We start from the raw sequence: 52,295 nt of genomic DNA on the forward strand, positions 1-52,295 counted from the left end.
CGACCTGGATCACCATGCCGGCGGCGATCGATACCAGCAGCGGAATTGCGTTGCCCGACAAGCGATTCAGCAGCGTGCCGGCTCCCAGCACCGTCAACAGAATCAGGCTGAAGATGCAGGCGTCGCGCCAGCTCAGGAGCGCGCGTTTGTACAGGAAGGCCGCGAGCTTGACGAGGCTGGTGTACAGCGCGATCGACAGCAGCAGCGGAATGAACGACAGTATTGAAGACATCTTGAAAGCCTATAAAAAAACCGGGAACAAGTCCCGGTTTCGTGTTGCTACGTTGCTTAGCGCTTGCGTGGCGGAGGCAGGTCGGTGCAGACGCCTTCGTACACTTCGGCGGCCATGCCGATCGACTCGCCCAAGGTCGGGTGCGGGTGGATCGTCTTGCCGATGTCGGTGCCGTCGCAACCCATCTCGATCGCCAGCGCGATCTCGCCGATCATGTCGCCGGCGTGCGTGCCGACGATGGTGCCGCCGATGATGCGGTGCGTTTCAGCGTCGAACAGCAGCTTGGTGAAGCCCTCGGCGCGGCCATTGGCCACGGCGCGGCCGCTTGCTGCCCAAGGGAAGTGGCCCTTCTCGACCTTGATGCCCTTGGCTTTCGCTTCGTCTTCGGTGATGCCGGCCCATGCCACTTCCGGATCGGTATAAGCCACCGATGGAATCACCTTCACATCGAAGTGCGACTTCTGGCCCGCTGCAGCTTCCGCCGCCACGTGGCCTTCGTGCACCGCCTTGTGCGCCAGCATAGGCTGGCCCACCAGGTCGCCGATGGCGAAGATGTTCGGCACGTTGGTGCGCATCTGGCTGTCGACCGGGATGAAGCCGCGATCGGACACGATCACGCCAGCCTTGTCGGCGGCGATCTTCTTGCCGTTCGGGCTGCGGCCCACTGCGACCAGCACCAGATCGTAGACCTGCGGGGCTGGCGCGGTGGCGCCGGCTTCCGCCGCTTCGAAGGTGACTTTGATCCCTTCCGGCAGCGCTTCAACGCCGACCGTTTTGGTCTTGGTCATGATGTTGTCGAAGCGCTTCTCGTTGAACTTCTGCCAGACCTTGACCGCATCGCGGTCGGCGCCTTGCATCAAGCCGTCCATCATTTCGACCACGTCGATGCGCGCGCCGAAGGTCGAGTACACGGTGGCCATTTCCAGGCCGATGATGCCGCCGCCGATGACCAGCATGCGTTTCGGGATCTGGCGCAGTTCCAGCGCGCCGGTCGAATCGACGATGCGTGGATCTTCCGGCACGAACGGCAGCTTCACCACGGCCGAACCGGCAGCGATGATGGCCTGCTTGAACTGCACCACTTTCTTGGTGCCGTCGCCGGCCGTGACTTCGATGTGGTTCGCGCTCAGGAACTGGCCGACACCGGTGACGACTTGCGTCTTACGGGCTTTGGCCATGCCGGCCAGGCCGCCGGTCATGTTCTTGATGACGCCTTCCTTGTACTTGCGTACCTGGTCGATGTCGATGGTCGGCTTGGCGAAGGTGACGCCGGTGTTGGACATGTGCGAGGTTTCGTCGATCACCGATGCCACGTGCAGCAGCGCTTTCGATGGAATGCAACCGACGTTCAGGCACACGCCGCCCAGCGTTTCGTAACGCTCGACGATCACTGTGTTCAAGCCCAGGTCCGCGGCGCGGAACGCGGCGGAGTAACCGCCAGGACCGCCGCCCAGTACCATCATGTCGCAGTCGATGTCGACCTGGCCGGCATAGCTGCCACCGGCTGGTGCGGCGATCGGCGCGGCTGGCGCGGCAGGTGCTGCGGCCGGAGCCGGAGCCGGAGCTGCAGCAGCGGGCGCCGGCGCGGCGGCAGGAGCCGCAGCGGTCGAACCAGCGGCAGCTTCAACCACCAGCATCAGCGAGCCTTCCTTGACCTTGTCGCCAACCTTGACCTTGATTTCCTTGACCACGCCAGCGTGCGAGGATGGAACCTCCATGCTGGCCTTGTCCGATTCAACGGTGATCAGCGACTGGTCGGCCTTGATCGTATCGCCAACCTTGACCATCACCTCGATCACTTCAACTTCTGCGAAGTCGCCGATGTTCGGCACTTTCACTTCTGTGCTCATAGTCGCTCCTTACAGCAGAATTTTGCGCATGTCGCCGAGCACTTCGCTCAGGTACACGGAGAAGCGAGCACCCATCGCGCCGTCGACCACGCGGTGGTCGTAGGACAGCGAGGTACCCATCATCAGGCGAGGCTGGAATGCCTTGCCGTCCCACACCGGCTTGATCGATGCCTTGGACAGGCCAAGGATCGCCACTTCCGGCGCGTTGACGATAGGCGTGAAGTGCGTGCCACCAATGCCGCCCAGCGACGAGATGGTGAAACTGGCGCCCTGCATGTCGGTCGGTTTCAGCTTGCCTTCGCGTGCTTGCAGCGACAGCTCGGTCATTTCGCGAGCGATCTGCGAGACCGATTTCTGGTCCGCGCCCTTGATCACAGGTACCACCAGGCCGTTCGGCGTATCGGCTGCGAAGCCGATGTTGTAGTACTGCTTGAGGATCAGGTTTTCACCCTTCTCATCCAGCGACGCGTTAAACGCCGGGAACTTCTTCAGCGCGGCGACCGCTGCCTTGATGACGAAGGCCAGCATGGTCAGCTTGGCCGCGTCCTTGTTCTTGGCGTTGGCGTTGTTGGTCTCGACGCGGAACGCTTCCAGGTCGGTGATGTCGGCATCGTCGAACTGCGTGACGTGCGGGATCATGACCCAGTTGCGGTGCAGATTAGGACCGCTGATTTTCTTGATGCGCGACAGCGGCAGCAGTTCGGTCGGACCGAATTTGCTGAAGTCGATCACCGGCCATGGCAGCACGCTCATGCCGCCGTTGCCGCCGGCTGGAGCCGAAGCGCCGGCAGGTGCAGCGGTGGTACCAGCCATCACGCCCTTGACGTAGTTCTGCACGTCCAGCTGGTTGATGCGGCCTTTAGGACCGGAGCCAGGCACTTTGCCCAGATCCACGCCCAGTTCGCGGGCGAACTTGCGGATCGACGGCGATGCGTGCGCCAGTTTTCCGGTTTGGACCGAGCCTTGCGATACAGGTGCGGCAGCAGCGGCAGCAGCAGGCGCCGGCGAAGGTGCAGCGGCGGCTGGAGCGGCGGCAGCAGGTGCGGCAGCGGCAGCGGCAGGAGCCGGAGCAGCAGCACCGCCCGTAGCCTCAACCACCAGCACCACCGAACCCATGGCAACCTTATCGCCAACCTTGATCTTCACTTCCTTCACCACACCAGCGTGCGACGAAGGGATTTCCATGCTGGCCTTGTCCGATTCAACGGTCAGCAGCGATTGATCGACCTTGATCGTGTCGCCAACCTTGACCATCACTTCGATGACTTCAACTTCCTTGAAGTCGCCGATGTCCGGCACCTTGACGTCGACCGGGCCGGCCGAAGCTGCCGGAGCCGGTGCAGGTGCGGCAGCAGCGGCGGGCGCCGGTGCTGGAACCGCGGCGGCTGGTGCAGGTGCGGCAGCGGCAGCAGGAGCCGCGGCGCCAGCGCCTTCAGCTTCCAGCAACAGCAGCAGCGAACCCATGGCCACCTTGTCGCCGACCTTGACCTTGATTTCCTTGACCACGCCAGCGGCGGACGAAGGAATCTCCATGCTGGCCTTATCCGATTCAACGGTAATCAGCGACTGGTCTACTTTAATCGTATCGCCTACTTTGATCATCAACTCGATGATTTCAACTTCCTTGAAATCACCGATATCCGGGACTTTAACTTCCACAATGCTCATAGCGTCTGCTCCGTTCTAATTATTGGGTCACCGGATTTGGCTTGTTGGCGTTCAGGCCGTACTTGACGACTGCCTGCTCCACCACCTTCGCGTCGATCTTGCCTTCTTCCGCCAGCGATTTCAGCGCAGCGACCGTGATGTAGTAACGGTTCACTTCGAAGAATTCACGCAGCGCGGCGCGGGTGTCCGAACGGCCGAAACCATCGGTGCCCAGCACGCGGTAGGTGCGGTCTTTAGGAATGAAGGCGCGGATCTGTTCAGCAAACGCACGCATGTAATCGGTCGTCGCAACGATAGGGCCGCTCGTATCCTTCAGCAGCTGCGCCACGTACGGCACGCGTTGTTCCTTGGTCGGGTTGACCAGGTTCCAGCGCTCTGCGTCCTGGCCGTCGCGGGCCACCAGCGTCAGCGATGGAGCGGACCACACGTCGGCGGCGATGTTCCAGTCGTTCTTCAGCAGTTCGGCCGCGAAGATCGATTCACGCAGGATGGTGCCGGAGCCGATCAGCTGCACGCGCTGCTTGGCTTTCTCGTCGCCTTTCTGCAGCAGGTACATGCCCTTCAGGATGCCCTCTTCCTGGCCAGGCTTGATGCCTGGGTGTGGATAGTTCTCGTTCATGATGGTGATGTAGTAGAACACATCTTCCTGATTTTCCACCATGCGGCGCAGACCATCCTGAACGATCACGGCGATTTCGTGACCGAAGGTCGGATCGTAAGGCATGCAGTTCGGTACAGCCGCTGCGAACAGATGGCTATGGCCGTCTTCGTGCTGCAGACCTTCGCCGTTCAGCGTCGTGCGGCCGGCGGTGCCGCCCATCAGGAAGCCACGGGCGCGCATGTCGGCGGCGGCCCATACCAGGTCGCCGATACGCTGCATGCCGAACATCGAGTAGTACGTGTAGAACGGGATCATCACGCGGTTGTTGGTCGAGTACGAGGTCGCCGCGGCGATCCACGAGCTCATACCACCGGCTTCGTTGATACCCTCTTGCAGGATCTGGCCGGCCTTGTCTTCGCGGTAGTACATGACCTGGTCTTTATCGACCGGCTCATACAACTGGCCTTGCTGGTTGAAGATACCAACCTGGCGGAACAGGCCTTCCATACCGAAGGTACGCGACTCATCGACCAGCACCGGCACGATACGCTGGCCCAGGCTAGGATCTTTCAGCAGCGTGGTCAGGATACGCACGAAGGTCTGGGTGCTCGATACTTCGCGGCCTTCTGCGGTCGCATCCAGCACGTTCTGGAAGGCGCTCAGTGGCGGCACAACCAGCTTCTCGTCGGCTTGCATGCGGCGGGCCGGCAGGTAGCCGCCCAGCGCTGCACGGCGCTCGTGCAGGTACTTGATCTCCGGCGCGTCGTCGGCAGGCTTGTAGAACGGGATGTCGGCCAGTTGGTCGTCCGGAATAGGGATCGAGTAGCGGTCGCGCATTTCGCGCACGGCTTCGTCGGTCAGCTTTTTGGTGTTGTGCGCGGTGTTGCGCGCTTCGCCGTGCTTGCCCATGCCGAAGCCCTTGATGGTTTTCACCAGCAGGACGGTCGGTTGACCTTTGTGTTCCTGTGCAACCTTGAAGGCGGCATAGATCTTGTGCGGATCATGGCCGCCGCGGGTCAGGCGCCAGATGTCGTCGTCGGTCATGTTGGCGACCATCTCCAGCAGCTTAGGGTGCTTGCCGAAGAAGTTCTTGCGCACGTAGGCGCCGTCTTTGGCCTTGTAGTTCTGGTATTCGCCGTCGATGGTTTCCATCATCACTTTGCGCAGGATGCCGTCTTTGTCCTGCTTCAGCAGCGCGTCCCAACCCGGGCCCCAGATGACTTTGACGACGTTCCAGCCGGCGCCGCGGAAGTCCGCTTCCAGCTCTTGAATGATCTTGCCGTTGCCGCGCACCGGGCCGTCCAGGCGTTGCAGGTTGCAGTTGACGACGATGACCAGGTTGTCCAGGTTCTCGCGCGCGGCCATGCCGATTGCGCCCAGCGATTCCGGTTCGTCCATCTCGCCGTCGCCGCAGAATGCCCAGACTTTACGGTCGGTGGTGTCGGCGATCGAGCGCGCGTGCAGGTACTTCAGGAAGCGCGCCTGGTAGATCGCCATCAACGGGCCCAGGCCCATCGACACGGTCGGGAACTGCCAGAAGTTCGGCATCAGTTTCGGGTGCGGATACGAGGACAGGCCCTTGCCGTCGACTTCGCGACGGTAATGGGTCAGCTGCTCTTCGGACAGGCGGCCTTCGAGGAAGGCGCGGGCGTACACGCCTGGCGAGGAGTGGCCCTGGATGTACAGCAGGTCGCCGCCGTGGTTTTCGCTCGGCGCTTTCCAGAAGTGGTTGAAGCCGATGCCCAGCATGTTGGCCAGCGAGGCGAACGAGGACAGGTGGCCACCGAGGTCGCCGTCGACGCGGTTGGCCTTGACGACCATCGCCATGGCGTTCCAGCGCATCCACGAGCGCAGCTTCTCTTCGTATTCCAGGTTGCCTGGGCAATGGGTTTCGAGGTGGGCGGGGATGGTGTTGACGTAAGCGGTATTGGCGGAGAACGGGATGTCCGAGCCGCTTTGGCGGGCCAGGTCGATCAGGCGTTCCATCAGGTAGTGAGCACGTTCAGGGCCCTCTTGTTCCAGCACTGCGGCCAGTGCGTCCAACCATTCTTTGGTTTCTTGCGAATCAGGGTCGGTGTTTGCCGTTACCTGGTCAAGTTGAGCTGACATGTATTAAGTCTCCTGAGTTTGAGTGCTGAACTAACGCTGATTATTTACCAATACTTCAATGCCGTGTGCGATTCTAACAGCACTTTTCCGCTTTTTCAAATTACGATACGTCATTTCGTATCGTGAAATCTCACCATGGGAATTTTGTGCGTCGCAGCATGACTAAGCCGTCGGAAACGAGGCGCGGGGCGCGCTGCGGCTTTATAATCCTGCTTTCCTCTCCAACCTGGTTAAATCATGCCTGCTCAACTGATCGACGGAATCGCCCTCTCCCAAAAACTGCGCGCGGAAATTGCTGCACGTGCTGCCGCCCTCACCGCCAAAGGCAAACAGCCCGGCCTGGCCGTGATCATCGTCGGCGACGACCCGGCCAGCCACGTGTACGTGCGCAACAAGGTCAAGGCTTGCGAGGACGCCGGTTTCTATTCGTTGAAGGACCAGTACCCTGCCGACCTGAGCGAAGCCGCGCTGCTGGAGCGCATCGCCGCGCTGAACGCCGATCCGGCCATCCACGGCATCCTGGTGCAAATGCCGCTGCCCAAGCACATCGACCCGCACAAGGTCATCGAAGCGATCTCCACCAAGAAAGACGTGGACGGCTACTCGGTGCTGAGCGCCGGCGAGCTGATGGCCGGCCTGGACGGTTTCCGCCCGTGCACGCCGTATGGCTGCATGAAGCTGATCGAAAGCACCGGCGTCAACCTGCGCGGCAAGCACGCGGTGGTCATCGGCCGCAGCAACACCGTCGGCAAGCCGATGGCGCTGCTGCTCTTGCAAGCCAACGCCACCGTCACCATCTGTCATAGTGCGACGCTGGACCTGGGCCTGTACACCCGCCAGGCCGACGTTGTTGTGGCCGCAACCGGCCGCCGCAATACGCTGACCGCTGATATGGTGAAGCCGGGCGCGATCGTCATCGACGTCGGCATCAACCGTGACGACGCGGGCAAGCTGTGCGGCGACGTCGATTTCGCCGGCATCAAGGAAGTGGCATCGCACATCACGCCGGTACCAGGCGGCGTGGGCCCGATGACCATCACCATGCTGCTGATGAACACCGTCGAAGCGGCCGAGCGCACTTAACCCGACAAGTCGGGGTCTGACCCCGCACGGGGTCAGCCCCCTGTCGCCGCCGTGCGGGGTAAGCGATTCCCGCGAGCGTACGTAACCATTATTGGAACTGATATGACTACAGATAACCCGCTTCTCGACTTTTCCGGCCTGCCGCGTTTCGATGCGATCAAGCCCGAGCACGTCACCCCGGCCATAGCCTCCCTGCTGGCCAAGAGCCGCGCCGTGGTCGAGCAACTGGAAGCGCCGTCCGAGCAGGTGACGTGGGATAACTTCGTCACCCCGCTGGAAAACGCCACCGAGCTGCTGGGCCGCGCCTGGGGCATCGTCAGCCATCTGAACAATGTGGTCGATACGCCCGAACTGCGCGCCACCTACAACGACAATCAACCGAAAGTGACCGAGTTCTGGACCGCGCTGGCCCAGAACGAAGCGCTGTTCGGCAAGTACAAAGCGCTGCGCGCGTCGGCCGGCTTCGACAACCTGTCGCCGGCCCGCAAGCGCATCATCGACAACGCCGTGCGCGATTTCCGCATGGGCGGCGCCGAACTGCCTGCCGATAAAAAAGAACGCTTTGCCGACATACAGGAAGAACACGCGTCGGTCTCGACCCGCTTCTCCGAAAACGTGCTCGACGCCACCAACGACTACAAGCTGCTGGTGGCCGACGAGGCCGATCTGGCCGGCCTGCCCGCCGACGTGAAGGCCGCCGCGCGCGCCGCCGCCGAAAAGGAAAGCAAGGCAGGCTACGAATTCTCGCTGCACTTCCCGTCCTACTTCCCTATCCTGCAATTCGCCGACAAGCGCGAACTGCGCGAGACCATCTACCGCGCCAACGCCACCAAGGCCTCCGAGCAGGGCGAAGTGTTCAGCAAGAAGGAAGACTGGGACAACACGCAAAACATCGTCACGCTGCTGAAGCTGCGCGACGAGGAAGCCAAGCTGCTGGGCTACAAGAACTTCGCCGAAGTCTCGCTGGTGCCGAAGATGGCGCAATCGCCGGACCAGGTGATCGCCTTCCTGGAAGACCTGGCCAAGCGCGCCCGCCCGTTCGCCGAGCAGGACCTGGCCGAACTGAAAAAATTCGCACAGGAGGAACTGGGCATAGCCGAACTGAAAGCCTGGGACATCCCCTACGCTTCCGAGAAACTGCAAGAGCGCCGCTACGCCTTCTCGGCGCAGGAAGTGAAGCAGTACTTCCCTGAACACAAAGTGGTCGACGGCCTGTTCCGCCTGATCCAGAACCTGTTCACGGTCGAGATCAAGCCGGACGACGCGCCGGTATGGCACAAGGACGTGCGCTTCTTCCGCATCGAACGCAACGGCAAGCTGATCGGCCAGTTCTACCTCGACCTGTACGCGCGCGCCGGCAAGAGCGGCGGCGCCTGGATGGACGACGCCCGCGGCCGCCGTGCCGAGGAAGAAAAAGTACAAACCCCGGTCGCCTACCTGACCTGCAACTTCACCGAGCCTGCGGTGGTGGATGGCGTCGCACAACCGTCGCTGTTCACGCACGATGAAGTGATCACGCTGTTCCACGAATTCGGCCACGGCCTGCACCACATGCTGACGCAGGTGGACGAGCTGGGCGTATCCGGCATCTCCGGCGTCGAATGGGACGCGGTGGAACTGCCGTCGCAATTCATGGAAAACTTCTGCTGGGAATGGGAAGTGCTGGAACACATGACCTCGCACGTCAGCACTGGCGAAGCGCTGCCGCGCGCGCTGTACGACAAGATGCTGGCCGCGAAGAATTTCCAGTCCGGCCTGCAGACCTTGCGCCAGGTGGAATTCTCGCTGCTGGACATGCACCTGCACTACGACTACGACGCCAGCACCGGCCAGACCGTGCAGCAACTGATCGACGAAGTGCGCGCCAAGTTCGCGCTGATCGTGCCGCCGGCGTTCAACCGTTTCCAGAACTCCTTCGGCCACATCTTCTCCGGCGGCTACGCGGCGGGCTACTACAGCTACAAGTGGGCCGAGGTGCTGTCGGCCGACGCCTACGCCGCGTTCGAAGAAGCCAAGGCGCTGGGCCCGGAGGCCACCACCGCAACCGGCAAGCGCTATCTGCAGGAGATCCTGTCGGTAGGCGGCTCACGCCCTGCGCTGGAATCGTTCACGGCCTTCCGTGGCCGCGAGCCCAGCATCGACGCGCTGCTGCGTCACAGCGGCATGGCGGCCTGATCATGAAGCGGCTGGCCGCCCTCACTATCGCGCTGCTGTGCCTCGGCACGGCCAGCGCCCAAGTGTACAAATGGGTCGACGACAAGGGCGTGACCCACTACAGCGACCAGCCGCCGCCGCCATCGGCGCCGACCAAAACAAAAGTTGAAGTGAAATCGTTTTCCACCGGCGGAGCTTCGGTGGAGCTGCCGCAGGAACTGGCCGACGCCGTACGCAACCGCCCGGTCACGCTGTACACCACGGCCCAGTGCGACGGCTGCAGCAACGCCCGCGCCATGCTGATGGCGCGCGGCATACCTTTCAATGAAAAAACCATCACCACCGTCGACGACCAGCTAGCGTTGAAGAAGGCCGGCGGCAACGGCCATCTGCCGCTGCTGTTGGTCGGCCGCAGCAAGCTGACGGGCTTCGAACAGAACAGCTGGGATGTGTTGTTAAGCGACGCCGGTTATCCGCTGGAAAAACGCTTGCCACCGAATTATCAATATCCGGCGCCGGTTTCCGCCGCGCCGCCACCAGCACCGCCACCCGAAGCGGTGCGCCCCGTGCCGGAGCTTGCCAAGCCCCTGCCACCGGTCAATGCGCCACCCGGCTTCCAGTTCTAGAATTGGCGTTCGGTAGCAACATCGGTGCCAGCGCCAAAAATAATTTTCGAATAAACTGGGATCAGGCGGCACCTTGCCGCATGCACTTCCCCTCTACAGAACAGATCAAAACAGCTATGACACGCATCGATTTCCACACCAACGTGCCGGACAAAATCGCCTATGCCTGCCGCCTCGTGCGCAAGGCCTGGGGGGCGAACAAACGCGTGGTGCTAATGGCAGACGATGAGGCGCAACTGGCAGAACTTAACGCGGCGATGTGGACATTTTCCCCTGCCGACTTCCTGCCCCATGTGCTCGCCGGCGATGCACTCGCCGCGCACACGCCAATCATTCTCACGGACAACGATGAGGCAGAATTACCACACAAAGATTTATTGGTAAATTTGTCGCGCCGCGCGCCTTCCGGGGTCGCGCAATTCGAGCGCATGATCGAAGTAATTTCCTCCGATGAGGATGACGCGGCCGCAGGCCGCAAGCGCTATGTCGCATACAAGCAGCAAGACTATCCACTTACCCACTTTGTCACAGGAAAATCATGAGCCAAGCCCAATCGTTTGACGCCAGTATCCCTGTATTGACGGAAGTCCTGAAGGCCGAGCCGCTGGGCGATGAACTGCTGCCCGGCGAGGCCGCTTCCGGTACCCGCTCCACCTTGTCCAAGCGCGCTGAAATGGCGGCCGAGCTGGAAGCCGACGCCATCGACAACTGGAGCGATGCCGAATGGGCGATGATGGAGCATCGCCTGTCCGAACGCATCATGCACCAGCTGCAATCGCGCGTCGATTTCGTGCTGGAGCAGCGCATCAAGGATTGCATGGCCGAAGTCCTGACCCACGCCCTGCACGGCCTGACCAACGAAATCCGCATCGGCCTGCACGACACCATCGAGAAAATCGTCGCCCGCGCCGTCTCGCAAGAGCTGACGCACCTGCAGGCCAAAAAGTAAGAATTCCCCTCCCGGTCCGTTCCCATTTCTGGTGCACGGACCGCACTCTCCCAGCGCGGCGCGCATCAAAACCGGGAAATGCCACTTAAAAGTGCGAATCCCTGCGAATCTCCCTTTGCGATAAGAATAATTTGTTGTACCTTTTGGCCTTGCAGAAAAAATTCTGCGGCGTTCATGAGACACCGTCGCTTATTCAACCACTGGAGAATGCATATGCAGTTCAAGACCAAATTCATTCCACTCGCCATCGCACTGGCTTTTGCTGGCAGCGCCGGCGCGCAAGAAGTGATCAAGATCGGCCACGTCGCGCCGGTCTCCGGTCCGTCCGCGCACCTGGGCAAGGACAATGAAAACGGCGCCAAGATGGCCGTCGAAGAATTGAACGCCAAAGGCATCAAGATCGCCGGCAAGCCGGTCAAATTCGTCCTCGTGCTGGAAGACGACGGCGGCGATCCGAAACAGGGCACGGCGGTCGCGCAGAAGCTGGTCGATGCCAAAGTCAACGGCGTGATCGGCCACCTGAACTCCGGCACCACCATCCCTGCCTCGAAGATCTACTTCGACGCCGGCATCCCGGAAATTTCGCCAGCGACCACCCAGACCAAATATACGCAACAAGGCTTCAACTCGGTATTCCGCGTGGTCGCCAATGACGCCAAGCTGGGCGGCACGCTGGGCGGCTATGCAGTCGGCAAGATGGGCGTGAAGAAAATCGCCGTCATCGACGACCGTACCGCCTACGGCCAGGGCGTGGCGGAAGAGTTCATCAAGGGCGCCAAGAAGGCGCTGCCAGGCGTGCAAATCGTCGGCAAGGAATTCACCACCGACAAGGCCACCGACTTCAACGCCATCCTGACCACCATCAAGGGCAAGAATCCCGACCTGATCTTCTTCGGCGGCATGGACTCGGTAGGCGGCCCGCTGCTGCGCCAGATGAAGGCGCTGGGCATCCAGGCCAAGTACATGGGCGGCGACGGCCTGTGCACCGAATCGCTGCCTAAGCTGGCCGGCGCCGACGCGGTCAAGGTCGTTACCTGCGCCGAAGCCGGCGGTGTGCCGCCTGAGCTGCAAAAGAACATGGACGACTTCCATGCGCGCTACAAGAAGAAGTACAACATGGACGTGCAACTGTACGCGCCATACGTGTACGACTCGGTGATGACGATGGCTGCCGCGATGCAGGCCGCTAACTCGGCAGAGCCTGCCAAGTACCTGCCGTTCCTGCAAAAGATCAAGTATCAGGGCGTGACCGGCCTGATCGAGTTCGATGCCAAGGGCGACATCAAGGATGGTTCGCTGACGATGTACAACTACAACAACGGCACCAAGACCATTACCTCGGTCATCAAGTAAAGCATGCACCACCAATAAAAAAACGCGCCGATGGCGCGTTTTTTACTTTCTACTGCGGCGCTGATTATTTCTGCGCCAGCACCCATTTCACCAGGGTCTTCGCTTCAGCATCGGTCACTTGCGGATTGGCTGGCATCGGGATCGCGCCCCAGGCGCCGGAACCGCCCTTGATCACTTTGGTGACCAGCTTGGCTTCCGCGTCTTTCTGGCCGGCGTACTTGGCGGCGACATCCTTGTAGGCAGGGCCGACCAGCTTGGTGCTCACGGCGTGGCAGGCCAGGCAGTTCTTGGCTTTTGCCAGGTCCATGCCCGCGTCCGCCATCGCGGCTTGCGACGCGAATGCCGATGCGACCACCATGCCAACCATCATCAAATTACGTTTCATTGTCTTCTCCAGGTAAGTGCTACTCAATTCTGCCAACAATTCTACCGTGTTTTCCCAGTGCACATTAAACGCCATACCGCATATGCCCGTTGACCAATAATAGAATATTGCTGCCCGTAAAGCCATTTTCTTTGTAAGATGACGTAACTGGAGGAACACATCATGCCTATCATCTTGGTGATCTTGGCCCTGTGCGGGCTGCGGTATTTTGAAGTGTGGAAGTTCGCCCTGCTGTCCTGGTGGTGGATTATCGGGCTGATGGTGTTCGCCTTCGTGTGGTTCGAGTTCCTGGAACCGATGCTGGGCCTGGACAAACGCAAGGCACACGACGAAGACGAAAAGCGCCGCAAGGCGCGCGTGAAGCAGAATTTCGACAAGAAATAATAACGTGTCATTCCCGCGTAGGCGGGAATCCATACTGAGCCACCAATTCGGCGCTCTATGGATTCCCGCTTTCGCGGGAACGACGCGAGACCTTAGCGCTTGATCTGCGACAGATCGCGCACGGCGCCGCGGTCGGCCGACGTGGTCAGCGCCGCGTAGGCTTGCAGCGCCTGCGACACATAGCGCTGACGATTGACCGGCTTCCACGCCGCATCACCCTTGGCCTCCATCGCCGCGCGACGCGCCGCCAGGTCGGCATCGCTGATGCGCAGGTTGATGGTGCGGTTCGGGATATCGATATCGATCATATCGCCCTCTTCCACCAGGCCGATCGCGCCGCCCTCCGCCGCTTCCGGCGAAGCATGGCCGATCACCAGTCCCGACGAACCACCCGAGAAACGGCCATCGGTCAACAGCGCGCAAGCCTTGCCCAGGCCCTTGGACTTGATGTACGACGTCGGATACAGCATCTCCTGCATGCCAGGGCCTCCCTTCGGACCTTCGTAGCGGATGATGACCACATCGCCTTCATGCACGGTATCGCCAAGGATGCCTTCAACCGCGGCGTCCTGGCTCTCGAACACGCGCGCCTTGCCGCTGAATTTCAGAATGCTCTCATCAACGCCAGCCGTCTTCACGATGCAGCCGTTCTGCGCCAGGTTGCCGTACAAGACAGCCAGGCCGCCGTCCTGCGAATAGGCGTGCGCCTTGTCGCGGATGCAGCCGGTGCTGCGGTCGGTGTCGAGCGCATCGTAGCGTTCCGATTGCGAGAACGCCGTCTGCGTCGGCACGCCGCCAGGCGCGGCGCGGAACAGCTGGTGCACGGCAGGGTCGTCGCTGCGCTTGATGTCGTTGCGTTCGATCGCATCGCCCAAGGTCGGCGCATGGATGGTCGGCAGCGAGGTGTCCAGCAAGCCGGCGCGCGCCAGTTCGCCCAGGATCGCCACGATGCCGCCGGCGCGGTGCACGTCTTCGATGTGGTATTTATCGGTCATCGGCGCGACCTTGCACAGGCATGGCACTTTGCGCGAGATGCGGTCGATGTCCTTCATGTCGAAGTCCACTTCCGCTTCGTGCGCGGCGGCCAGCAAGTGCAGCACGGTGTTGGTGGAACCACCCATCGACACATCCAGCGCCATGGCGTTTTCAAACGCGGCCTTGCTGGCGATGGAGCGCGGCAGCACCGAGTAGTCGTCCTGCTCGTAGTGGCGCTTGGCCAGTTCGACGATCAGGCGGCCGGCGCGCAGGAACAGCTGTTCCCGGTCCGAGTGGGTGGCGACGATGGTACCGTTGCCCGGCAACGCCAGGCCCAGCGCCTCGGTCAGGCAGTTCATCGAGTTGGCGGTGAACATGCCCGAGCAAGAACCGCAGGTAGGACATGCCGAACGTTCGATCTCGGCGACGTCCGCATCGCTGACCGACTGGTCGCCGGCCTTGATCATGGCGTCGACCAGATCGAGCTTGATGATCTTCTGTTTGCCGTCGACCACCTTGATCACCTTGCCCGCTTCCATCGGGCCGCCGGAAATGAACACCACCGGAATGTTGAGGCGCATCGCGGCCATCAGCATGCCCGGCGTGATCTTGTCGCAGTTGGAGATGCAGACCATCGCATCGGCGCAGTGGGCGTTGACCATGTACTCGACCGAATCGGCGATCAGGTCGCGCGACGGCAGCGAGTACAGCATGCCGCCGTGGCCCATGGCGATACCGTCATCGACGGCGATGGTGTTGAATTCCTTGGCCACGCCGCCGGCCTTCTCGATCTCGCGCGCCACCAGCTGGCCCAGGTCCTTCAGGTGCACGTGGCCGGGTACGAACTGCGTGAACGAGTTCACGACAGCGACGATAGGCTTGTCGAAGTCGCCGTCCTTCATGCCGGTCGCGCGCCACAGGGCGCGGGCGCCGGCCATGTTGCGGCCGTGGGTGGTGGTGCGTGAACGGTATTGCGGCATGATGTTTCTCCAATGATAAAGGCGGGCTTAAGACCGCTGTCGTAGCATGACAGATTGCCTTTCCCCTGCCCCGGTGTCAAATATAGTATTTTCGACTCTGTGAGTCGTATAAAATATCACTGGATAGAATTTCAACAGTAAACCATATGAATATCGAACTGCGGCAACTACGCTATTTCGTCACCGTCGCCGAGGAACTCCACTTCGGCAAGGCGGCGCTGCGCCTGCACATGACGCAGCCGCCGCTGTCGCAGACGATACAGGCGCTGGAAGAGTTGCTGGGCGCCCCGCTGTTCGAGCGCAACCGCCGTGGCGTGGCGCTGACGCCGGCCGGCCTGGCGCTGCTGCCGGAAGCGCGCCGCATGCTGGCGCAGTCGCAGGAGCTGCCGCAACTGGTGCAGCGCGCCGCCGCCGGCGAGGTAGGCAGGCTGACGCTGGCCTTCATCTCGTCGGCCGACTACAGCGTGCTGCCGCCCTTCCTGCGCGCCTACCGCGCCGCCTATCCGCAAGTGCAGATCACGCTGCAGGAGGCCACCTCGGACCTGCAACTGGACGACCTGCTCAACAACCGCATCGACGCCGGCCTGCTGATCCCACCGCTGCCAGACAAAGCCAAACTGGTGCTGGACTACCTGCCGGTGCTGAGCGAGCCGCTGGTGCTGGCCCTGCCGGCCGGCCTGCTGAAGAAGCAAGGCAAGCTGGCATTGGCCTCCCTGCCGCCACTGCCGTTGATCGTCTTCCCGCGCGCGATCTCGCCGGCCTTGTACGACGCCATCCTGTCGGTGTTCCGCGACGCCGGCATCACGCCGGAGATAGGCCAGCAGGCGATCCAGATGCAGACCATCGTCAGCCTGGTATCGGCGGGCATGGGGATGGCGCTGGTGCCGCAGTCCGTGTCCAACCTGATGCGGACCGGGGTAGAATACCGGGCGCTGCGCGACGCCACGCCGCTGGTCGAAACCGGCCTGGCCTGGCGGCGCGACAATGCCTCCCCGGTACTGCGCGGCTTTTTGGAATTATTAAGAAAGAACACCCTATGCTGATACACCCGATGCCCGATCCGATCGCCCTGCAACTGGGGCCGGTGGCGATCCACTGGTACGGATTGATGTACGTCCTCGCCTTCGCCATGTTCATCACGCTGGGCCGCGTGCGCATCAAGCAGCCGCACATCGCCGCGCAGGGGTGGAAGAAGGAAGACCTGGACGACATGCTGTTCTACGGCATGCTGGGCGTGGTGATCGGCGGCCGCATGGGCGAGGTGCTGTTCTACCGCCCCGGCTATTTCTTCGCCAATCCGATCGAGATCCTCAAGGTCTGGCACGGCGGCATGTCCTTCCACGGCGGCTTCCTCGGTGTGCTGATCGCGATGGCCGTGTGGGCGCGCAAGAGCGGCCGCAATCTGCTGGACGTTTACGACTTCATCGCGCCGCTGGTGCCGCTGGGTTACGCCGCCGGCCGCCTGGGTAACTTCATCAACGCCGAACTGCCGGGCCGCGTGGTCAGCGACCAATCGCTGCCGTGGGCGATGCTGTGGCCGGACACGACCTATCCGCTGTCGCCGAATCCCGTGTTCCTGCAAGGCCTGCGCCATCCGTCGCCGCTCTATCAGTTGTTGATCGACGGCCTGGTGGTGTTCGTCATCCTGTGGCTGTACTCGCGCAAGGAGCGTCCGCGTCTGGCGGTCGGCGCGACGTACACACTGTTGTACGGCTGCGCGCGATTCTTCACCGAATACTTCCGCACGCCGGACTGGGAAACCACCTTCCTCGGCATGCCGATCACCTCGGGCCAGGTGCTGTCGCTGCCGATGATCATCGGCGCGCTGGCGATGCTGGTGTGGGCCTACACGGTCAAACAGAAAGGCCGCGCGCCAATCTAAAACCCGGGGTCAGGTCCCCCATTAGAGCATGAGCTCGACTAGTACAGCCGAGCTCATGCTCTAATGGGGGACCTGACCCCGGATTTAAGCTAAGGCCTTGCGCAGCATGTAGGCGGCCAGGCCGTAGAGTACGACCGCGAAGATTTTCTTGAGGGTCTGCACCGACAGCTTGTGTGCGGTGCGCGCGCCCAGCGGCGCCAGGGTTACGCTGGCCGCCGCGATCACCAGCAACGCCGGCAGGTAGATGAAGCCCAGCGAGTATTCGGGCAAGTCCGGCGTGCCCCAGCCATAGTAGATATTCGACAGCGTGCCCGCCAGCGCGATCGGGAAGCCCAGCGCCGCGCTGGTCGCCACCGCGTTCTGCATCCTGACGTTACACCAGGTCATGAACGGAATCGACAGGAAGCCGCCGCCCGCACCCAGCAAGCCCGCCACCAGGCCGATCACGCCGCCGGCGCCGAACATGCCAAGGTTACCCGGCAGGCCGCGCTGCGCAACGCCTTCCACGACGACCGCCTTTTTAGCGAACAGTATCTGCGTGGCGGAGAAGCCCAGGAACACGCAGAACAAAATCGCCTGGCCCGCAGGACTCATTTGCTTGGCGATCCAGGGCCCGCACCAGGCCCCGAGCAATATGCCGGGCGACAGCAGCAGCGCCACTCGCCACAGCACAGCACCGTGCAGATGATGTGCGCGCACCGACGACATCGACGTAAACAGGATCACGCCCAGCGACGTCGCCACCGCCATATGGATGTTCACGCTGTCGGGAAAACCCTTGGCGCTGAAGATCATCGTGATGAACGGCACCAGTATCATGCCGCCGCCTATGCCCAGCAGGCCTGCCAGGAAGCCGCCCACGGCACCCATCAGCAGCAGGACCAGTACCAGGCCAATATCCATCAGGCGCCTTTCTTCAGCAATTTGACGATGGTGTTCCACTGCGCCGCCGTCACTGGCGTGATCGACAAGCGGCTGCCTTTTTGCAGCACCACCATATCCTCCAGCGCCGGTATGGTGCGCATCTCGGCCAGCGACAGCAGCCGGGTTTTCTGCGTGCCCTGCACGTCGACCGAGATCCAGCGCGGCTGCTCCGGCGTGGCCTTGGGGTCGTAGTACTTGCTGTCCTTGTCGAATTGCGTGGCGTCGGGATAGGAGCCGCCCACCACTTTCGCCAGGCCGGCAATGCCGGGCTCCGGACAACTGGAGTGGTAGAACAACACACCGTCGCCATCCTGCATGCCATCGCGCATGAAGTTGCGCGCCTGGTAGTTGCGCACGCCGAACCACGGCGTGGTCTGCGCGGGCGACGCCATCACGTCGTCGATGCTCACTTCATCAGGCTCGGATTTCATCAACCAATATTGCATGGGTGGCTCCCAGTAAAAACGTCCAGACGAAAAAAAGCGGCTGCGCACTCACATGCTTGCAACCGCTTCTTAGTATAAGGCCCCGCCTGTGCCGTCTTTGCCGGCATCCCGAACCAAACGGTTCAAGGTGGTCACAGTTAGTTCAATTTCGGGTTCATCGGACTAGCGACGCTCACGCCCATCGAACAAAATTCCGCAACCGGTGCACATAAATGGTTCAAGGAATATATGGCAATCGCGAACACCGCAGGGTGAAACGAAGTTTACTCTCTTGTCCGCCGCAAAGGAAGGAGTTTAGCGAATTAAAACAGGGTTTCTTGCGGCGTCAGCGCGCTATCGAGCACTTTGTGCATGGCGCTGATCTTCGTTTGCACTTCCAGTATAGACATGTCGGACAACGGTCCCACCGGCGATTTCACCGACAGGAACTCCGCCGCCATGCCCAGCGCCGCCATCACGGCGATGCGATCATTGCCCTTGACTTTACCGCCGTCGCGTATCGCCGTCATCTTCTTGTCCAGGAAGGCCGCGGCCTCGCGCAACGCGCGTTCTTCGTCTTCCTTGACGACCAGCCGATACGGCGAACCCATGATGGTCACATCCAGCTGTATCATCGTGCGTCCTCGTTTTCAGGCTGTTCTTCCTCTTCGGCGTCGCCGTCGAGCGCGGGGATTTTTTCCAGCAAAGCCTCGACGCGGCCGGTCGCCTCGCTCAACTTGCGCTGATAGCCCATGTTCTCCACCACGAGGGCGGCATTAGCCTGACGCAATTGTGCATTTTCCCGGCGCAGCGCGTGGGTCATCTCGGCCAGCTGGTCGATTTTGTCGGATAGTTCTTGGAAATCTGAAATCATCCCGCCACTATAGGCAGCGCGCGGAACGCCGTCAACCGAATCGCACGCCCGGCCCGCATATTTGGCGGGCAAGCGTGCGATTTATTTCCTCACTGTCAACGTCGCGGAAAAAATTGCTACTTTGCCAGCAAGCGTGGCGTAATGCTCACATAGCCCTCGATGCCGCTGGCCTGGCCCGGCTCCGCCTCGACGATCACGTTGATTTCGCGCTTGCCGGCGCCGGCCGGCAGCGGCAGCTCGAACGCCGCCAGCGCGTAGCTGTCCTTCTTGCCGATCAACTGGCCGTCCAGCCAGACCTCCGCCTTGCCGCGCACACCGGCGAAGCGGATCGTGCCACTGCCGTCGGACAGGTTCTTGCGCGGCGTGAAGCTGGCGCGGTACAGGTGATACTTCGCGGCGGCCGGCGCGATCATCGGCGGCGATCCCCAGCCCCAGGTGTTCATGTCGAAGCTGGCCAGCTGCTGGTTCGGGTCGGGACGCTCGGCGCTGTCCGGCGCGATGCGCCAGCTGCGCACGAAGGTCAGCGGCGCTTCGGCCGCCGCCACGTAGGGCTGGGCCGGAACCGTCTTGACCGGAATGCTGATGTGCGCCGGCGCCAGGCCGGGCGCGGTGGCGGTCACGCTGATCGCCTCCGTGCCGTCGTAGTCGGTCTGCACGATCAGCTGTGCCAGACCGTTGAACAGGCGGCGCGTCGCGCCCTTCTCGTCCTCGTGCGAGTTAGGATCGCCGTTGCCATGACCGATGGAGCGGCCACCGCCCGTCACCGCAAACGTCACCTGCGCATCGGCCAGCGGCACAGCGCGGCCCTGCGCGTCCAGCGCGCGCACGGTGACCGGCATCGCATCGCGGCCGTCCCCGGCCAATTGTGCGCGGTCCGGCAGCAGCTCCAGCGCCACGGCGGCGCCGGTGGTCTCGACCGCCGTGCGCGTGACTTCCTTGCCGCCGTTGTAGCCGATCGCTTCCAGCTTGCCGGGCGCGTAGGCGACGTTGAAGCTGTTCATGCGGTACGGGTCCACTTTCTGTTCGCCCAGCAGGCGGCCATTCAGCAACAACTGCACGCGCTCCACGTTGGCCATCACCATGACGCGGATATCCTTGCCTTCGCTGCCGCTCCAGTTCCAGTGCGGCGCGATGTGGATCAGCGGACGATCCTTGATCCACTGCACCTGGTGGATGTAGTAGGCGTTCTTCGGGAAGCCATTCAGGTCCATGATGCCGAACACCGAGCTGACCGAAGGCCATTCGTTCGGCGTCGGTTCGCCGCGATAATCGAAACCGGTCCAGACGAAGCCACCCGCCACATATGGGCGCGTGGCGATCGCCTGCCAGGCGTCGCGATGGGTGTTGCCCCACTCCGCCGCATCGTCATCGTAGCTGGCGATCAGGTTCTTTTCGCGGACAGTCTTGAACTCGCCGCGCGTCATATAGGCCGACGTGTCCTCGGAGCTGGTGAAGGGCTTGTTCGGATAGGCCTTGTGATAGCGGTCGTAGTCCGGCACCTGATAGTTGGCGCCCACCACGTCCACCGCGTGCGACACATTCAGGTCCGTCAGGAAGCCGCCATTCATCGCGGCCGTCACCGGGCGGGTATCGTCCAGCGCCTTCACGGCGGCCGACATGCGGCGCACCATTTCGTAGCCCACTTCGGTGGCCTGCTCCGGTTCCTCGTTAAACACCGACCACAGGATCACGCCCGGATGATGGCGGTCGCGCTTGATCATCCACTCCAGCTGCCGCATGTAGTCCGGCGATGGATTGAAGTTGCGGTTCTCGTCCATGACGACGAAGCCCATGCGGTCCACCAGGTCCAGCACTTCGGCCGCCGGCGCGTTGTGCGAGAAGCGGATCGCGTTCACACCGAGTTCCTTCAGCCGGCGCAGGCGATACTCCCATACGGAATCCGGCACCGCCACGCCAACGCCTGCATGATCCTGGTGGATGCACACACCCTGCAATTTCACATGCACGCCATTGAGGAAGAAGCCCTGCGCCGCATCGAAGCGGATGGTGCGGAAGCCGGTATTCAACGACACCTCGTCGAGCGGCCTGCCATCCTGCAGAACGCGCGTCGTCACGCGATACAGATTGGTCTTCTCCAGCGACCACAAAGCCGGATTGGCGATGGCCAGCGGCACCTGCACGGTATTCGTGCCGAGCGCCATCACGCGCGCGGCCGCGCTCTGGCGGGCCACCTGTTTGCCGGCAGGGTCGAACACCGACACTTCCACCGTCACGCCACTGGCCTGCTTGCCGCTATTGTTCAGCGTGACCTCCACTGGAATAGTCCACTGGTTGCCCTTACCCAGGCGAGGCGTCGCATGTACGCCGTCGGTCACGATATGCACCGGATCGCGCTTGACCAGCCACGCATGGCGATACATGCCCGCGCCCTCATACCACCAGCCTTCCATGGCCTCCGCATCGGCGCGGATGGCGATGGTGTTCATCGCGTCGCCGTAGCGCAGATAGGGCGTGATGTCGATATAGCTGGAGTTGTAGCCGGACCAGTTGCGGTTCACCACATTGCCGTTCACCCAAACAGTGGCGTGGGTGGCGATGGCGTCGAACTGCAATTCAAAATGGCGGCCGCGATCGGCCGCGTCCACCCGCAGGTAGCGCCGGTACCAGCCGATGCCGCGCGGACGATAGCCCTGCGAGACATTGGCGTTGGGATCGAACGGACCTTCAACCGCCCAGTCATGCGGCAGGTCCAGGTGGCGCCAGTCGGAATCGTCGTATTCAGTACCGGCCGCGCCGGCGGCGTTGCCGGCCTTGGCGTTGCCGTAGGATTCGCCATGCCCCTTGATCGGCGGCTGGACGATATCGCCCAGGTGGAACAGCCAGCCGCGATCCAGCGACAGCCGTTCACGCCCCGGCGTTGCAGCCTGCGCGGCCACGCAGGCCGTCAGCAGAAGAACGGCGGAACACAGCCGCCGCCAGTTGAATGTGGTCGATTTCAATCCGCGCCCCCTTAATAAAAAAACGGAGCAGCGCCATCACGCACCGCTCCGCTAAAACCACGATAAAAACAGATTACAGCTTGAACGACAGACCCAGGTTGAAGCGGCGGCCAAACTCGGTCACTTCCTGCTGTACAGGGATGTTCGCGCTGGTATAGACCGCCTTCTGGTTGGTCAGGTTGTCGATACCGAAGCGCAGCTGGACATTCGGCGTCAGTTGCTTGGCCAGGTTCAGCGTCAAGTAGGTTTCGGCTTCATTCTCGATCAACTGGCCGGCGCCCCAGGTTGGATTACGCACGAAAGCACTGTGGTAGTTGGCGGAGATGCGCGCCTCGTAGCCTGCCTTTTCGTACCACAGCGTCACGCCGCCATTGCTCTTCATCAGACCTTCGATCGGATAAGGATTCACGCTCGGCGTTTTCTCGCGGATGTTACTGGTGGTGTAGGCGTAGTTGCTGGCGATGCCCAGGCCGTCGAACGGTGCAGGCAGCGAAGTAAAGGCCTGCTGGTACACCAGTTCCACGCCGCGGATGTCGCCGCCGTCGCCGTTGACCGAACGGGTGACGGTGGCTGGACGGCCGTTGACGGTGGTGGTGTCGCTGGTGATGGCGATGTAGCGCGACACCTTCTTGTAGAACGCGCCAGCCGACAGCAACGAGTCTTTGCCAAAGTACCACTGGTAGACCAGGTCGACCTGGTTGGCCATCATCGGCTTCAGCTCCGGATTGCCGGCGCTGCCAGTAATCGGCTGGGTGGTATCCGTGACCACGTTCAGGTTGCGCGAAGAGCGCATCTCGTCCAGCGGCGCCCGCGACATGGCGCGCGCCACGCTGAAGCGCACCTGGTGCTGCTGTGCTTCGTCCATGTTGAAGATCAGGTTCAGGCTAGGCAGGATCTCGTTGTAGGAGGTGCCGCCTTCCACCGCCGTCGGCGCGGCGCCGTTCAGCGACTGCATGCCGTAGCCGGTCTGCGTGGTGTGCACCAGGCGCACGCCAACATTGCCGCGATAGGTCTTGCCGAAGGCTACACCGTCCAGGTCACCCTGTACAAAGGCCGAAGTGCTGCGCTCCTTGACCTTCCAGCCGGACAGCAGGTCGTTCTGCGTCTGCGGGCGGCCGTCAGGATTGAAGGCATCCGCGCCGAAAGCCGCCGCCGTCGAAGCACCGAAATCCTTCAGTGCGATATACGATGGGAAGCCGCTGACGTTGACCGTCTCATAGGCCGATGCAGGAATCGCCGCCGTTGGATTGAGCTGCCAGGTAGTCTGGCGATAGCTTTTCTCGCGGTCGGTGGCGCGCACGCCCACTTTCAGGCGGCTGATGATGCTGCCCTCGATCGGACGCGATGCGTTCAGGCTCACCGCGTTCAGCAGATCCTTGATATGGCCGTCGGTATCGACGTACAAACTCGGCGCGCCGAAATTGGCCGGGTTGCCGGTGTCCATGCCGAAGTTGTAGCTCTGGTGCTCGTTGCCGGTGAAGTCCCAGGTGATCGTGGTCGGGTTGTTCGAATACTGGCGCACGTCGCGCCACTGGCTGCTGCGCATCGCGTGGGACGTGGACAGGTCGCTCTCCACCTTCCAGTCGCCGACGTTGAACTTGCCGTTGATGCCGCTGGCGGCAACGCTGGTGTCCTGTATCCACAGGTAGTCGTTGGTGACCACGCCGACGTTCTTCAGCGTGCCGCCGGCGACGTAGCCGTTGCGGATATCGAGGTTGCTGAAGTTGCCCGACTCGTAGCCGTCCCAGTTACCCAGGTCGCCGGTCCAGTGCTGCAGGCCCGGCTCGCGGATCGCGGCCTTGGCGTAATAGCTGTCGGCGGTGATCAGCGCATCGTTGGACGGTTTCCATTCGACCTTGCCCAGCAGGCTGGTACGCTTGTCCTTGCCGCGCTTGACTTCGTCCTGGAAGCCCCACGGCGTCTTGTCTACCTTGCCGTCGCCGTTCAGGTCAGCCGAGTGGTCTTCATTGAAGCCCCAGTGGCGCACGTTCTTCTGCAGCGAAGGCTGGTCCTGGTAGCTGAAGGCCAACGCCACGCCCAGCGTCTTGTTGTTGAACTGGTCGATGTAAACACCACCCAGGCGCGGCGCGGTCTTGTCGGCGCCGCCGATGTCCTTGGCCAGCGCGTAGTACAGCGCATCCGCCTTCAACGAAACCTGGCGGCCCGAATACTTCAGCGGCGAGACGGTCTGCAGGTCGATGGTGGTGGCGATGCCGCCTTCTGCCAGCTCGGCGTTCTGCGTCTTGTAGATGGTGGCGCCGCTCAGCGACTCCGATGGGAACTGCTCGAAACGCACGGCGCGGTTAGGCTCCGACGAGGCCAGTTCACGGCCGTTCAGCGTGGCGCCGATGAAGCGCGGGCCCATGCCGCGCGCGACGATCTGGCTGGCGTTGCCGCGATCCAGGCCGGACGACATGCCCGGCAGGCGCGCCAGCGATTCGGCGATGGTGGTATCCGGCAGCTTGCCGATGTCTTCCGACGAGATCACTTCCACGATGCTGTTCGAAGCTTCCTTCGCGGCCAACGCATTACGCACCGAGGCGCGGATGCCGGTGACGCTCACTTGCTGAATGTCGGTTGCGGCTTCCTGGGCAAGCGCTTGTTGGACCAGCATAGGGGACGTGAAAAGCGTGGCGATGAGCCAGCTCATTTTTTTGTGCTTCATGTGCATCTCCAGTGTTGTTTTGGTTCCGTCTCTGATTAACGACTCGGACGAATAACTGGATGCTAGCGAAACGGAAGAAACACTTCCAATAGCTTATTGAGTGCGGGCCATACCAAGATCGTATATCAAGCCCGCAGCGGCTTACGCAGGCCGGCGATAGTGAGGATAGATGGCGGCTGCGGCATCGCGCAGCGCGAGCAGCATCGCATCGGCGCCAGGCGAGAGCTGGTGTCGTTTGCGCGTCACAATGCCGAACGAATCCATGCTGACACCCAGGTCGAACGGCAGCACCGTCATCAGGCCCGCCTCCAGATACGGCTGCACCGCGTCCGCAGGCAGCGCGACGATCATGTCATTGCTCATGAGGAGACTGGCAACGACGGGCAAATCGAGGGTCTCGACGGTTTCCGCGGGCTGCTCCAGGCCATGCGAAAGGAACAGCGCCGTCAGGCGGTCGCGCAGGATGCTGCCGGCGGGCGGCAGTATCCAGCACTGCTCCATCAGGTCTTCCAATTTCAGGTCGGTGCGTCCGGCCAGCGGATGGCCGGCGCCCGCGATCAGCAAATGCGGCTCGTCGGTCAGCGGTTCGAAATTGAGTTCGTCGGCGGCCGCCGTGTCGAGAATGCGGCCTACCACCAGATCCAGCTCGCCGCTGCGCAGGCGCTCCACCAGTGCTTTGCTGGTCGACATGCTGACCGAGACATGCACCCGCGAGTGGCGCGATTTCAGCAGATTGATCGCCTTCGGCACCAGGCCGGTGGCCGGCGCCAGCACGGTGCCTATGCCCACGCGCCCGCGCAAGCCGGACAACAGCTCCATCACTTCCTGGTGTGCCGCGTCCATCTCCGCCAGCGCCGCGCCGGCGCGCCGTATCAGTACTTTCCCGTACCAGGTCGGCGCGACGCCGCGCGACAGGCGCTCGAACAACTGAACGCCCAGCGCGTGTTCAAGCTCGCCCAATAATTTGGACGCGCCGGGTTGGGTCAGGTTGGCGGCTTGCGCTGCATGCGCAATCGATCCATGCCGGCCCAATTCGACCAACAACACCAAATGGCGGGTTTTCAGGTGGGAGCGGACGAAGCGATCGGAGCTTGAATCAGTCATAAGGGTGATTTTCTGGATCGCCCATCATAAGGGCGCGCCGATGCAGCGTCAATCACCGTGGCGCGGACGTTGGGAATCGGCGACTGCCGCAGGGCCGTCATCGAACGGGGTGTCGGCCATGCCCGGCGCCAGGCCCTCGGCCACGCCGGGCGGCAATCCATACAGGCCGCCGCGCGCGCCCAGCAACAGCAGCTGCTTCAAGTCGGCGCCGCCGAAGGCCATGCTGGCCACCGGCTCGCGCGCCAGTTCGATGCGCTGGCGTGGATGGCCGTCGGCGTCGTACTGCGCCAGCGCCCCGCCCTGCACGCTCCACAGCATGCCGGCGCTGTCGACGATGGCCGCGCCCCGCTCCGGCGCCGGTGCAAACATCCGCACATCGCTTACCTTGGCGCGCTCCGCGTCATAGGCGCACTGCATGATGCCGCCCCTGGTGGCGTCGGCAAAGTACATGCGCGCGCCGTCCACGCTGAAGGCGATGCTGCGCGCCGTGACCACCACCGGCAAAGCCAGGCGGCGCAGCCCGTGGCGGGTCGAATACTGGTAGAAGCTGCCGATAGGCCGCTGGTCGGCGCCGGTGTTAGCGGTACCAAAGACAAAATTCCCGTGCCGGTCGGTGCGTCCGTCGCTGATGACGGTGCGCGCTTCGGCGGCGTCGATGGTCGCCAGCACCTGCGCCTGGAGCGGACGGCCGACCTGGCCGGCGGCCGGCAGCTCCACCATGCCGAGGCGCTTGCCCAGGCCGAGCAGAACCCTCCCGGAACGGCAGCAGGCGATCACGCCGGCGCTTTCCAGCAGGCGCACGCCGCTCGGCATGCTGTCCTGCGCGGGCCAGGCGTACAACTGGCCGCCTTGCGGGTCCGGCCAGCGCCAGCAGGCCGCCTGGGCGTCCCAGCGCAGCGCGCATCCGGCCTGGCCGACGCGTACCAACATGATGCCGGGCGTGGTAGCGAAGGGCGTACTGAGTTGGCTCATGCTGCGGGGGCTCCAGATAGATGACGTGACCGCACCAGTCTAAGCGGACCTTTCCCCTCGCAGATATGAATAAATCGCCCGCTGCCATGCCGATATCGAATACCTGCGAGCCCCCGTCCCAGCTATGCGATATTGATATGCCTACTTACGAATTAATCATATTTCCAGTCTAGCTGGCAGGCTTAGACTGGACGCTGTTCCTGAACTCACTCTCCACACCTATGAAAATCATCAAACTGACGACCTACCGTGTACCACCGCGCTGGATGCTGCTCAAGATCGAAACCGATGAAGGCGTCGTCGGCTGGGGCGAACCGGTCATCGAAGGCCGCGCACGCACCGTGGAGACGGCGGTACAGGAAATGGAACCGTACCTGATCGGCCAGGACCCTTCCCGCATCAACGACCTGTGGCAAACCATGTACCGCGCCGGCTTCTATCGCGGCGGCGCCATCACGATGAGCGCCATCGCCGGCATCGACCAGGCGCTGTGGGACATCAAGGGCAAGGTCTTGGGCAAGCCGGTCTACGAGCTGCTGGGCGGCCTGGTACGCGACCGCATGAAGATGTACAGCTGGGTGGGCGGCGACCGTCCTTCCGACATCATTGACCACATCAGCAAGCTGCGCGAAGGCGGCTTCGACACCTTCAAGATGAACGCCACCGAGGAGCTGGGCATGCTGGACACCGCAGCCGCCGTCGACAAGGCGGTCGAGCGCGTGGCGGAGATCCGCGCCGCCTTCGGTAACAGCATCGAATTCGGCCTGGACTTCCACGGCCGCGTGGCCGCGCCGATGGCCAAGGTGCTGCTGCGTGAGCTGGAGCCGTATCGTCCTTTGTTCGTCGAAGAGCCGGTGCTGGCCGAGCAGGCCGAATACTATCCGCGCCTGGCAGCAACCACCTCGATTCCGCTGGCGGCCGGTGAGCGCATGTACTCGCGCTTCGAATTCAAGAACGTGTTCCATGCCGGCGGCCTGTCCATCGTGCAGCCGGACCTGTCGCACGCAGGCGGCATCACCGAATGCCTGAAGATCGCCTCGATGGCGGAAGCCTACGACATCACGCTGGCGCCGCACTGCCCGCTGGGCCCTGTCGCGCTGGCGGCCTGCCTGAGCGTGGACTTCGTGTCCTACAACGCGGTGCTGCAGGAGCAGAGCATGGGCATCCACTACAACAAGGGCGGCGAGCTGCTCGACTATGTCCTCAACAAGGAAGACTTCCGCATCACCGACGGCTACATGAAGCCGCTGACCAAGCCTGGCCTGGGCGTGGTGATCGATGAGGAACGCGTGATCGCCGCCAGCAAAAATGCGCCCGACTGGCGCAACCCGGTATGGCGTCACGCCGACGGCAGCGTCGCCGAGTGGTAATCATGGCAGGCCACACGCCCTACATGCCCTTTGGGTTACGCCGCCATTCGATCGCCGCGCTGATCGCGGGCGTCCTGGCGGGTACCGCCAGCGCCGATACGATGTTATCCATCGACGCCAGCGCGGCCACGCCAGCACCGAAAGCGGCAGCGCTGCGCATGGGCAGTTCCGTTGCACCCAATGGCGACAGGCTGGGCGCCAATGCGCGCTACCTGACCCGCAACGGCGCGCCGTGGCTGCCGGTGATGGGCGAGTTCCATTACAGCCGCACGCCCGCTTCGCAATGGGAAGCGGAGCTGCGCAAAATGAAGGCCGCCGGCATCGACATCGTCACCAGCTATGTGATGTGGAACCACCACGAAGAAATGGCGGGTAAATTCGACTGGCAGGGTAACCGCGACCTGCGCCGCTACGTGCAGCTGGCCGCCAAGGCCGGGCTGGATGTGGTGGTGCGCGTGGGGCCGTGGGCGCATGCGGAGGTGCGCTACGGTGGCGTGCCGGATTGGGTGGTCAACACCATGCCGACCCGCTCCAACGATCCGCAGTACATGGCGCTGGTGGAGAAGCTGTATGCGCAGATCGGCGCGCAGCTCAAGGGCCAGTTCTGGAAGGATGGCGGCCGCGTGATCGGCATCCAGCTGGAAAACGAATACAACATCGATGGCCCCGGCCAGGGCGCCGCGCACATCGCCGCGCTGAAGAAGCTGGCGCTGAAGGCGGGCATGGATGTGCCCTACTACACCGTCACTGGCTGGGACGGCACCATCTATCCAACGGGCGAAGTGACGCCGGTGTTCGGCGGCTATCCCGACGAACCCTGGGGCACCAGCACCAAAGAGCTACCGCCAAAAGAGACTTACGCATTCCGCTTCGATACGCGCGTCAGCGGCGATCTGGGTGCGCAGACCGCCGCCCACGCGCCCGGCACGGCGGAGACGGACAAGGACGTGACGCCTTTCCTCGGCGCGGAATACGGCGCGGGCTTGCCGTTCATGTACCGCCGCCGCACGGTGGTGTCGGCGGACGATATCGCGTCGATGCTGCCGGTGCAGCTGGGTTCCGGCGTGAACCTGATGGGCTACTACATGTTCCACGGCGGCCGCAATCCGACTGGCCTGGGCGGCACATCGATGGAAGAGAGCACCCTCAGCGGCGGCTACAACGACACCACCATGATCAGCTACGACTTCCAGGCCCCGCTTGGGCCGGATGGCCAGCAGCGCAAGGTGCTGGAGAAGCTGCGTCCCTTCCATCTGTTCCTGCACGATTTCGGTTCACGCCTGGCGCCGATGACGGTGCGCAAGCCGGATGCGTCACCCGCCACGCCGGACGACCTGAAGACGGCGCGTTTCGCCGTGCGCAGCGAAGGCGATCGAGGTTTCCTGTTCGTGAACAACCACGTGCGCCAGTATCCGATGGCGCAGCAGCAGGCCACGCAGTTCTCGGTCAAGCTGCCGGGCCAGACGATCACGCTGCCCGCCACGCCGGTCGATATCGCCGACGGCGCCTACTTCATCTGGCCGCTGAACCTCGATCTCGACGGCGTCAACCTCGCCTATGCAACGGCGCAGCCATTGGCCTTGCTCGACCAGGGCAAGGCCGGCGTGGTGGCGGTGTTCGGCGCCAGCGCCGGCGTGCCGGTGGAACTGGCGTTCGACGCCGCGCTCGCACCGCAGATCCACGCCGGCAGCGGACAGCTTGCCGTCACTGGTGGCCGCGCACTGCTCAGCGGCGTGCAGCCAGGCGCCGGCGCGGCGCTGACCGTGCAGCGCGCCGGCAAGCGGCCGCTGACCATCGTCGTGCTGACGGCCGAACAATCACAGCAACTGAGCGTGGCGGAACTGGGCGGCCAGCGCCGCCTGATCCTGAGCGGCCAGCAGGCCTACGTCGCCGAAGGCGCGCTGCAAATGCGCTCCGCAGGCAGCAACAAGTTCCGCTTTGCCGTCTACCCTGCGCTGAGCGGCAAGCCGACAGCAAGCACCGGCAGCCCTGCGTGGTCGACCGCGGCGCCCGGCGGCAAGAACGCCACGGACAGCCACAGCAAGCCTGCGGCCGAGGAGCGCGTCACCCTGCGCGCAGCCGGCAACAACGGCATCTTCCAAACCTTCGAAGCCGAACTGCCGGCACGCGATCTGAAAGCCAGCGTCACGCCGACGCGCGCGGCGCAAGAAGCGGCGCCCATCGTCATCGGCGGCGGCGCGAAAGCCGCCATGCAACCGCTGCCGGAAAACTTCAAGGCCGCAGGCGCCTGGCAGATCAACATCCCGCGCGAACAGCTGCGCGGGCTGGACGACGCCCTGCTGCAAATCGACTTCGTCGGCGACATCGGCCGCCTGTACTCGGGCACCCGCATGCTGGACGACTGGTACTACAGCGGCTACCAATGGCAGTTCGGCCTGCGCCAGGCCAGCGCCCTGCTCGACCAGCCGCTGACCGTCTCCGTGCTGCCGTTGCGCGCCGACGCCCCCATCTACTTGCCCAAAGAGGCGAGACCCGACTTTGCCGGCAAGGCCCAAGTAGCCGCCGTCCGCAGCGTCAGCGTGATACCCGTGTATCAGCTGCGCGTTACGCCATAAACAAAAAAATACAAACACTGGAGACCCACCATGAAACGTACCCTGCTCGCAGCCGCCACCCTGTGCCTGATGGCCGCAGCCCACGCCGCCGAACCGGTCAAGATCGGCTTCCTCGTTAAACAGGCCGAGGAGCCTTGGTTCCAGGACGAATGGCGCTACGCCGAACAGGCGGCGAAGGAAAAAGGGTTCGCTTTGGTGAAGATCGGCGTGCCTAACGGCGAGAAGATGATCGCCGCGATCGACAACCTGGCCGCGCAAAAAGCGCAGGGCTTCGTCATCTGCGCGCCCGACGTCAAGCTGGGCACCGCCGTCGAACGCGCCGCCAAGCGCAATAACATGAAAGTGATCTCGGTCGACGACCGCCTGGTCGACGGCAGCGGCAAGCCTATCGCCTCGATCCCGCACATGGGCATCTCCGGCTACGCCATCGGCAAGCAGGTAGGCGAAGGCATCGCCGCCGAAATCAAGGCGCGCAAATGGAATATGGCCGACGTGGGCGCGATCCGCGTCGCCTACGACCAGCTGCCGACCGCCAAGGAACGCACGATGGGCGCGGTCGATGCGTTGAAAGCGGCCGGCTTCCCGGTGGCGAACATCGTCGATGCGCCGCAATCCAAGACCGATACCGAAAGCGCCTTCAACGCCGCCAACATCGCGCTGACCAAGAACGCCCGCTTCAAGCACTGGGTGGCGGTCGGCCTGAATGACGAAGCGGTGCTGGGCGCGGTGCGCGCCGCCGAAGGCCGCGGCATCAAGGCCGACAACATGGTCGGCGTCGGCATCGGCGGCGCCAAGGCCGCCGAAAACGAATTGAACAAACCGGCGCCAACCGGCTTCTATGGCTCGGTGATGATCAGCGCCAAGGAGCATGGCTACCAGACCTCAGTCAATATGTACAACTGGATCACCGGCAAAGGCGTGCCGCCAGCGGAAGTGCTGACCAAGGGCATGCTGATGACCCGCGCCAACCAGGCCGACGTGCGCAAGCAAATGGGTCAGTGACATGACCGCGTACCTGCAGTTTGACCAGGTCAGCAAGGTCTTCCCCGGCGTGAAGGCGCTCGACGGCGTCAGCTTCGCCGCGCACGCCGGCCAGGTCCACGGCCTGCTGGGCGAGAACGGCGCCGGCAAGTCCACGCTGCTGAAGATCCTCGGCGGCCAGTACAAGCCTGACGGCGGCCGCCTGCTGGTCGACGGCAAGGAATGCCGCTTCACCAGCGCCAAGGATGCCATCGGAGCCGGCATCGCCGTGATCCACCAGGAGCTGCAATACGTGCCCGAGCTGACCGTGGCGGAGAACGTGCTGCTGGGCCGCATGCCCACCCGTTTCGGCCTGCTGGACAAACCGAAAGCCCACAAACTGGTGGCCGAGAAGCTGGCCGCCATCGGCGTCGACCTGGCGCCGGACGCAAAGCTGGCCGACCTGTCGATCGCGCAGCGCCAGATGGTCGAGATCTGCAAGGCCATCATGCAGGACGCCCAGGTCATCGCCTTCGATGAACCGACGTCCAGCCTGTCGCACCGCGAAACCGAAATCCTGTTCCGCCTCGTGAAGGAACTGCGCGCCGACGGCCGCACGCTGATCTACATTTCGCATCGCCTGGAAGAGCTGTACGCGCTGTGCGACGCCTGCACCATCTTCCGCGACGGCCGCAAGATCGTCACCCACAACGTGATGGCCGACGTGCCGCGCGAGCGCCTGATCAGCGACATGGTGGGCCGTGAACTGAGCGACATCTACGACTACCGTCCCCGCGCACTCGGCGAAGAACGCCTGAAGATACAAGGCCTGAAGGGCAAGCATCTCAGTGGCCCACTGCGCGGCCCGCAAAGCTTCTCCGTGCGTAGCGGCGAGGTGCTGGGCTTCTTCGGCCTGGTCGGCGCCGGCCGCAGCGAATTGATGCGCCTTTTGTACAACGCCGATGCGCGCAGCGCCGGCAACGTGGTGCTCGACGGCGCGACCGTGTCGACCGCCGGCCCGTCCGCCGCGATCGCCGCCGGCATCGTGCTGTGTCCTGAGGACCGCAAGGAGCAAGGCATCCTGGCCACCGCCTCGGTGGCGGAGAACATCAACATCAGCGTGCGCCGCCACGACCTGCTGGGCGGCCTGTTCCTGCGCCACAAACGCGAAGCGGCGCTGGCCGAGGACTTCATCGCCCGCCTGCGCATCAAGACGCCCAACCGCCAGCAGGAGATCCGCCTGCTCTCCGGCGGCAACCAGCAAAAGGTGATCCTGGCGCGCTGGCTGGCCGAACCCGACCTCAAGGTGCTGATCCTCGACGAGCCGACGCGCGGCATCGACGTCGGCGCCAAGAACGATATCTACCGCATCATTCACGAAGTCGCGGAGCGCGGCTGCTGCGTGATCGTGGTGTCGAGCGAGCTGCCGGAAGTGCTGGGCATCTCGGACCGCGTGATCGTCATGCGCGAAGGCGAAATCTGCGGCGAGCTGTCGCGCGCCGACGCCAGCGAAACCGAGGTGCTGCGCCTGGCGCTGCCCGATTCGATCTCGCCCGCCCTCGCCGCCAACCACATTGAAACGCCCGCACTTCCTACCCGGAGCATCGCATGAACGTCTCACAATTGAATCCCGCCGCCAAGCCTGCGGTGTCCCAGGCCCAGCGTCAGTGGCTGGTTGAATACAGCATGCCGCTGGCCTACGTGCTGCTGTTCGCGGTGCTGGCCGTCACCGTCGAGAACTTCTTCTCGCTGACGAATGTGGTCGGCCTGATGCTGTCGGTGGCGCAGATCGGCATGGTGGCCTGCACCATGATGCTGTGCCTGGCCTCGCGCGATTTCGACCTGTCGGTCGGCTCCACCATCGCCTTCGCCGGCGTGCTGGGAGCCATCGTGCTGGAACAAAGCGGCAGCGTGCTGCTGGCGGTGGGCGCAGGCCTGGTTGCCGGCGCGCTGATCGGCGCCTTGAACGGCGTGCTGATCGCCTACCTGCGCGTCAACGCGCTGATCGCCACGCTGGCGACCATGCTGATGGTGCGCGGCCTCGCCTTCATCGTATCGAAGGGCCAGGCGGTCGGCATCAGCAACGACGCCTTCATCAACTTCGGCGACACCCGCATCTTCGGCCTGCCGCTGCCGGTGCTGGTGTGCGCCTGTTGCTTCCTGGTGTTCGGCGTGCTGCTGAACCAGACCGTCTTCGGCCGCAATACGCTGGCCATCGGCGGCAATCCGGAAGCGGCGCGGCTGGCCGGCGTGCGCGTCGAGCGGCTGCGCGTGTGGATCTTCCTGCTGCAAGGCCTGGTCACCGCTATGGCGGGCCTGATCCTGGCCTCGCGCATCACCAGCGGCCAGCCGAATGCGGCGCAGGGGTTTGAGCTGGATGTGATTTCGGCCTGCGTGCTGGGGGGCGTGTCGCTCCAAGGCGGCAAGGCGCGCATGTTCGGCGTGCTGATCGGGGTGCTGATCATGGGAACGGTGGAAAACGTCATGAACCTGCTGGACGTCGACGCCTTCTACCAGTATTTGATGCGCGGCGTGATCCTGCTCGCCGCGGTGCTGCTGGACCAGCTGAAGACCCGCGGCGAGCGCCGTTGATCCCCCCGAACCACTGGGGTCGGACCCCGAACGGGGTCCGCCCCCGCTCTGCCGGGGTTAGCTGGCCACACCCACCAGCTGCACGCCTGCGCTGCCGCCCGTGATGGACGCGGTCAGCAAATCGGCAAAGGTGTGCATGCGGTCCACCGTCCAGGTGGCAGCCATATCGTACGGGCTGCTGCCCTGGTCGGCATGCGCCACCAGATCAGCGAAGTTGATCGCGGCCACCTGCTTGCCGCTGGCGTCGACCAGGTCCACCTCGCTGAAGTTGGTCTTGGCATAGTCGGCCACCGTGAACTGCGCGTAGGACTTGCCGCCATCGACATAGTTGATGACCAGGTCGGAGCCGTCGATGTTGGCCTTGACGTGATCGGCGGCGATGGTGACGCTGCTGAACAGCTTGTTGCCGGTGAACTTCAGCACGTCGTTGCCGCCAGCCACTTCATGCACCGTATCCTTGCCGTCGCCCATGGACATCACATAGGTGTCCTTGCCGGCGCCGCCGTACAGGGCGTCGTTGCCCATGCCGCTGTACAGGGTGTCGTCGCCGGCGCCGCCGAACAGGCGGTTGTTGCCAGCGTACTTGTAGCCCAGCGTATAGGCCAGCATGCCGGCGATGAAGAAGTCGGCGCCTTTGAATTCGCTCAGGTGCAGATTGACGCCCAGGTATTTACCCAGCCAGTTCACGCCGTCGCCGCTGGCGTTGGACGCCGTCTTCAGCGCGCTGCCCATCCAGTCGGTGGCATCGGCCAGCGCCGTGCCGACGTCGGCATCGGCCACGTAGTTGACGCCGCTGCTGATGCCGTTGACGGCCGTGGTCAGGCCGCTCTTGCCGCCGTCGAGCGCGGACTTGAGCGGCGTGGCCACGTCGATGCCGGAAGTGGACAAGCCGGTGGTGCTGGAGATGCCGGCCAGCGCATCGTTGACGACGCTGTTCAAGCCGTCGGCCAGCTTGCCGCCGCTGGCCGTGGCCTTGGCCAGCTCGGCCTTGATGCTGTCCGCCACACCGGCCCAACCCTTGCTGATCTCATCCGTGAGGGTGGTGTTCAGATACTTGGTGATGGCGTCGAAGCCCTTGCCCGCGTCGGTCCAGGCCGCGTTCAGGGCGTTGGCCTTGCCCACCAGCAGGTGATCGATCACGCCCCAGCCCAGGCCCATCATGGTGTCGTTGCCGTCGCCGCCGCCGACGTAGCTGCCGGCATTGGTGGCGAAGATGGTGTCGTCGCCGGCGCCGCCGACGATCACATTGCCCACCAGGTTGAGCTTGCCCAGGTCGCCCTTGGCCAGCGCGCCGTACTGCGAGCGGATGAAGTTGGCGTTCATCGCCGCGCCCACCCAGTCGCCGGCCGACTCGTAGTCGTTCTCGACGATGGCTTCGGCCGCGTTGAACACGGTGATCTCGGCCAGGCCGATGATGGTGTCGTTGCCGGCGCCGCCGATGGCGATGTTGTTCTGGCCGGACGAGACGATCAGGTCGTTGCCGTTGCCGCCCATGCCGATGGTGGTGGTGCCTGCAAGGATCATGGTGTCGTTGCCGTCGCCGGCGTGCACGAAGTTCATGCCGGTGTCGATGCTGACCTTGGTCGAGCTGGTGGTCTGCGCCTTGTCCGAGCCTTCCACCGCCTCGGTGGTCGTGCTGGAGTAGCTCAGCTTGCTGCTGCCGTTGAGCACGACCAGGAAGTCGTCGCCCGAATCGGCCAGCACCACGTTGTGGTCGCCATAGACCACGGCCGTGTCGTTGCCGGCGCCGGTCCAGCCCACGTTGAGCTGGGTGCTGCCCTTGGTGGTGCTGGTGGTGGTCTGGTTGCTGCCTTCGGCTTCGTTGGTGGTGGTGCTGGTGTTGCCGCCGCCGTAGCTGACCATGACCAGCACGTCCTTGCCGCTGCCGCCGATCACGGCGTTGTCCTTGCCGACCACGGTTTCGACGTTGTTGCCGTCGCCGGCCACGATCAGGTTGCCGTTGACGTTGACCGACTTCGATACCGTGCCGAAGGCCAGCGCCGTCAGCACGTCGTCGCCGCTGCCGCCTTCGATCAGGTTGCCCTTGCCCAGCGCGGTCACCACGTTGTTGCCGTTGCCGGCCGACACCACGTTGTACGTGCCGATTACGGTGACGACGTCGTTGCCGGCGCCGGTGACGATGCCGGATTTGCTGCCGATGGCGCTGACCACGTCGTTGCCGGCGCCGGTCGCCACCAGGTTGTTCACGCCCAGCGCGGTGGCCACGGTGTCGGCGCTGCCGCCGATCAGCACATTGTTCTTGCCGAAGGCCGTCATCACGTCATGCCCGCTCTGGCCGGACGCCGCGCCCGACAGGCCGGCCTTGGCCACCAGGTCGGTGGCGGCCACGCCGGCGGTGATGGAGTCGACCAGGCCGACGGCGGTGGCGGCGGTTTCCGCGTAGTTGCCGGTGGCCAGCAGGTTGTTGGCGCCCACGGCCGTGACCGTGTCCGCGCCGGCGTCGCCCCACACCACGTTGCGCGCGCCGAACACGGTGACCGTGTCGTTGCCGCTGCCGCTCCAGACCACGTTGTTGGCGCCGATGCCGGTCACCACGTCGTTGCCGCCGCCGGTGTAGACCACGTTGGTCGAGCCGATGGCGCTGATCACGTCGTTGCCGTCGCCGTGCGCCACATTGCTGCCGATGAAGGCGGCCACGGCCTTGGTGGCGCCGCCGGCCGCGCTGCCCAGCTTGGCGGTGACGTCGGCCAGGCCATCGCCCAGGCCGGTCACGATGACGTTGACCGAACCGGCCGCCGTCACCACGTTGTTGCCCGCCGTGTTGACGACGATGTTGTTGCCGCCCAGCGCGGTGGTGACGTTGTCGCCGCCGTTGGCCAGTACGATGTTGTTGCCGCCGGCAGCCGTCACCACGTCCTTGCCTGCGCCGGTGTAGATGACGTTGTTGCCCCCCACGGCCACCACGATATCGTTGCCGGCGCCGCTGTTGAGGGCGGCAGCCAGCTTGGCGCTGGCGTTGTTGATGGCGGTGGCGGCCGCCTTGCCCGGCACAGCGTCGGTCAAGACCTTGGCCAGTCCGCCGGTGGCGGCCTTGACCATGCCGCCCAGTTCGGTCAGCACGACGTTGGCGCCGCCCAGCGCGACCACGGTGTCGCCGCCCACGGTGGTGGCCACCAGGTTGGCGCCGCCCACGCCCACCAGCGTGTTGCCGCTGCCGTTGGCCAACAGCACGTTGTTCACGCCCACCGCCACTTCGGTGTTGCCGCCCTGGTTGCTGACCAGAGCGTTGCTGTCGCCCAGCGCCGCCACCCGGTTGCCGGCGCCGCCGGTGTAGGCGATGTTGAGCAGGCCGCCCAGCACGATGTTGCTGCCGCCGCCGTCGTCGATCACCACGTTGGCGCCGCCGCCGGCGACGATGTTGTCCTTGCCGTCGCTGGCGGTGATGCCGTTGGCGCCGCCCAGTGCGACCACGACATCATTGCCGCTGCCGGCGTTGATGACGTTGGCGCCGCCCACGGCCTGCACCTTGTCGTTGCCGGCGCCGGTGCTGATGATGTTGGCGCCGCCGGCGGCGGTGACCGTGTCCCAGCCGGTGCCGGTGGTGACCACGTTGGCCGCGCCGTTCACCGTGACGTTGTTGTTGCCGTTGCCGGCCTTGACTTCGTTGGCGCCGCCGTTGGCCTTGATGGTGTCGTCGCCGGCGCCGGCCGTGATGTGGTTGTTGCCGCCGTCGGCGGTCACCGTGTTGGTGCCCTCGCCGGCGTCGATCACGTTGCTGGCCGCCTTGACGGTGATGCGGTCGTCGCCGCCGCCGGTGCTGATGACGTTGCTGGCGCCGTCGGCCGTGACCACGTCGGCGTCCTTGCCGGTGTTGATGACGTTGGACGCGCCGCCGGCGCTGATGACGTTCCAGCCGTCGCCCGCGTTGACCGTGTTGGAGCCGCCGTTGACGGTGATGTTGTCGTTGCCGCCGTCGGTGCTGATGGTGTTGGCGCCGCCGTTGGCCGTGATGGTGTTGTCGCCGCCGTCGACGTCGATCTTGTTCCAGCCGCCATTGGCCGTCACGCGGTCGCTGCCGTTGCCGGCGGTGATCTCGTTGTAGGCGCTGTTGATGGACAGGCTGTTGTTGCCGTCGCCCAGGTCGACGTCGGCCGCCGCGCCGGCCGCCACCGTCACCGAATCGTTGCCGGCGCCGCCCGTGATCTTGTTGTAGACGCCGACATCGACGCGGATGGTGTCGTCGCCGTTGCCGCCGTCGATGCGGTTGTAGCCGCCCACGCGCACGATGATGGTGTCGTTGCCGTCGTCGCCGTACAGGTTGTTGTAGGCGCCGGCGTTGACGGTGATGGTGTCGTTGCCGCCGTCGCCGTGGATGATGTTGGCGCCCAGCGAGCTGGCCGTGTAATTGTTGTCGCCGTTGCCCAGGCTTTTCTTGGTGTAGCCCAGCTCGCTGATCTTCTTGGCGGCCGCCGCGATGTCGTTGCCGACCGCGTCGAAGGCGTCGCCGATGCCGTTCAGGTCGCTGCCCAGGTCCTTGACGGTGTCGCCGACCTTGTCGACCACCTTGACGATAGGTTTCACCACGTTTTTCTTTAACCAGCTGCCGATACTCATCTTTACCCTTTGTTTATGGTTTGACACACTTGCATTAAATCAAGGGAAAATGACAGCTTGGCAAACAGAACGATTACAAAGTTGTAATCAAAGGCCAGGATTGACGGCGGCCGGGCCAACCCCGACAATGCCGCCATGAAAGCGCTTTTAGTAGAAGATGAACAACGAATTGCCAGTTTTGTATGCACCGGCCTGCGTGAGCACGGTTTCCTGGTCGACCATTGCGAAGATGGCAACCTTGGCTATGATTACGCCCTGGCCCGCGACTACGACGTGGTCTTGCTGGACGTGATGGTGCCGGGCCGCGACGGCCTGTCCATCCTCAAGGCCATGCGGCGCGAGGGGCGCAACACGCCCGTGATCCTGCTGACCGCCCGCAACGAACTGGACGACCGACTGACCGGCCTCAACCTGGGCGCCGACGATTACCTGGCCAAGCCCTTCTATGTGGAAGAGCTGGTGGCGCGCATCCACGCCCTGCTGCGGCGCGTGAGCGGCGAACGGCAGAACGTCCTCACGCTGGGCCCGCTGCGGCTGGACCGCCTGAGCCGGGTGGCCGAGGTGGACGGCCGCGCCGTCGAGCTGACCGCGCGCGAGATCAACCTGCTGGAATACCTGATGCGCTCGCCGGGCCGGGTATATACCCGCACCCAGATCCTGGAACACGTGTGGGGCTACGATTTCGAACCGCAGACCAATATGGTGGACGTCTGCATCCAGCGCCTGCGCAAGAAGCTGGAGCTGCCCGACAGCGTGGCCATCGAAGCCGTGCGCGGCGTCGGCTACCGGTTGCGCAAGCCGGACGCTGCGGCGTGAGGGCGCGCTGGCCGCGCCTGCGCTCGTTCCGGCTGCGCATCGCCCTCGGCTCCACCCTCACCGCGCTGGCCGCCATCATCTTGCTGTACGCCATGGCCAGCTACACCATCATCCACCGGCGCGCCGACATCATCGACCGCATGCTGTCGGCCCACCTGGCCGGCCCCGGCTTCCAGGCCACGCCGCAAGCGCTGTGGCCGGCCACCGACGCCCAGCTCAACGCCAGCTTCAGCGGCTTCGCCCCGCCCGACAGCGCACCGCTGGCCCACACCCTGCTGCTGGTGGAGGATGCCGGCCGCGTCCCGCAATACCGCAGCCCGGCCTGGCGGCAGGTGTTCGGCAACGCCAGCCTGCCGCGCGGCCCCGGCCTGCACACCGTGGAGGGCGCCGGCCAGAGCTGGCGCATCGGCAGCTCGGTGCACGACTCCGTCACGATCTGGGTGGCCGTCAACCGCAGCCTGTCGGATGCCCAGGTGCGCGCCAGCCTGGTGCGTTTCGCGGCCGCCATCGCGGTGCTGGCGGTGGCCATGGGCGCGCTGGCCTGGTATCTGGCCGGACGGGCGATGCGGCCGGTGGAGCACCTGACCGGCGTCATGGTGCGGCTCAACGCAAGCGAGCTGGACCGGCGCGTCTCCGCCGCCGAGGAAGACCTGGAGTTCGCCCAGATGGTCAGCGTGTTCAACGCCATGCTGGACCGCCTGCAGCGCAGCTTCCTGCAGGCGGCGCGCTTTTCCGGCGACGCCGCCCACGAGCTGAAGACGCCGCTGACCATCCTCCAGGGCGAGCTGGAACGCGGCTTCGCCCGGGCCGGAGCCGATCCCGTGCTGGAACAGGGGCTGGCCAATATGCTGGACGAAGTACGACGCCTGGACAGCATCGTGCGCAAGCTGCTGCTGCTGGCGCGGGCCGACGCCGGCCAACTGGCCATCCCCATGTGCCCGGTCGACCTGCGCCCGACGCTGGACGAACTGGCCGAGGACATCGGCCTGCTGGACGCCGAACGCCCGCTGCGCCTGACCCTGCCCGAGCGCATCGCCGTGCGCGGCGACGCCGAGCTGCTGTGCCAGGTGTTGCAAAACCTTGTCAGTAATGCCATCAAATACGGCCTGCCGGGCGATTGGATCGCGCTGTCGGCCCGGCGCGAGGGCGAACAATGGTGCATCGACGTCGGCAACGCATCGCACGGCATCGCGCCCGAGCACCGGCACCGGCTGTTCGACCGTTTCTATCGGGCCGACCAGGCCCACCAGCGCCGGGTGCCGGGCGTAGGACTGGGTTTGTCGCTGGCGCGCGACATCGCCGTGGCCCACGGCGGCAGCCTCGTGCTGGCCGATGCGGAGCCGGGCCAGGTGCGCTTCCGCCTGAGCCTGCCGGCCGCCTGAGCCTGGCCAATCACATCAATTCAGCAAGTATGTCTTGAAATAGCCCAATACCGTCCCTATAATTGGCACTCGTTCCAAGGGAGTGCTAACAGCGCTCTCGGCCAAACTTTCCGCCTCAGCAACCTTGTTGGTGTGGCAACAAACTGTACCATTGTTAATTTAAGGAGTTTTGTATGAACCTTCGCCCTTTGAACGATCGCGTAATCGTCAAACGCCTCGACCAGGAAACCAAAACTGCGTCCGGCCTGATCATCCCTGATGCGGCCGCTGAAAAACCGGATCAAGGCGAAGTACTCGCCGTCGGCAATGGCAAGATTCTGGAAGATGGCAAAGTCCGTCCGCTGGATGTCAAAGTAGGCGACCGCGTCCTGTTCGGCAAATACGCCGGCCAAACCGTCAAAGTTGACGGTCAGGAACTGATGGTCATGCGCGAAGAAGACATCATGGCAATCGTCGTCAAGTAATTGACACGCACGTTTGCACTAATCACCTAATTCTGGAGAAACAACATGGCAGCTAAAGAAGTAATTTTCGGCGACGCAGCGCGCGCCAAAATGGTTGAAGGCGTCAACATCCTGGCCAACGCAGTCAAGGTCACGCTGGGTCCTAAAGGCCGCAACGTGGTGCTGGAACGTTCGTTCGGCGCACCTACCGTCACCAAGGACGGCGTATCGGTCGCTAAAGAAGTCGAACTGAAAGACAAGCTGCAGAACATGGGCGCGCAGATGGTCAAGGAAGTTGCTTCCCGCACCAGCGACAACGCCGGCGACGGCACCACCACCGCGACCGTGCTGGCACAAGCCATCGTGCGCGAAGGCATGAAGTTCGTTGCCGCCGGCATGAACCCAATGGACCTGAAGCGCGGCATCGACAAGGCAGTTGCTGCCACCGTCGAGCAGATCGCCATCATCGCCCGTCCATGCACCACCACCAAGGAAATCGCCCAGGTTGGTTCGATCTCCGCCAACTCGGATTCGTCGATCGGCGACCGCATCGCTGAAGCGATGGCAAAAGTCGGCAAAGAAGGCGTCATCACCGTGGAAGACGGCAAGTCGCTGAACGACGAGCTGGACATCGTTGAAGGCATGCAGTTCGACCGCGGCTACCTGTCGCCATACTTCATCAACAACCAAGAGAAGCAAGTCGCTATCCTGGACAATCCATTCGTCCTGCTGTGCGACAAGAAAATCTCGAACATCCGCGATCTGCTGCCGGTACTGGAACAAGTCGCTAAAGCCGGCCGTCCACTGCTGATCATCGCTGAAGACATCGAAGGCGAAGCACTGGCGACCCTGGTTGTGAACAACATCCGCGGCATCCTGAAAACCTGCGCAGTCAAAGCCCCAGGCTTCGGCGACCGTCGCAAGGCCATGCTGGAAGACATCGCGATCCTGACCGGCGGTCAAGTGGTTGCTGAAGAAGTCGGCATGACCCTGGAAAAAATCTCGCTGGAAGAGCTGGGCCAGGCCAAGCGCATCGAAATCGGCAAGGAAAACACCATCATCATCGACGGTGCTGGCCAAGCTGAAAGCATCGAAGGCCGCGTCAAGCAGATCCGCGTGCAGATCGAAGAAGCGACCTCGGACTACGACCGTGAAAAACTGCAAGAGCGCGTGGCCAAGCTGGCCGGCGGCGTTGCCGTGATCAAAGTCGGTGCAGCCACCGAAGTTGAAATGAAAGAGAAAAAAGCCCGCGTTGAAGATGCACTGCACGCTACCCGCGCTGCCGTGGAAGAAGGCATCGTGCCAGGCGGCGGCGTAGCCCTGCTGCGCGCCCGCGCTTCGATCACCGTCAAAGGCGACAACCCGGACCAGGACGCAGGTATCAAGATCGTTCTGCGCGCCATGGAAGAGCCACTGCGCATGATCGTGCAAAACGCCGGCGAAGAAGCTTCGGTGGTGGTTGCAGCGGTTCTGGCTGGCAAAGGTAACTACGGTTACAACGCTGCCAACGGCACCTACGGCGACATGGTTGAAATGGGCGTTCTGGATCCAGCTAAAGTCACCCGTTCGGCACTGCAAAACGCAGCATCGATCGCTGGCCTGATGCTGACCACCGACTGCATGATCGCTGAAGTCAGCGACGACAAAGCTGGCGGCGGCATGGGCGGCATGGGTGGTATGGGCGGCATGGGCGGTATGGACGGCATGATGTAATTGCCGGCATAAGTCTCGCTGTACAGAAAAGCCAGCTTCTTCGGAAGCTGGCTTTTTTTACGTCGGCACGATTGAAAAGTTAACGTTGATCTAAAGGCAATCCCTGCCTACAATCGATGTTCTTCAACTTTCTTCAGACGGGACCGCCATGCGTGCTTATCGCCTCCTTCCATTGCTGCTTTGCGCCGGCTTCGCTCATGCCCAAATGCCGGCCCAGGACACCGTCAAGGGCGGCAAGGATCATCCGCTGCTGTCGCGCTTTGAAGGTTCGAAGATGGTCGGCTACGGCCTCAAGGAATTTGACGAGGTGATGCTGCCCGCAGGCAAACGCGTCGAGAACAAGGGCGGACAGATGGCGTTCGACAGCACGCTGCTGTTGGAAGGAAAATACACCCGCATGGCCTATAACTTCCCGCGCGAACGCTCGGCGCTGGAGGTGATGCGCAACTACCAGGCGGCACTGGAAAAGGCCGGCCTGAAAACCGTGTTCGCCTGCGCCAAGGATACTTGCGGCAAGAACTTCGGCGAGTTCTTCCTCGAAAAACGCGTCGGCGATCATTTCATCCAGGGCGCAGAAGCCAGCTGGGATCCATTCAACTACGGCCGCAACGACGAGCGCTACCTGCTGGCCAAAGGCACGCGCCCGGACGGCTCGCTGGTCCACGTGGGCGTGTATTCGGTGGCGCCGGTGCAGGACAAGCTGGGCGGCATCTACGTCGAGATCGTCGAAGCCAAGGCGATGGAAGGCGGCAAGGTGTCGGTCAACCTGAACGCGGCCGACATGGCCAAGGGTATCGCGGCCGATGGCAAGGTGGCGGTGTACGGCGTCTTCTTCGACACCGACAAGACCGACGTCAAGCCGGAATCCAAGGACGCGCTGGCCGAGATGGCCAAGCTGTTGCAGCAGGATGGCAAGCTGAAGCTGTACGTGGTCGGCCACACCGACAGCCAGGGCGCGCTGGCGCACAACCTGGAGCTGTCGCAGAAACGGGCGGAGTCGGTGATCAAGGTGCTGGCGGCGGACTACAAGGTCGACGCCAAACGGCTGAGCGCCAAGGGCGTGGCCTCCTACGCGCCGGCGGCCTCGAACGATGCCGAGGCCGGACGCGAGAAGAATCGCCGGGTCGAGCTGGTCAAGCAATAAGCCGGCTAGGCGTCGCGGTACTCCGCTTCCAGTTCCTCGCGGCGCGGGGTGTCGGCGATGTGCAGGATCAGCGTCTCGCGCAGCTCGTGCGCGGGATGCGTGGCGCGGTGCCGGGCGTACCAGAACGCTTCGCTCAGCTCTTCGTCCTCGTGCGCGGTGGTGATCAGCAACTGTTCGTCCGGCACGTCTTCATAGTTGACGGCTTCCAGGCTGGCGTCTTCAATCGCCTCGCGCCAAGCCTCGCACTCCTTGCCCCATGCGAGCGCCAGCGCGCAGCCGGACTCCACCAGCCAGCGGCTGGTTTCCCACATCGTCATCTCCGCCACGTCGGCCTCGACGACCAGCATGGCTTTGAAGTGGGACATGCCTTCCAGCGCGGGAAGATCGCTGTCCGGGGTGAGGTGTAAATAACGGATGACTGGCTTCTGCATGATGGGACCATAGATATCGAATCCCGGATTCTAACAGGGAGGAGAGCGCCCCTCCCTGCCCTCACTGCTTAAAACGGATCAAGCGCGATGGTGAACTTGCCGCTCGCATCGAGCGCGCCCATCGTATAGCCCTGCCAGCCCGGATACGCCTGCGGCTCCCAATAGAACACGCCCAGCCCGTTCGAGCCCAGCGCCTTGGTCTTGGTCAGCAAATCGGCCAGCATGGCTTTGCTGGTCGCGGCCTGGGTCCAGTCCAGCCCCACTTCCGTCACCATCACCGGCTTGGCGTAGCGCGACACCATGTCCCACATATTGGTCGAGATCTTGTTGTTGTAGTTGGCCCAGTCCGACGCCGGCGGATAATGCGACATGCCGATCACGTCCCACTTGGCGCCGGCCGTCTTGACGCCGTCGAAGAACCAGCGGAACACGGCGTTGTCGTAGCCGTTGGCCAGGTGCAGGATCACCTTGGCGTCTGGATAGACGGCCTTGGTGGCGTTGTAGCCGCTGTTGATCAGCCCGGCCAGGTTGGCGAAGCTGGTGGTCTTCCCTTCCGGCCACAGCATGCCGCTGTTGATCTCGTTGCCGACCTGTACCCACTCGACCGTGATGCCATTGGTCTTCAGGTAGCTGAGGATGCCCTGCGTGTGGCTGTAGACGTCGTTGTTGAGTTGCGCCAGCGTGTGGCTGGCCCAGGCGGCGGGCTTGGTCTGCTGGCCGGGATCGGCCCAGCCGTCGCTGTAGTGGAAGTCGATCATGATGCGCTGGCCTTGCGCGGCGGCGCGCTTGGCTTTGTACAGCACGTCGGCGCCGTTGTTCCAGCCGCCGCTGGGGTTGACCCACACGCGCAGCCGGATCGAGTTCACCTGCAAGTTCTTCAACAGCACGAACGGATCGGTCTTGACGCCGCTGCTGTTGTAGAACGAATAGCCGCTGGACTCCTGCTGGCTGACCCAGCCGACATCGGCGCCGTTGGCGAAGGTGGCGGACTGCGCGCCCAGGCTGAACGCCAGGCCGCAGAATGCGAACAGCAAATTCTTGAGCTTCATTATTTTGTCTCCAGTTTTTTATAGTTTGAATGACACTCACTGCCGACCACGTGTGCGCACCTCCCCCTGCCGCGTCGCGCGGCATCTGAAAAAAACCGATGACGATGAGTGCTGCGGCTAGCCGAAGCGCGCGGCCGGCACGCCGGCCACGTCCAGCCGCACGGCGAACAGGCCGCCGGTCAGCGGGAACTGCTGCAACTGCTCCGGCGTGTTGCCCTCGCAGGCGGTGGTGATGTACAGCGTCTTCAGGTCGGCGCCGCCGAAGGTGCACGAGGCGGGATGGAGCGCCGGCACATGGATGGTGTCGAGCAGTGCGCCATCGGCCGAGTAACGGCAGACGCGGGCGCCGCCCCACTGCGCGATCCAGACGCAGCCTTCGCTGTCGACCGTCATGCCGTCCGGCGAACCTTCGCCGTCGCCGAACTGGCGCCACAGGCGGCGCTCGCCCAGCGTGCCGTCGGCCGCCAGCGGATAGGTGTAGGTGCGGCCTTCAAAGCTGTCGGTGTGGTACATGGTGGCGCCGTCCAGGCTGAAGGCCGGGCCGTTGCAGATGTGATAGCCCTGGTCCGCCACCGTCAGCGTCAGGTCGGTATCGAGCCGGAACAGCCGGCCGATGGTCTGCTCGTAATCGGTGTTGTGCATGGAACCGGCCCAGAGGCGGCCGGCGCTGTCGACCTTGGCGTCGTTCATGCGCTCGGCGCTGCCGGCCGCGAACGGACGCGCCAGGTATTCGATGCGCAGTTCCGGTTCCAGCCACACGCGGGCGATGCCGTCGCGCAGGCCGGCCATGAAACCGTCGCCGTCGCGGCGCGCGACCAGCCAGCAGATGTAGTCGGGCATGGTCCAGCTGTGGCGCTGGCCGTCGCCGGCATCCAGCGCGTGCAGCAGCTGGTTTTTCAGGTCGACGAAATACAGGCGATTTTGCTCCGCCACCCACAGCGGACCTTCGCCCAGTTCAGCGCCGGCTTCCCAGATACATTGCACGTCATGCTTGCTCATCAGTTTCACTCCGAGTGTCGAATCCGCCATCATAAGGCTTAAGCGGTCAAAGCGCGCCACCTGCTCACATAGGCCGCCGCCCGCTGGCCCAGTTCATCCAGGCCGACGCCCGGCGTGTACAGCTGGCCGCCGATGCCGAAGCCGGTGGCGCCGGCGCGCACCCAGCCTTCCATATTGTCGGGCGTGATGCCGCCGACCGGCCACATCGGCGTGCCGGCGGGCACGACGCTGTTGAACGCCTTCAAGCCATTGTGGCCGACCATATCGGCCGGGAACAGTTTCAGCGCATGGGCGCCGGCGGCCAGCGCGGCAAACGCTTCGGTCGGGGTGGCGACGCCGGGCGCGCAGTACATGCCCAGATCGGCAGCGCGGCGGATCACGGCCGGATCGCAGTTCGGCGAGACCAGCAGGCGTCCGCCCGCTTCGTACACGGCCTCGACGTGGCCGACGTTGAGCATGGTGCCGCCGCCGACCAGCGTATCCGGCAGCTGCTGCTGGACCAGCGCGGCGATGCATTCGATGGCGCCGGGACGGTTGAGCGGCACTTCCAGCGCGCGGAAGCCGGCCTGGTGCAGCACCTTGCCGACCGCGACCGCCTCCGCTGGATGCAGGCCGCGCAGGATGGCGACCAGTGGAACGGTGGGGTGGGATGGAGTCATGTTCAAGCCTGGTGATTGAATTGGGAAATCGCGGCGCAGTACACGCGATGCGGATCGAGCACGTCGCACTGCAAGCCGAAGTGCTCGGCGGCCACGGCATAGCGGGCGGCCAGCGCCGTCGAGCCGATGACGGTGATGCCGGCCACGCCGCCCACCTCGGCCAGCGCGCGGGTGGCGGCGGCGAATTCGGCGCCGATCAGCAAGCCGCTGACCACGGCCGGCGCCTGCGCCTGCGGCGCGCTGCGCGAGACCACGCCGGCGCGCACGCGGAACAGGGTGTTCGACAATGGTTCGTTCAGGGCGGCCTGGTTCAGGCCGATGGCGTAGCCTTCGGCATCCGAAGCGTCGCCGCCCATCATCGCCGCCAAGGTGCCGCGGGCCGACAGCATGGCGTACAGCTCGCCGGTCATATAGGTGGACAGCGACTGGATCAAGCCGTCGCGCAGCAGCACCCACTTGCTGTGAGTGCCGGGCAGCACCAGCCAGCCGTCGCGATGGCCGAGCGCCACCGCGCCCAGCAACTGGGTTTCCTCGCCGCGCATGACATCGACGGCGGCGCCATTGCGGTAGCAGTAACCGGGAACGATGCGGCAGCGGCCGGCCCAGTCGGCGTCGGTCACCGGCGCCAAGTGCTGCGGCAGGTGCTGCAAGGGCACGGCGCTGTCTAGGTAATTGACTTCCTGCCAGCCGGAGGCGCTGCCGACCATGCCGGACATGATCACCGGCACGTCGGGGCCTATGCCCATGGCGTCGAGCAGGCCGGCCAGCGAGTCGCCGAAGCGCTCGCGTCCGCCGACCGCCAGCATGCCCTGGTCATCCTCGTGTTCGGCCAGGCAGGCACCGTGTTGATCGATCAGGTAGGCGCGACGGTTGCTCGTGCCCCAGTCTATGCCCAGTATATTTTTGTCCACTACGGTATCCCTTTGACGACGCTGCCGCCATGGTACGAAAAAGAGCGCCGCGCCTCCAATGAATTATCTCGCGGGAGTAATATCAAAATAGTATAGCCAAGGCCTGTTCAGGCCGGTAAAAGTTGCCCCTTGGATGCCTTTGGTTTAGTATGACCGCAACCAACAATCCAGGCATGCACGTATATGGTATCTCGCACCCCGTCCACCCGAAATCTGTTCATTGCAGGCGCCGTCGCCGGTGTGCTGCTGCTGGGCGGGGGTGTCTATTTCGCCAACATGACGCCGGCCGAATCGCAGGTCTTGCCGGCCCAGGCCAAGCTGCCGGCCAGCGCCAGCGGCTCGGCGTCGGCATCGGCGTCGGCCAGCGCGACGGCCGCGCCGCGCGCGGCCGCCAACGTGGCGCCATCGGCCTCGGCCGAAGTTCAGCATCTGCGTAGCAAGGAACAGGCCGCTGCCGCGCTGATGGCGCTGCCGGAACTGCAAGCCTGGTCGGCCATCGTGGAAAAGAATTCCGGCGGAAAATCGCACGGAGCCCTGATCGAGTACGATCCGGCCCCGCGCAAGCTGAACGGCAAGAACTACTGGCAGTTCAGCTTTGTGGAAAACAGCAGCGATGCGGCGCAGCGCTGGGAGAGCTTCCTGGTGTCGTCAAGCGACGAGGAAATCCTGGTGGAAGACGCCAGCACCGACGAAGTCATCAGCCTGGCGCGCTGGCGCCGTGAAAAACATCCCGCCAAGCGCACCAGCATCGACGGCTAAGCGACTTTAGCTTGCGCCACCGGCGCGGCCTTGACGGCTGCGCCCACCTGCCCTATCCACAACACCGAGAACAAGGTCAGCCCGGCTGCGATCCAGCCGTTCAGGCCGTAGCCGACGATATGGCCGGCCGCATCGGTATGCAGCATCAATCCCCCCAACAGCGCGCCCACGCCGCTGCCCACTTGCTGGATCGCCGAGTTGGAGCTGAGGAAAGCGCCCCGCTTGGCCGGATCCGGCACCGTCGTCATCAAGGCCTGCATCGGAATGTTGCGGCCCGACAGAGCCATCATGAAGAACGGGAAGAACAGGATCACCGCCACCAGCGGGATCACCGGCATGTGCGTCATGAACATGATCGGCAGGATGGAGAACAACGCGATATAACGGTACACCCGCTGGGCGCCGACGCGGTCCGACCATTTGCCTATCCTGCGCGCGCTGAACAGCGTGGCCACGCCGCCGGCCAGATAGACAAAGGTGATCTCCGCCGGCTGCACGCCGATATTCTCTACCAGCACCGGCGAGATGAAGGGGATCACCAGCATGCCCGTCAACATGTTCACGCCCGACAGCAGGAAGGCCTTCAGATGGCCGCGCACGCGGTACAGGCCGATCAGATTGGGCAGCACCTCGGACAGCGGCACGCGGCGCGTCAGATGGCCGTTCAGCGATGGCAGCACGCGCCAGGCGGCGAACCAGATCAGCAGCGAAAACACCACCAGCAGATAGAACGGCGAGGCCCAGCCGTAGTGCGCGGCCAGCATCACGCCGGTCGGCACGCCGGCCACGGCGGCCAGGCTGAACGAGGTCATCACGATGCCGGTGGCGGCGCCGCGGCGCTCGGCCGGGATCAGGTCGCCGATGATGGCCATGATGATGGAAGCCAGCACGCCGCCGGTCAGGCCGGCAAAGGCGCGCGACAGCACGAGCACGTGGAAGTTGGGCGCCAGCGCGCAGGCCAGGTTCGACAAGGTGAACAGCGCGAACATCGCCAGCAGCAAGCGCTTGCGGTCGAAGCGGTCGATATACATGGAGGCCAGCAGGCCGGACAGGCCGGCGCACCAGGCGTAGGCCGACACGGCGCCGGACACGGCCGCCGGTTCGATGGAAAACGCGCGCATCAGCTGCGGCGCCAGCGGCATCATCACCATGAAGTCCATGATGACGGTGAACTGGGTCAGCGCCAGCAGCCACAGCACCAGGCGTTCACGGGCTGCGGGCAGCGGCAGCTGCAACGTCAAGGGGGAATTTGCTTGCATATTGTTGTGCTCCCTTCTGAGGGCTTATTCCAGCGCCAGGATTTCAGCGGTGGTGCGGCGCAGGATGGCGCGTATCAGCTCCAGCTTGGCGGCGCTGGGATGGTTCTCCTGGCCTTGGGCGATCACCGCGTGCTTGAGTTCATGCATGATGGTGCGCAGGTCGTCGCGCGACTCGGCCGGATCGCTCATGCGGGCGACGATGGCGTCGACGAACTGGCGGTTCTCGGCCAGGAAGGCCTCGCCTTCAGGCGTAATGGTGTGCAGCTTCTTGTTGCCGTCGGCGGTGGCGACCACATGGCCCATGTCCAGCAGCATCGACAGCAGCGGATAGATGGCGCCGGGGCTGGGCGTGTAGCCGCCGCCGGAACGCTGCTCCAGCTCCTTGATGATTTCATAGCCGTGGCGCGGTTTTTCCGCGATCAGTTGCAGCACGATGTAGCGCATGGCGCCGGCGTCGAACATTTTCGGACCACGGCCGCGGCCGCCCCCGCCGCCGCGATGATGGTGATGGTCGCCATGCATGGCGTGATGGCGGTGTTGGTGATGTAAAAATCTAAACATTTTGGTTTCCCTTCCGATATAACAAGTTAAGATATAACTTATTGAGATATATCTTAACTTGTTTGCGGAAGAGTTCAAGGATTTTTTTCATATAATTTGCGCTTGACCTTCACGCCACGTCAGAGTTCACGATGCTGCCATGCTCACAGTAAAACAACTTTCCAAACTGACCGGCGTCACCACCCGGACCCTGCACTACTACGACGAGATCGGGTTGTTGAAGCCTACGCGCGTCGGCGACAACGGCTATCGCTACTACGGCGAGGCGGCGCAGTTGCGGCTGCAGCAGATCCTGTTCTACCGGGAACTGGACGTGCCGTTGGCGGAGATCCGCAAGCTGATGGAGCGTGACGATTTCGACGTCATGGCCGCCCTGCTCAGTCACAAGGAAGCGTTGCGCAACCAGGCCGAACGGCTGCAAGGGCTGATCGCGACTGTGGACAACACCATCCTCCACCTACAAGGGAAGCAGATCATGAGCAGCGAAGGTTTATTCTCCGGCTTGAACAAGCCGCAGCAGCAGGCGTACGCACAGGAAGCGGAACAGCGCTACGACGCCGCCACGGTAAGGGCGTCGACCAAGCAATGGGGCGCTTACAGCAAGGCCAAGCAGGACGCCATCATGGCGGAAGGGAATACGGTTTATACCGATATGGTCGCGGCCATGCCGCAGGGAGCGGACAGCGCGGCGGTGCAGGCGATCGTGCAGCGCTGGCGCGATCATCTGGAATATTTCTGGCTGCCGCAGGTGGAGCAGCTGACCAGCCTGGCCGCCACCTACTCCGAAGACGCCCGCTTCAAAGCCAACTTCGACAAGATCCATCCCGAGCTGGCGACGTTCATGCTGCACGCCGTGCAGCACTACGTCAAAACCCGGGGTCAGGTCCCCCATTAGAGCATGAGCTCGGCTTTGAAGCCGAGCTCATGCTCTAATGGGGGAC

The 52,295-nt window shown here is 63.6% G+C and carries 43 protein-coding genes and 1 other RNA gene (1 of these 44 only partly in view); 21 read left to right on the forward strand and 23 right to left on the reverse strand.

Annotation, left to right across the window (positions count from 1 at the left end):
* The 4 genes in view from V6M89_RS10665 to aceE are tightly spaced (at most 56 nt apart) and all read right to left on the reverse strand, a layout consistent with a single transcriptional unit that may run on beyond the window.
* Positions 1–232, reverse strand: partial view of a hypothetical protein gene (locus tag V6M89_RS10665; RefSeq protein ID WP_332853164.1) — the 5' portion only. 155 nt of this gene lie to the left of the window's left edge; only the first 232 of its 387 coding nucleotides appear in the window; it begins with the start codon at positions 230–232; its stop codon lies beyond the left edge, outside the window.
* Between the two features lie 56 nt (positions 233–288).
* Positions 289–2,082 (reverse strand): dihydrolipoyl dehydrogenase, encoded by a 1,794-nt coding sequence (gene lpdA / locus V6M89_RS10670; RefSeq protein WP_332853165.1) that lies wholly within the window; start codon positions 2,080–2,082, stop codon positions 289–291.
* 9 nt (positions 2,083–2,091) lie between these two features.
* Positions 2,092–3,750: a dihydrolipoyllysine-residue acetyltransferase gene (gene aceF / locus V6M89_RS10675; RefSeq protein ID WP_332853166.1), complete on the reverse strand. Its 1,659-nt coding sequence runs from the start codon at positions 3,748–3,750 to the stop codon at positions 2,092–2,094.
* A 19-nt stretch (positions 3,751–3,769) separates the two neighbouring features.
* On the reverse strand, positions 3,770–6,460 hold the full coding sequence (gene aceE, locus V6M89_RS10680; RefSeq protein ID WP_332853167.1) for a pyruvate dehydrogenase (acetyl-transferring), homodimeric type: 2,691 nt from the start codon (positions 6,458–6,460) through the stop codon (positions 3,770–3,772).
* Positions 6,461–6,697: 237 nt separating this feature from the next.
* On the opposite strand from aceE, the gene folD reads away from it, so the two are divergent.
* The 6 genes from folD to V6M89_RS10710 all read left to right on the forward strand — a co-directional run bounded on the left by folD (position 6,698) and on the right by V6M89_RS10710 (position 12,625).
* Positions 6,698–7,543 carry a bifunctional methylenetetrahydrofolate dehydrogenase/methenyltetrahydrofolate cyclohydrolase FolD gene (gene folD / locus V6M89_RS10685; RefSeq protein WP_332853168.1) on the forward strand — a complete coding sequence of 282 codons (846 nt, stop codon included), beginning with the start codon at positions 6,698–6,700 and terminating at the stop codon, positions 7,541–7,543.
* A 102-nt stretch (positions 7,544–7,645) separates the two neighbouring features.
* On the forward strand, positions 7,646–9,718 hold the full coding sequence (locus V6M89_RS10690) for a M3 family metallopeptidase (RefSeq protein ID WP_332853169.1): 2,073 nt from the start codon (positions 7,646–7,648) through the stop codon (positions 9,716–9,718).
* A gap of 2 nt (positions 9,719–9,720) precedes the next feature.
* Positions 9,721–10,323: a glutaredoxin family protein gene (locus V6M89_RS10695; RefSeq protein ID WP_332853170.1), complete on the forward strand. Its 603-nt coding sequence runs from the start codon at positions 9,721–9,723 to the stop codon at positions 10,321–10,323.
* Positions 10,324–10,439: 116 nt separating this feature from the next.
* Entirely contained in the window at positions 10,440–10,865 is a 426-nt protein-coding gene (locus V6M89_RS10700) for a DNA polymerase III subunit chi (RefSeq protein WP_116990531.1), read from the forward strand.
* Entirely contained in the window at positions 10,862–11,272 is a 411-nt protein-coding gene (locus V6M89_RS10705) for a hypothetical protein (RefSeq protein WP_116990532.1), read from the forward strand. The genes V6M89_RS10700 and V6M89_RS10705 overlap by 4 nt, the downstream gene beginning before the upstream one ends.
* Positions 11,273–11,485: 213 nt before the next feature.
* Positions 11,486–12,625 carry a branched-chain amino acid ABC transporter substrate-binding protein gene (locus tag V6M89_RS10710; RefSeq protein ID WP_332853171.1) on the forward strand — a complete coding sequence of 380 codons (1,140 nt, stop codon included), beginning with the start codon at positions 11,486–11,488 and terminating at the stop codon, positions 12,623–12,625.
* 64 nt (positions 12,626–12,689) lie between these two features.
* On the opposite strand, the gene V6M89_RS10715 is transcribed toward V6M89_RS10710, so the two are convergent.
* Positions 12,690–13,010, reverse strand: a complete 321-nt coding sequence (locus V6M89_RS10715; protein ID WP_332853172.1) for a c-type cytochrome — start codon at positions 13,008–13,010, stop codon at positions 12,690–12,692.
* Between the two features lie 162 nt (positions 13,011–13,172).
* On the opposite strand from V6M89_RS10715, the gene V6M89_RS10720 reads away from it, so the two are divergent.
* The gene (locus tag V6M89_RS10720; RefSeq protein WP_332853173.1) at positions 13,173–13,394 is read left to right on the forward strand and encodes a TIGR04438 family Trp-rich protein; all 222 of its coding nucleotides are present in this window, start codon (positions 13,173–13,175) and stop codon (positions 13,392–13,394) included.
* Positions 13,395–13,486: 92 nt separating this feature from the next.
* On the opposite strand, the gene ilvD is transcribed toward V6M89_RS10720, so the two are convergent.
* Complete coding sequence (gene ilvD / locus V6M89_RS10725; RefSeq protein ID WP_332853174.1) at positions 13,487–15,349, reverse strand: dihydroxy-acid dehydratase; 1,863 nt, start codon at positions 15,347–15,349, stop codon at positions 13,487–13,489.
* Between the two features lie 146 nt (positions 15,350–15,495).
* On the opposite strand from ilvD, the gene V6M89_RS10730 reads away from it, so the two are divergent.
* The gene (locus V6M89_RS10730; RefSeq protein WP_332853175.1) at positions 15,496–16,392 is read left to right on the forward strand and encodes a LysR family transcriptional regulator; all 897 of its coding nucleotides are present in this window, start codon (positions 15,496–15,498) and stop codon (positions 16,390–16,392) included.
* Positions 16,386–17,231 carry a prolipoprotein diacylglyceryl transferase gene (lgt, locus tag V6M89_RS10735; RefSeq protein WP_332853176.1) on the forward strand — a complete coding sequence of 282 codons (846 nt, stop codon included), beginning with the start codon at positions 16,386–16,388 and terminating at the stop codon, positions 17,229–17,231. Before V6M89_RS10730 ends, lgt begins: the two co-directional genes overlap by 7 nt.
* Positions 17,232–17,315: 84 nt before the next feature.
* Here lgt and V6M89_RS10740 read toward each other — a convergent pair whose 3' ends face one another.
* From V6M89_RS10740 to V6M89_RS10780, 9 genes are all read right to left on the reverse strand, one after another.
* On the reverse strand, positions 17,316–18,134 hold the full coding sequence (locus V6M89_RS10740; protein WP_332853177.1) for a sulfite exporter TauE/SafE family protein: 819 nt from the start codon (positions 18,132–18,134) through the stop codon (positions 17,316–17,318).
* Positions 18,134–18,601, reverse strand: coding sequence for an EVE domain-containing protein (locus tag V6M89_RS10745; RefSeq protein ID WP_332853178.1), 468 nt, complete (start codon positions 18,599–18,601; stop codon positions 18,134–18,136). The genes V6M89_RS10740 and V6M89_RS10745 overlap by 1 nt, the downstream gene beginning before the upstream one ends.
* A 75-nt stretch (positions 18,602–18,676) precedes the next feature.
* A non-coding RNA gene (gene ssrS / locus V6M89_RS10750) (6S RNA) lies at positions 18,677–18,857 on the reverse strand.
* 46 nt (positions 18,858–18,903) lie between these two features.
* Positions 18,904–19,215 carry a cell division protein ZapA gene (locus V6M89_RS10755; RefSeq protein ID WP_332853179.1) on the reverse strand — a complete coding sequence of 104 codons (312 nt, stop codon included), beginning with the start codon at positions 19,213–19,215 and terminating at the stop codon, positions 18,904–18,906.
* Positions 19,212–19,526, reverse strand: a complete 315-nt coding sequence (locus V6M89_RS10760) for a hypothetical protein (protein WP_332853180.1) — start codon at positions 19,524–19,526, stop codon at positions 19,212–19,214. The genes V6M89_RS10755 and V6M89_RS10760 overlap by 4 nt, the downstream gene beginning before the upstream one ends.
* 44 nt (positions 19,527–19,570) lie before the next feature.
* The gene (gene galA / locus V6M89_RS10765) at positions 19,571–22,414 is read right to left on the reverse strand and encodes a beta-galactosidase GalA (RefSeq protein WP_332853181.1); all 2,844 of its coding nucleotides are present in this window, start codon (positions 22,412–22,414) and stop codon (positions 19,571–19,573) included.
* A 73-nt stretch (positions 22,415–22,487) separates the two neighbouring features.
* Positions 22,488–25,079, reverse strand: a complete 2,592-nt coding sequence (locus V6M89_RS10770; protein ID WP_332853182.1) for a TonB-dependent receptor — start codon at positions 25,077–25,079, stop codon at positions 22,488–22,490.
* A 141-nt stretch (positions 25,080–25,220) separates the two neighbouring features.
* Positions 25,221–26,183, reverse strand: a complete 963-nt coding sequence (locus V6M89_RS10775) for a LysR substrate-binding domain-containing protein (protein WP_116990545.1) — start codon at positions 26,181–26,183, stop codon at positions 25,221–25,223.
* A 48-nt stretch (positions 26,184–26,231) separates the two neighbouring features.
* A complete protein-coding gene (locus V6M89_RS10780; RefSeq protein ID WP_332853183.1) occupies positions 26,232–27,155 on the reverse strand; it encodes an SMP-30/gluconolactonase/LRE family protein in 924 nt (307 codons plus the stop codon).
* Positions 27,156–27,376: 221 nt separating this feature from the next.
* Between V6M89_RS10780 and dgoD the strand changes: the two genes are divergently transcribed.
* Genes dgoD through araH form a run of 5 tightly spaced genes read left to right on the forward strand, consistent with a single transcriptional unit; the run spans position 27,377 to position 34,653 of the window.
* On the forward strand, positions 27,377–28,525 hold the full coding sequence (dgoD, locus tag V6M89_RS10785) for a galactonate dehydratase (RefSeq protein ID WP_332853184.1): 1,149 nt from the start codon (positions 27,377–27,379) through the stop codon (positions 28,523–28,525).
* 23 nt (positions 28,526–28,548) lie between these two features.
* Complete coding sequence (locus tag V6M89_RS10790; RefSeq protein WP_332853185.1) at positions 28,549–31,101, forward strand: beta-galactosidase; 2,553 nt, start codon at positions 28,549–28,551, stop codon at positions 31,099–31,101.
* Between the two features lie 30 nt (positions 31,102–31,131).
* On the forward strand, positions 31,132–32,103 hold the full coding sequence (locus V6M89_RS10795; RefSeq protein ID WP_332853186.1) for an arabinose ABC transporter substrate-binding protein: 972 nt from the start codon (positions 31,132–31,134) through the stop codon (positions 32,101–32,103).
* Between the two features lies 1 nt (position 32,104).
* Positions 32,105–33,673, forward strand: a complete 1,569-nt coding sequence (gene araG, locus V6M89_RS10800) for an L-arabinose ABC transporter ATP-binding protein AraG (RefSeq protein ID WP_332853187.1) — start codon at positions 32,105–32,107, stop codon at positions 33,671–33,673.
* Positions 33,670–34,653: an L-arabinose ABC transporter permease AraH gene (gene araH / locus V6M89_RS10805; RefSeq protein ID WP_332853188.1), complete on the forward strand. Its 984-nt coding sequence runs from the start codon at positions 33,670–33,672 to the stop codon at positions 34,651–34,653. The genes araG and araH overlap by 4 nt, the downstream gene beginning before the upstream one ends.
* Before the next feature lie 57 nt (positions 34,654–34,710).
* On the opposite strand, the gene V6M89_RS10810 is transcribed toward araH, so the two are convergent.
* Entirely contained in the window at positions 34,711–39,195 is a 4,485-nt protein-coding gene (locus V6M89_RS10810) for a beta strand repeat-containing protein (protein ID WP_332853189.1), read from the reverse strand.
* 168 nt (positions 39,196–39,363) lie between these two features.
* On the opposite strand from V6M89_RS10810, the gene V6M89_RS10815 reads away from it, so the two are divergent.
* From V6M89_RS10815 to V6M89_RS10835, 5 genes are all read left to right on the forward strand, one after another.
* Positions 39,364–40,044 carry a response regulator transcription factor gene (locus tag V6M89_RS10815; protein WP_332853190.1) on the forward strand — a complete coding sequence of 227 codons (681 nt, stop codon included), beginning with the start codon at positions 39,364–39,366 and terminating at the stop codon, positions 40,042–40,044.
* Positions 40,041–41,426 (forward strand): sensor histidine kinase, encoded by a 1,386-nt coding sequence (locus V6M89_RS10820; protein ID WP_332853191.1) that lies wholly within the window; start codon positions 40,041–40,043, stop codon positions 41,424–41,426. Before V6M89_RS10815 ends, V6M89_RS10820 begins: the two co-directional genes overlap by 4 nt.
* A 173-nt stretch (positions 41,427–41,599) precedes the next feature.
* A complete protein-coding gene (gene groES, locus V6M89_RS10825) occupies positions 41,600–41,890 on the forward strand; it encodes a co-chaperone GroES (protein ID WP_008451606.1) in 291 nt (96 codons plus the stop codon).
* Between the two features lie 45 nt (positions 41,891–41,935).
* On the forward strand, positions 41,936–43,582 hold the full coding sequence (groL, locus tag V6M89_RS10830; protein ID WP_116990559.1) for a chaperonin GroEL: 1,647 nt from the start codon (positions 41,936–41,938) through the stop codon (positions 43,580–43,582).
* A gap of 205 nt (positions 43,583–43,787) precedes the next feature.
* Positions 43,788–44,726, forward strand: a complete 939-nt coding sequence (locus V6M89_RS10835; protein WP_332853192.1) for an OmpA family protein — start codon at positions 43,788–43,790, stop codon at positions 44,724–44,726.
* A 5-nt stretch (positions 44,727–44,731) separates the two neighbouring features.
* Here the strand turns inward: V6M89_RS10835 and V6M89_RS10840 are convergent, their stop codons facing one another.
* From V6M89_RS10840 to V6M89_RS10860, 5 genes are all read right to left on the reverse strand, one after another.
* The gene (locus tag V6M89_RS10840) at positions 44,732–45,157 is read right to left on the reverse strand and encodes a DUF7684 family protein (RefSeq protein ID WP_332853193.1); all 426 of its coding nucleotides are present in this window, start codon (positions 45,155–45,157) and stop codon (positions 44,732–44,734) included.
* A gap of 68 nt (positions 45,158–45,225) precedes the next feature.
* A complete protein-coding gene (locus V6M89_RS10845; protein WP_332853194.1) occupies positions 45,226–46,206 on the reverse strand; it encodes a glycoside hydrolase family 53 protein in 981 nt (326 codons plus the stop codon).
* Between the two features lie 117 nt (positions 46,207–46,323).
* Complete coding sequence (locus tag V6M89_RS10850) at positions 46,324–47,205, reverse strand: SMP-30/gluconolactonase/LRE family protein (RefSeq protein ID WP_332853195.1); 882 nt, start codon at positions 47,203–47,205, stop codon at positions 46,324–46,326.
* A gap of 38 nt (positions 47,206–47,243) precedes the next feature.
* Positions 47,244–47,864: a 2-dehydro-3-deoxy-6-phosphogalactonate aldolase gene (locus V6M89_RS10855; RefSeq protein ID WP_332853196.1), complete on the reverse strand. Its 621-nt coding sequence runs from the start codon at positions 47,862–47,864 to the stop codon at positions 47,244–47,246.
* A 2-nt stretch (positions 47,865–47,866) separates the two neighbouring features.
* Complete coding sequence (locus V6M89_RS10860; protein WP_332853197.1) at positions 47,867–48,775, reverse strand: 2-dehydro-3-deoxygalactonokinase; 909 nt, start codon at positions 48,773–48,775, stop codon at positions 47,867–47,869.
* A gap of 183 nt (positions 48,776–48,958) precedes the next feature.
* On the opposite strand from V6M89_RS10860, the gene V6M89_RS10865 reads away from it, so the two are divergent.
* Complete coding sequence (locus tag V6M89_RS10865; protein ID WP_332853198.1) at positions 48,959–49,534, forward strand: hypothetical protein; 576 nt, start codon at positions 48,959–48,961, stop codon at positions 49,532–49,534.
* Here V6M89_RS10865 and V6M89_RS10870 read toward each other — a convergent pair.
* Together V6M89_RS10870 and V6M89_RS10875 are read right to left on the reverse strand one after the other, a co-directional pair.
* The gene (locus tag V6M89_RS10870; RefSeq protein ID WP_332853199.1) at positions 49,531–50,793 is read right to left on the reverse strand and encodes an MFS transporter; all 1,263 of its coding nucleotides are present in this window, start codon (positions 50,791–50,793) and stop codon (positions 49,531–49,533) included. The genes V6M89_RS10865 and V6M89_RS10870 overlap by 4 nt on opposite strands.
* 24 nt (positions 50,794–50,817) lie before the next feature.
* Positions 50,818–51,354 (reverse strand): PadR family transcriptional regulator, encoded by a 537-nt coding sequence (locus V6M89_RS10875; protein WP_332853200.1) that lies wholly within the window; start codon positions 51,352–51,354, stop codon positions 50,818–50,820.
* A gap of 139 nt (positions 51,355–51,493) precedes the next feature.
* On the opposite strand from V6M89_RS10875, the gene V6M89_RS10880 reads away from it, so the two are divergent.
* Positions 51,494–52,249 carry a MerR family transcriptional regulator gene (locus V6M89_RS10880; RefSeq protein WP_332853201.1) on the forward strand — a complete coding sequence of 252 codons (756 nt, stop codon included), beginning with the start codon at positions 51,494–51,496 and terminating at the stop codon, positions 52,247–52,249.
* Positions 52,250–52,295 lie beyond the last annotated feature (46 nt).

Origin of the sequence: Duganella sp. S19_KUP01_CR8 (genome assembly GCF_036688705.1) — a bacterium.
In the GTDB taxonomy this organism is placed as follows: Bacteria; Pseudomonadota; Gammaproteobacteria; order Burkholderiales; family Burkholderiaceae_D; genus Rugamonas.

Excerpts from the sequence above, each read along its gene's own strand:
- V6M89_RS10775 (WP_116990545.1), bottom strand. The coding sequence starts at position 26,183 with ATGACTGATTCAAGCTCCGATCGCTTCGTCCGCTCCCACCTGAAAACC.
- V6M89_RS10850 (WP_332853195.1), bottom strand. The coding sequence starts at position 47,205 with ATGAGCAAGCATGACGTGCAATGTATCTGGGAAGCCGGCGCTGAACTG.
- V6M89_RS10715 (WP_332853172.1), bottom strand. The coding sequence starts at position 13,010 with ATGAAACGTAATTTGATGATGGTTGGCATGGTGGTCGCATCGGCATTC.
- araG (WP_332853187.1), top strand. The coding sequence starts at position 32,105 with ATGACCGCGTACCTGCAGTTTGACCAGGTCAGCAAGGTCTTCCCCGGC.
- groES (WP_008451606.1), top strand. The coding sequence starts at position 41,600 with ATGAACCTTCGCCCTTTGAACGATCGCGTAATCGTCAAACGCCTCGAC.
- V6M89_RS10875 (WP_332853200.1), bottom strand. The coding sequence starts at position 51,354 with ATGTTTAGATTTTTACATCACCAACACCGCCATCACGCCATGCATGGC.
- V6M89_RS10865 (WP_332853198.1), top strand. The coding sequence starts at position 48,959 with ATGGTATCTCGCACCCCGTCCACCCGAAATCTGTTCATTGCAGGCGCC.
- V6M89_RS10710 (WP_332853171.1), top strand. The coding sequence starts at position 11,486 with ATGCAGTTCAAGACCAAATTCATTCCACTCGCCATCGCACTGGCTTTT.
- V6M89_RS10880 (WP_332853201.1), top strand. The coding sequence starts at position 51,494 with ATGCTCACAGTAAAACAACTTTCCAAACTGACCGGCGTCACCACCCGG.
- aceF (WP_332853166.1), bottom strand. The coding sequence starts at position 3,750 with ATGAGCATTGTGGAAGTTAAAGTCCCGGATATCGGTGATTTCAAGGAA.
- folD (WP_332853168.1), top strand. The coding sequence starts at position 6,698 with ATGCCTGCTCAACTGATCGACGGAATCGCCCTCTCCCAAAAACTGCGC.
- V6M89_RS10795 (WP_332853186.1), top strand. The coding sequence starts at position 31,132 with ATGAAACGTACCCTGCTCGCAGCCGCCACCCTGTGCCTGATGGCCGCA.
- V6M89_RS10755 (WP_332853179.1), bottom strand. The coding sequence starts at position 19,215 with ATGATACAGCTGGATGTGACCATCATGGGTTCGCCGTATCGGCTGGTC.
- aceE (WP_332853167.1), bottom strand. The coding sequence starts at position 6,460 with ATGTCAGCTCAACTTGACCAGGTAACGGCAAACACCGACCCTGATTCG.
- V6M89_RS10770 (WP_332853182.1), bottom strand. The coding sequence starts at position 25,079 with ATGAAGCACAAAAAAATGAGCTGGCTCATCGCCACGCTTTTCACGTCC.
- V6M89_RS10695 (WP_332853170.1), top strand. The coding sequence starts at position 9,721 with ATGAAGCGGCTGGCCGCCCTCACTATCGCGCTGCTGTGCCTCGGCACG.
- V6M89_RS10690 (WP_332853169.1), top strand. The coding sequence starts at position 7,646 with ATGACTACAGATAACCCGCTTCTCGACTTTTCCGGCCTGCCGCGTTTC.
- lpdA (WP_332853165.1), bottom strand. The coding sequence starts at position 2,082 with ATGAGCACAGAAGTGAAAGTGCCGAACATCGGCGACTTCGCAGAAGTT.
- araH (WP_332853188.1), top strand. The coding sequence starts at position 33,670 with ATGAACGTCTCACAATTGAATCCCGCCGCCAAGCCTGCGGTGTCCCAG.
- V6M89_RS10840 (WP_332853193.1), bottom strand. The coding sequence starts at position 45,157 with ATGCAGAAGCCAGTCATCCGTTATTTACACCTCACCCCGGACAGCGAT.
- V6M89_RS10740 (WP_332853177.1), bottom strand. The coding sequence starts at position 18,134 with ATGGATATTGGCCTGGTACTGGTCCTGCTGCTGATGGGTGCCGTGGGC.
- V6M89_RS10720 (WP_332853173.1), top strand. The coding sequence starts at position 13,173 with ATGCCTATCATCTTGGTGATCTTGGCCCTGTGCGGGCTGCGGTATTTT.
- V6M89_RS10705 (WP_116990532.1), top strand. The coding sequence starts at position 10,862 with ATGAGCCAAGCCCAATCGTTTGACGCCAGTATCCCTGTATTGACGGAA.
- V6M89_RS10745 (WP_332853178.1), bottom strand. The coding sequence starts at position 18,601 with ATGCAATATTGGTTGATGAAATCCGAGCCTGATGAAGTGAGCATCGAC.
- lgt (WP_332853176.1), top strand. The coding sequence starts at position 16,386 with ATGCTGATACACCCGATGCCCGATCCGATCGCCCTGCAACTGGGGCCG.
- V6M89_RS10870 (WP_332853199.1), bottom strand. The coding sequence starts at position 50,793 with ATGCAAGCAAATTCCCCCTTGACGTTGCAGCTGCCGCTGCCCGCAGCC.
- ilvD (WP_332853174.1), bottom strand. The coding sequence starts at position 15,349 with ATGCCGCAATACCGTTCACGCACCACCACCCACGGCCGCAACATGGCC.
- groL (WP_116990559.1), top strand. The coding sequence starts at position 41,936 with ATGGCAGCTAAAGAAGTAATTTTCGGCGACGCAGCGCGCGCCAAAATG.
- V6M89_RS10700 (WP_116990531.1), top strand. The coding sequence starts at position 10,440 with ATGACACGCATCGATTTCCACACCAACGTGCCGGACAAAATCGCCTAT.
- V6M89_RS10845 (WP_332853194.1), bottom strand. The coding sequence starts at position 46,206 with ATGAAGCTCAAGAATTTGCTGTTCGCATTCTGCGGCCTGGCGTTCAGC.
- V6M89_RS10780 (WP_332853183.1), bottom strand. The coding sequence starts at position 27,155 with ATGAGCCAACTCAGTACGCCCTTCGCTACCACGCCCGGCATCATGTTG.
- V6M89_RS10730 (WP_332853175.1), top strand. The coding sequence starts at position 15,496 with ATGAATATCGAACTGCGGCAACTACGCTATTTCGTCACCGTCGCCGAG.
- dgoD (WP_332853184.1), top strand. The coding sequence starts at position 27,377 with ATGAAAATCATCAAACTGACGACCTACCGTGTACCACCGCGCTGGATG.
- V6M89_RS10835 (WP_332853192.1), top strand. The coding sequence starts at position 43,788 with ATGCCGGCCCAGGACACCGTCAAGGGCGGCAAGGATCATCCGCTGCTG.
- V6M89_RS10790 (WP_332853185.1), top strand. The coding sequence starts at position 28,549 with ATGCCCTTTGGGTTACGCCGCCATTCGATCGCCGCGCTGATCGCGGGC.
- V6M89_RS10815 (WP_332853190.1), top strand. The coding sequence starts at position 39,364 with ATGAAAGCGCTTTTAGTAGAAGATGAACAACGAATTGCCAGTTTTGTA.
- V6M89_RS10855 (WP_332853196.1), bottom strand. The coding sequence starts at position 47,864 with ATGACTCCATCCCACCCCACCGTTCCACTGGTCGCCATCCTGCGCGGC.